At 69.3% G+C, this 56,201-nt stretch carries 56 protein-coding genes (2 of these 56 only partly in view); 30 read left to right on the top strand and 26 right to left on the bottom strand.

The window, feature by feature from the left end; translation table 11 throughout:
- A protein-coding gene (locus tag ACIA8G_RS31290; RefSeq protein WP_396422273.1) for an HD domain-containing protein crosses the window boundary here: on the top strand, positions 1-394 show its 3' portion. The gene continues 194 nt to the left of window position 1, outside the view; the window shows 394 of its 588 coding nt (coding positions 195-588); the start codon falls outside the window, past its left edge; the stop codon is at positions 392-394.
- 391 nt (positions 395-785) lie between these two features.
- Here the strand turns inward: ACIA8G_RS31290 and ACIA8G_RS31295 are convergent, their stop codons facing one another.
- Entirely contained in the window at positions 786-980 is a 195-nt protein-coding gene (locus ACIA8G_RS31295) for a hypothetical protein (protein ID WP_396422274.1), read from the bottom strand.
- A gap of 194 nt (positions 981-1,174) precedes the next feature.
- On the opposite strand from ACIA8G_RS31295, the gene rapZ reads away from it, so the two are divergent.
- From rapZ to whiA, 3 genes are read left to right on the top strand one after another with little or no spacing between them, the layout of a single operon-like run.
- Positions 1,175-2,032 carry an RNase adapter RapZ gene (rapZ, locus tag ACIA8G_RS31300; RefSeq protein WP_396422363.1) on the top strand — a complete coding sequence of 286 codons (858 nt, stop codon included), beginning with the start codon at positions 1,175-1,177 and terminating at the stop codon, positions 2,030-2,032.
- Positions 2,033-2,037: 5 nt separating this feature from the next.
- Positions 2,038-3,006 carry a uridine diphosphate-N-acetylglucosamine-binding protein YvcK gene (gene yvcK, locus ACIA8G_RS31305; RefSeq protein WP_396422364.1) on the top strand — a complete coding sequence of 323 codons (969 nt, stop codon included), beginning with the start codon at positions 2,038-2,040 and terminating at the stop codon, positions 3,004-3,006.
- Entirely contained in the window at positions 2,997-3,983 is a 987-nt protein-coding gene (gene whiA / locus ACIA8G_RS31310; RefSeq protein WP_363779901.1) for a DNA-binding protein WhiA, read from the top strand. The genes yvcK and whiA overlap by 10 nt, the downstream gene beginning before the upstream one ends.
- Positions 3,984-3,989: 6 nt before the next feature.
- Here whiA and ACIA8G_RS31315 read toward each other — a convergent pair whose 3' ends face one another.
- A complete protein-coding gene (locus ACIA8G_RS31315; protein ID WP_396422275.1) occupies positions 3,990-6,344 on the bottom strand; it encodes an ATP-binding protein in 2,355 nt (784 codons plus the stop codon).
- Between the two features lie 125 nt (positions 6,345-6,469).
- On the opposite strand from ACIA8G_RS31315, the gene ACIA8G_RS31320 reads away from it, so the two are divergent.
- The 6 genes from ACIA8G_RS31320 to ACIA8G_RS31345 all read left to right on the top strand — a co-directional run bounded on the left by ACIA8G_RS31320 (position 6,470) and on the right by ACIA8G_RS31345 (position 10,555).
- Positions 6,470-6,682, top strand: a complete 213-nt coding sequence (locus tag ACIA8G_RS31320; RefSeq protein ID WP_396422276.1) for a hypothetical protein — start codon at positions 6,470-6,472, stop codon at positions 6,680-6,682.
- 115 nt (positions 6,683-6,797) lie between these two features.
- Entirely contained in the window at positions 6,798-7,802 is a 1,005-nt protein-coding gene (gap, locus tag ACIA8G_RS31325) for a type I glyceraldehyde-3-phosphate dehydrogenase (RefSeq protein ID WP_396422277.1), read from the top strand.
- Between the two features lie 17 nt (positions 7,803-7,819).
- Positions 7,820-9,013, top strand: a complete 1,194-nt coding sequence (locus tag ACIA8G_RS31330; RefSeq protein WP_396422278.1) for a phosphoglycerate kinase — start codon at positions 7,820-7,822, stop codon at positions 9,011-9,013.
- The gene (tpiA, locus tag ACIA8G_RS31335) at positions 9,013-9,801 is read left to right on the top strand and encodes a triose-phosphate isomerase (protein ID WP_396422279.1); all 789 of its coding nucleotides are present in this window, start codon (positions 9,013-9,015) and stop codon (positions 9,799-9,801) included. Before ACIA8G_RS31330 ends, tpiA begins: the two co-directional genes overlap by 1 nt.
- Positions 9,802-9,905: 104 nt before the next feature.
- The gene (gene secG / locus ACIA8G_RS31340) at positions 9,906-10,145 is read left to right on the top strand and encodes a preprotein translocase subunit SecG (protein ID WP_089958273.1); all 240 of its coding nucleotides are present in this window, start codon (positions 9,906-9,908) and stop codon (positions 10,143-10,145) included.
- Between the two features lie 65 nt (positions 10,146-10,210).
- Positions 10,211-10,555, top strand: a complete 345-nt coding sequence (locus ACIA8G_RS31345) for an RNA polymerase-binding protein RbpA (RefSeq protein WP_030470277.1) — start codon at positions 10,211-10,213, stop codon at positions 10,553-10,555.
- Between the two features lie 137 nt (positions 10,556-10,692).
- Here the strand turns inward: ACIA8G_RS31345 and ACIA8G_RS31350 are convergent, their stop codons facing one another.
- Positions 10,693-11,562, bottom strand: coding sequence for a hypothetical protein (locus tag ACIA8G_RS31350; RefSeq protein ID WP_396422280.1), 870 nt, complete (start codon positions 11,560-11,562; stop codon positions 10,693-10,695).
- 217 nt (positions 11,563-11,779) lie between these two features.
- Between ACIA8G_RS31350 and ACIA8G_RS31355 the strand changes: the two genes are divergently transcribed.
- Positions 11,780-12,403 (top strand): hypothetical protein, encoded by a 624-nt coding sequence (locus ACIA8G_RS31355; RefSeq protein ID WP_396422281.1) that lies wholly within the window; start codon positions 11,780-11,782, stop codon positions 12,401-12,403.
- Positions 12,400-14,004 (top strand): serine/threonine-protein kinase, encoded by a 1,605-nt coding sequence (locus ACIA8G_RS31360; RefSeq protein WP_396422282.1) that lies wholly within the window; start codon positions 12,400-12,402, stop codon positions 14,002-14,004. Before ACIA8G_RS31355 ends, ACIA8G_RS31360 begins: the two co-directional genes overlap by 4 nt.
- Here ACIA8G_RS31360 and ACIA8G_RS31365 read toward each other — a convergent pair.
- Positions 13,991-14,611, bottom strand: coding sequence for a TetR/AcrR family transcriptional regulator (locus ACIA8G_RS31365; RefSeq protein ID WP_396422283.1), 621 nt, complete (start codon positions 14,609-14,611; stop codon positions 13,991-13,993). The two genes, ACIA8G_RS31360 and ACIA8G_RS31365, sit on opposite strands and share 14 nt — an antisense overlap.
- A 40-nt stretch (positions 14,612-14,651) precedes the next feature.
- Here ACIA8G_RS31365 and ACIA8G_RS31370 point away from each other — a divergent pair, with 40 nt between their 5' ends.
- Positions 14,652-15,752 carry a hypothetical protein gene (locus ACIA8G_RS31370; RefSeq protein ID WP_396422284.1) on the top strand — a complete coding sequence of 367 codons (1,101 nt, stop codon included), beginning with the start codon at positions 14,652-14,654 and terminating at the stop codon, positions 15,750-15,752.
- On the opposite strand, the gene ACIA8G_RS31375 is transcribed toward ACIA8G_RS31370, so the two are convergent.
- From ACIA8G_RS31375 to ACIA8G_RS31385, 3 genes are all read right to left on the bottom strand, one after another.
- A complete protein-coding gene (locus tag ACIA8G_RS31375; RefSeq protein ID WP_396422285.1) occupies positions 15,749-17,011 on the bottom strand; it encodes a sensor histidine kinase in 1,263 nt (420 codons plus the stop codon). The two genes, ACIA8G_RS31370 and ACIA8G_RS31375, sit on opposite strands and share 4 nt — an antisense overlap.
- A gap of 145 nt (positions 17,012-17,156) precedes the next feature.
- A complete protein-coding gene (locus ACIA8G_RS31380) occupies positions 17,157-17,792 on the bottom strand; it encodes a DUF4360 domain-containing protein (protein WP_396422286.1) in 636 nt (211 codons plus the stop codon).
- A 73-nt stretch (positions 17,793-17,865) separates the two neighbouring features.
- Positions 17,866-18,597 (bottom strand): DUF4360 domain-containing protein, encoded by a 732-nt coding sequence (locus tag ACIA8G_RS31385; protein ID WP_396422287.1) that lies wholly within the window; start codon positions 18,595-18,597, stop codon positions 17,866-17,868.
- Between the two features lie 92 nt (positions 18,598-18,689).
- Here ACIA8G_RS31385 and ACIA8G_RS31390 point away from each other — a divergent pair, with 92 nt between their 5' ends.
- Complete coding sequence (locus ACIA8G_RS31390) at positions 18,690-19,079, top strand: response regulator (protein WP_396422288.1); 390 nt, start codon at positions 18,690-18,692, stop codon at positions 19,077-19,079.
- Here ACIA8G_RS31390 and ACIA8G_RS31395 read toward each other — a convergent pair.
- Positions 19,067-21,973, bottom strand: a complete 2,907-nt coding sequence (locus ACIA8G_RS31395; protein ID WP_396422289.1) for a substrate-binding domain-containing protein — start codon at positions 21,971-21,973, stop codon at positions 19,067-19,069. The genes ACIA8G_RS31390 and ACIA8G_RS31395 overlap by 13 nt on opposite strands.
- Positions 21,974-22,096: 123 nt before the next feature.
- On the opposite strand from ACIA8G_RS31395, the gene ACIA8G_RS31400 reads away from it, so the two are divergent.
- Together ACIA8G_RS31400 and ACIA8G_RS31405 are read left to right on the top strand one after the other, a co-directional pair.
- Positions 22,097-23,467 carry a hypothetical protein gene (locus ACIA8G_RS31400; RefSeq protein ID WP_396422290.1) on the top strand — a complete coding sequence of 457 codons (1,371 nt, stop codon included), beginning with the start codon at positions 22,097-22,099 and terminating at the stop codon, positions 23,465-23,467.
- On the top strand, positions 23,454-23,732 hold the full coding sequence (locus ACIA8G_RS31405) for a hypothetical protein (RefSeq protein WP_396422291.1): 279 nt from the start codon (positions 23,454-23,456) through the stop codon (positions 23,730-23,732). Before ACIA8G_RS31400 ends, ACIA8G_RS31405 begins: the two co-directional genes overlap by 14 nt.
- Here ACIA8G_RS31405 and ACIA8G_RS31410 read toward each other — a convergent pair.
- From ACIA8G_RS31410 to tkt, 7 genes are all read right to left on the bottom strand, one after another.
- Positions 23,716-24,138 carry a GNAT family N-acetyltransferase gene (locus tag ACIA8G_RS31410; RefSeq protein WP_396422292.1) on the bottom strand — a complete coding sequence of 141 codons (423 nt, stop codon included), beginning with the start codon at positions 24,136-24,138 and terminating at the stop codon, positions 23,716-23,718. The two genes, ACIA8G_RS31405 and ACIA8G_RS31410, sit on opposite strands and share 17 nt — an antisense overlap.
- A gap of 61 nt (positions 24,139-24,199) precedes the next feature.
- Positions 24,200-24,979: a 6-phosphogluconolactonase gene (gene pgl / locus ACIA8G_RS31415; protein ID WP_396422293.1), complete on the bottom strand. Its 780-nt coding sequence runs from the start codon at positions 24,977-24,979 to the stop codon at positions 24,200-24,202.
- Entirely contained in the window at positions 24,976-25,989 is a 1,014-nt protein-coding gene (gene opcA / locus ACIA8G_RS31420) for a glucose-6-phosphate dehydrogenase assembly protein OpcA (protein ID WP_396422294.1), read from the bottom strand. Before opcA ends, pgl begins: the two co-directional genes overlap by 4 nt.
- Positions 25,986-27,473 (bottom strand): glucose-6-phosphate dehydrogenase, encoded by a 1,488-nt coding sequence (zwf, locus tag ACIA8G_RS31425; RefSeq protein WP_396422365.1) that lies wholly within the window; start codon positions 27,471-27,473, stop codon positions 25,986-25,988. The genes opcA and zwf overlap by 4 nt, the downstream gene beginning before the upstream one ends.
- Before the next feature lie 50 nt (positions 27,474-27,523).
- Entirely contained in the window at positions 27,524-29,110 is a 1,587-nt protein-coding gene (locus ACIA8G_RS31430) for a glucose-6-phosphate isomerase (protein ID WP_396422295.1), read from the bottom strand.
- Positions 29,111-29,135: 25 nt separating this feature from the next.
- Positions 29,136-30,248: a transaldolase gene (gene tal, locus ACIA8G_RS31435; protein WP_396422296.1), complete on the bottom strand. Its 1,113-nt coding sequence runs from the start codon at positions 30,246-30,248 to the stop codon at positions 29,136-29,138.
- Positions 30,245-32,335, bottom strand: a complete 2,091-nt coding sequence (gene tkt / locus ACIA8G_RS31440; protein WP_396422297.1) for a transketolase — start codon at positions 32,333-32,335, stop codon at positions 30,245-30,247. The genes tal and tkt overlap by 4 nt, the downstream gene beginning before the upstream one ends.
- 244 nt (positions 32,336-32,579) lie before the next feature.
- Here tkt and ACIA8G_RS31445 point away from each other — a divergent pair, with 244 nt between their 5' ends.
- Positions 32,580-33,503, top strand: a complete 924-nt coding sequence (locus ACIA8G_RS31445) for a heme o synthase (protein ID WP_396422298.1) — start codon at positions 32,580-32,582, stop codon at positions 33,501-33,503.
- A gap of 22 nt (positions 33,504-33,525) precedes the next feature.
- Entirely contained in the window at positions 33,526-35,442 is a 1,917-nt protein-coding gene (locus tag ACIA8G_RS31450; protein WP_396422299.1) for a hypothetical protein, read from the top strand.
- Here the strand turns inward: ACIA8G_RS31450 and ACIA8G_RS31455 are convergent.
- The 4 genes from ACIA8G_RS31455 to ACIA8G_RS31470 are packed head-to-tail and all read right to left on the bottom strand — an operon-like array spanning position 35,435 to position 38,123.
- Positions 35,435-35,800, bottom strand: coding sequence for a hypothetical protein (locus ACIA8G_RS31455; RefSeq protein WP_396422300.1), 366 nt, complete (start codon positions 35,798-35,800; stop codon positions 35,435-35,437). The two genes, ACIA8G_RS31450 and ACIA8G_RS31455, sit on opposite strands and share 8 nt — an antisense overlap.
- A complete protein-coding gene (locus tag ACIA8G_RS31460; protein WP_396422366.1) occupies positions 35,764-36,414 on the bottom strand; it encodes an HD family phosphohydrolase in 651 nt (216 codons plus the stop codon). Before ACIA8G_RS31460 ends, ACIA8G_RS31455 begins: the two co-directional genes overlap by 37 nt.
- Positions 36,415-36,464: 50 nt before the next feature.
- Positions 36,465-37,112, bottom strand: a complete 648-nt coding sequence (locus tag ACIA8G_RS31465; protein ID WP_396422301.1) for a hypothetical protein — start codon at positions 37,110-37,112, stop codon at positions 36,465-36,467.
- 6 nt (positions 37,113-37,118) lie between these two features.
- Entirely contained in the window at positions 37,119-38,123 is a 1,005-nt protein-coding gene (locus ACIA8G_RS31470) for a hypothetical protein (protein ID WP_396422302.1), read from the bottom strand.
- 395 nt (positions 38,124-38,518) lie between these two features.
- Here ACIA8G_RS31470 and ACIA8G_RS31475 point away from each other — a divergent pair, with 395 nt between their 5' ends.
- Entirely contained in the window at positions 38,519-39,040 is a 522-nt protein-coding gene (locus tag ACIA8G_RS31475; RefSeq protein ID WP_396422303.1) for an FKBP-type peptidyl-prolyl cis-trans isomerase, read from the top strand.
- Between the two features lie 47 nt (positions 39,041-39,087).
- On the opposite strand, the gene ACIA8G_RS31480 is transcribed toward ACIA8G_RS31475, so the two are convergent.
- On the bottom strand, positions 39,088-40,029 hold the full coding sequence (locus ACIA8G_RS31480; protein ID WP_396422304.1) for a quinone oxidoreductase family protein: 942 nt from the start codon (positions 40,027-40,029) through the stop codon (positions 39,088-39,090).
- Positions 40,030-40,120: 91 nt separating this feature from the next.
- On the opposite strand from ACIA8G_RS31480, the gene ACIA8G_RS31485 reads away from it, so the two are divergent.
- The gene (locus tag ACIA8G_RS31485; protein WP_396422305.1) at positions 40,121-41,305 is read left to right on the top strand and encodes an MFS transporter; all 1,185 of its coding nucleotides are present in this window, start codon (positions 40,121-40,123) and stop codon (positions 41,303-41,305) included.
- Here the strand turns inward: ACIA8G_RS31485 and ACIA8G_RS31490 are convergent.
- The gene (locus ACIA8G_RS31490) at positions 41,252-42,838 is read right to left on the bottom strand and encodes a DUF885 domain-containing protein (RefSeq protein ID WP_396422306.1); all 1,587 of its coding nucleotides are present in this window, start codon (positions 42,836-42,838) and stop codon (positions 41,252-41,254) included. The genes ACIA8G_RS31485 and ACIA8G_RS31490 overlap by 54 nt on opposite strands.
- A gap of 36 nt (positions 42,839-42,874) precedes the next feature.
- Here ACIA8G_RS31490 and ACIA8G_RS31495 point away from each other — a divergent pair, with 36 nt between their 5' ends.
- Genes ACIA8G_RS31495 through ACIA8G_RS31505 form a run of 3 tightly spaced genes read left to right on the top strand, consistent with a single transcriptional unit; the run spans position 42,875 to position 44,789 of the window.
- A complete protein-coding gene (locus tag ACIA8G_RS31495; protein ID WP_396422307.1) occupies positions 42,875-43,165 on the top strand; it encodes a hypothetical protein in 291 nt (96 codons plus the stop codon).
- A complete protein-coding gene (locus tag ACIA8G_RS31500) occupies positions 43,162-44,007 on the top strand; it encodes a RimK family alpha-L-glutamate ligase (RefSeq protein WP_396422308.1) in 846 nt (281 codons plus the stop codon). The genes ACIA8G_RS31495 and ACIA8G_RS31500 overlap by 4 nt, the downstream gene beginning before the upstream one ends.
- Positions 44,004-44,789, top strand: a complete 786-nt coding sequence (locus ACIA8G_RS31505) for an alpha/beta fold hydrolase (protein ID WP_396422309.1) — start codon at positions 44,004-44,006, stop codon at positions 44,787-44,789. Before ACIA8G_RS31500 ends, ACIA8G_RS31505 begins: the two co-directional genes overlap by 4 nt.
- On the opposite strand, the gene ACIA8G_RS31510 is transcribed toward ACIA8G_RS31505, so the two are convergent.
- Positions 44,775-46,352, bottom strand: a complete 1,578-nt coding sequence (locus ACIA8G_RS31510) for a cation acetate symporter (protein ID WP_396422310.1) — start codon at positions 46,350-46,352, stop codon at positions 44,775-44,777. The genes ACIA8G_RS31505 and ACIA8G_RS31510 overlap by 15 nt on opposite strands.
- Positions 46,349-46,759 (bottom strand): DUF485 domain-containing protein, encoded by a 411-nt coding sequence (locus tag ACIA8G_RS31515; RefSeq protein WP_396422311.1) that lies wholly within the window; start codon positions 46,757-46,759, stop codon positions 46,349-46,351. Before ACIA8G_RS31515 ends, ACIA8G_RS31510 begins: the two co-directional genes overlap by 4 nt.
- 332 nt (positions 46,760-47,091) lie before the next feature.
- On the opposite strand from ACIA8G_RS31515, the gene ACIA8G_RS31520 reads away from it, so the two are divergent.
- The 7 genes from ACIA8G_RS31520 (at position 47,092) to ACIA8G_RS31550 (ending at position 53,743) form a co-directional block, all read left to right on the top strand.
- Positions 47,092-49,737, top strand: a complete 2,646-nt coding sequence (locus ACIA8G_RS31520) for a nitrate- and nitrite sensing domain-containing protein (RefSeq protein WP_396422312.1) — start codon at positions 47,092-47,094, stop codon at positions 49,735-49,737.
- Positions 49,734-50,153 carry a roadblock/LC7 domain-containing protein gene (locus ACIA8G_RS31525; protein ID WP_396422313.1) on the top strand — a complete coding sequence of 140 codons (420 nt, stop codon included), beginning with the start codon at positions 49,734-49,736 and terminating at the stop codon, positions 50,151-50,153. The genes ACIA8G_RS31520 and ACIA8G_RS31525 overlap by 4 nt, the downstream gene beginning before the upstream one ends.
- A 77-nt stretch (positions 50,154-50,230) precedes the next feature.
- On the top strand, positions 50,231-50,701 hold the full coding sequence (locus ACIA8G_RS31530) for a DUF742 domain-containing protein (RefSeq protein WP_396422367.1): 471 nt from the start codon (positions 50,231-50,233) through the stop codon (positions 50,699-50,701).
- Complete coding sequence (locus ACIA8G_RS31535) at positions 50,682-51,299, top strand: ATP-binding protein (protein ID WP_396422314.1); 618 nt, start codon at positions 50,682-50,684, stop codon at positions 51,297-51,299. The genes ACIA8G_RS31530 and ACIA8G_RS31535 overlap by 20 nt, the downstream gene beginning before the upstream one ends.
- Positions 51,300-51,479: 180 nt before the next feature.
- Complete coding sequence (locus ACIA8G_RS31540; protein ID WP_396422315.1) at positions 51,480-52,046, top strand: Uma2 family endonuclease; 567 nt, start codon at positions 51,480-51,482, stop codon at positions 52,044-52,046.
- A gap of 118 nt (positions 52,047-52,164) precedes the next feature.
- Positions 52,165-52,629 carry a GbsR/MarR family transcriptional regulator gene (locus tag ACIA8G_RS31545; protein ID WP_396422316.1) on the top strand — a complete coding sequence of 155 codons (465 nt, stop codon included), beginning with the start codon at positions 52,165-52,167 and terminating at the stop codon, positions 52,627-52,629.
- Positions 52,630-52,639: 10 nt separating this feature from the next.
- Positions 52,640-53,743, top strand: coding sequence for an ankyrin repeat domain-containing protein (locus tag ACIA8G_RS31550; protein WP_396422317.1), 1,104 nt, complete (start codon positions 52,640-52,642; stop codon positions 53,741-53,743).
- On the opposite strand, the gene ACIA8G_RS31555 is transcribed toward ACIA8G_RS31550, so the two are convergent.
- The 3 genes in view from ACIA8G_RS31555 to ACIA8G_RS31565 are tightly spaced (at most 56 nt apart) and all read right to left on the bottom strand, a layout consistent with a single transcriptional unit that may run on beyond the window.
- Entirely contained in the window at positions 53,722-54,639 is a 918-nt protein-coding gene (locus ACIA8G_RS31555; RefSeq protein ID WP_396422318.1) for a heme A synthase, read from the bottom strand. The genes ACIA8G_RS31550 and ACIA8G_RS31555 overlap by 22 nt on opposite strands.
- Before the next feature lie 20 nt (positions 54,640-54,659).
- Positions 54,660-55,358 carry an ABC transporter permease gene (locus ACIA8G_RS31560; RefSeq protein ID WP_396422368.1) on the bottom strand — a complete coding sequence of 233 codons (699 nt, stop codon included), beginning with the start codon at positions 55,356-55,358 and terminating at the stop codon, positions 54,660-54,662.
- Between the two features lie 56 nt (positions 55,359-55,414).
- Positions 55,415-56,201 carry the 3' portion of an ABC transporter ATP-binding protein gene (locus tag ACIA8G_RS31565; RefSeq protein ID WP_396422319.1) on the bottom strand. The gene runs 143 nt beyond the window's last position, so only the last 787 of its 930 coding nucleotides appear in the window; its start codon lies beyond the right edge, outside the window; it ends in the stop codon at positions 55,415-55,417.

Raw genomic sequence — 56,201 nt, forward strand, 5'->3', positions numbered from 1 at the left:
CGAGGCGGTGCTGTACGGCGCGGCCACGCACGACGTCGGGAAGGTGTTGCACCCCAACGAGTTGTCCGGCCCGGGCTCGGCCCACGAACCGGCCGGCCACGAACTGCTGCGCGCCCGCGGCGTGGACGAGCGCCTGGCACGCTTCGCGCGCACCCACGCATCGTGGACCGCGCCCGACATCACCCTGGACGACCTCCTGGTGAGCCTCGCGGACAAGGTGTGGAAGGCCAAGCGGGTCCCAGAGCTCGAGCAGCTGGTGACCGCGCGCCTCGCGGCCGCCGCCGGCCAGGAGGCGTGGGAGGTCTTCATGGCCCTGGACGACGAGCTCGACCGGATCGCCGAGGGGGCCGACCGTCGGCTGGCTTTCCAGGCGAGCTACCCGGTGGGGTCGTGATGCCGAACCCGGCAGCACCCGCCCCGGATTGGCCGGCAGCACCCGCCCCGGATTGGGCTGGCCACCTCGCTGCGGACCGGGCTGGCCGAGCCGACTGCGATCGAACCGTTGATCTCGCCCCCTTTCGAGCCGCCGAGCCGCCCCGCCCGCCCCTTCCTATTTGCGCGACGAAGATGACCACGCTTCGGGCACACCAGGTAAGGCGATTGATAGACGGTGCCCAGTGCGGATCAGGCCAGGGTTCACCCGTCCGAGTGCCGCCCACGCCCAAGGCACGTAGCGTCTCAACTGCCGAACCTGCCGCGCGCAAGGGCCGTTCCGGTGGAGACTGCACGTCGGGCACGTCCGAGCAGAGCGCGACCCGACCGGGCGCACCCGAGCTGGGTGCAACTCAGCTGGGCGCACTCGAGCTGGGCACGACCCGACTGGGCACGCCCGAGCCGGGCACGACCCAGCTGGGCGCACCCAAGCAGGGCACGACCGGACCGGGCGCACTCGGCTCGGGCACGCCAGGGCCGGGCACGACCCAGCCGGGCACGACCCAGCTGGGCACGCCCATGCCGGGCACGACCCAAGCTGGGCGCACCCAAGCCGGGCGCACCCAAGCCGGGCGCACCCAAGCCGGGCGCACCCATGCCGGGCACGCCCGACCAAAGCGCCACCCAACCGGGCACCCAAGAGCCCGGCCCCAAACAAAGCCAGACCCAACCGAGAAGCGGACACCAGTCCCGCTCATGAACACGTAACGGAGTAGTAGTCGTGAACGCGGAGAAGTCCGGCATCGAAGTCGCCGTGGTGACCGGGCTGTCCGGTGCGGGCCGCAGCACCGCGGCCAAGTGCCTGGAGGACCTCGGCTGGTTCGTCGTCGACAACCTGCCCCCGGAACTCATCGCCACCATGGTCGAGCTCGGCGCGCAGGCGCGTGGGGCCATCACCAGGGTCGCGGTCGTCATGGACGTGCGCAGCCGCGCGTTCACCGAGGACCTGGCCGCCATCATCAAGGATCTCGACGCGCGGGGGTACAAGCCTCGCGTGCTCTTCCTCGAGGCCACCGATGCCGTGCTCATCCGGCGGTTCGAGGCGGTGCGGCGTGGTCATCCGATGCAGGGGGACGGGCGGCTGCAGGACGGCATCGAGGCCGAGCGCCTGCTGCTGACGCCGCTCAAGCAGGAAGCCGACCTCGTGCTGGACACGTCAGCGCTGTCCATCCACCAGCTCAGGGCCAAGATCGAGGACACGTTCGGCACCGAGGCCGCTACCCGCACGCGGGTCACCGTGCTCAGCTTCGGGTACAAGTACGGGCTGCCGATGGACGCCGACCTCGTCATGGACGTGCGGTTCCTGCCCAACCCGTTCTGGATCCCGGAACTCAGGGAGCAGACAGGGCTCGACGGCGAGGTGCGCAACTACGTGCTGTCGCAGGAAGGGGCCGAGGAGTTCCTCGACCGCTACCACGAGCTGCTGCGGCTGATCGGCGCCGGTTATCGGCGGGAGGGCAAGCGCTACCTCACGCTCGCCATCGGGTGCACCGGTGGCAAGCACCGGAGTGTGGCGCTGAGCGAGGAGCTTTCCGGGCGGCTGGCCAGTGAGGACGGCATGGCGGTCAAGGTCGTGCACAGGGATCTGGGACGCGAGTGACGAAGTTGAAAGCTGTTGCTTTGGGTGGCGGGCATGGGCTGCACGCGACGTTGACGGCCCTCAAGCGGGTCACCGACGACGTGACGGCCGTGGTGACCGTCGCTGACGACGGGGGCTCGTCGGGGCGCCTCCGGCGTGAGCTGTCCGATCTGCTGCCTCCGGGTGACCTGCGCAAGGCCATGGCGGCGCTGGCGGGGGAGGACGAGGCCAGCCAGCTGTGGACGTCGCTGTTCAGGCACCGCTTCGGTGGCACGGGTGCCCTTGCCGGCCACGCGGTCGGCAACCTGGTGATCGCCGGGCTGCTCGAGCAGCTCGGCGATCCGGTGGCGGTGCTCGAGCTCGCCTGCCGGTTGCTCGGTGTCAAAGGCCGGGTGCTGCCGATGTCGAACGAGCCGCTGGACATCGAGGCGGACGTCATCGGGCTGGACGAGGACGAGAAGGACGTGCGGCGCATCCGCGGGCAGGTCGCCATCGCGACCACGCCCGGACTCGTGCAGCGCATCCGGCTGACTGCCCCGAACGGGCGACCTGTCGGCTGCCCTGAAGCCGTACAGGCTGTACTTGACGCCGATCTCGTGCTACTCGGCCCCGGATCGTGGTTCACCAGCGTGTTGCCGCATCTGCTGGTGCCCGAACTGCTCGACGCGCTCGTGCGCACGCGGGCCAAAAAGGTCCTTGTGCTCAATCTTGTCCCCCAACCGGGGGAAACCGCTGGTTTCTCTCCGGAGCGCCATTTGGACGTAGTCTGCGAACACGCACCAGAGCTGAAGGTGGACGCGGTGATCGCGGACATCGACTCGGTCCCCACCCCGGACCGGTTGACACGAGCCGCCTCGGCCCTGGGAGCGCGAACGCATCTGGCCAAGATCGCCGCACCGGACGCCGCCGAGCGGCATGATCCGGAGGCACTGGCCGGTTGCCTGAGGCAAGTGGTCGACAAGACCGGAGTGGGAGGGACAAGCCCGTGGCGATGACGTCGGCGGTCAAGGACGAGCTGAGCAGGCTCGCGGTATCCAAGACCTGTTGCCGCCGCGCGGAGGTGTCCTCCCTGCTCAGGTTCGCCGGAGGTCTGCACATCGTGTCCGGCCGGGTGGTCGTCGAGGCCGAGCTGGACCTCGGTTCGGCCGCCCGCAGGCTCCTCAAGGAGATCCAGGCCCTCTACGGCCACCACGCCGAGGTCTTCACCATCCAGTCCAACGGCCTGCGCAAGGGCACCCGCTACGTCGTCCGCGTGGTCAAGGACGGCGAGGGGCTGGCCCGCCAGACCGGTCTGCTCGACCCGCGCGGCCGTCCGGTGCGCGGCCTGCCCGCCCCGGTCGTGTCCGGTGGCGTGTGCGACGCGGAAGCAGCGTGGCGCGGCGCGTTCCTGGCGCACGGCTCGTTGACCGAACCCGGCCGCAGCTCCTCGCTGGAGATCACCTGCCCCGGCCCGGAGGCGGCCCTCGCCCTGGTCGGTGCGGCGCGCAGGATGGGCATCGCCTCCAAGTCCCGCGAGGTCCGCGGGGCCGAGCGCGTGGTGATAAGGGACGGCGACGCCATCGGGGCGATGCTGACCAAGCTCGGCGCGCACGACAGCGTGCTGGCGTGGGAAGAACGCCGGATGCGGCGCGAGGTCCGCGCCACCGCGAACCGCCTCGCCAACTTCGACGACGCGAACCTGCGCCGCTCGGCACGCGCGGCGGTCGCCGCGGCCGCACGGGTCGCGCGGGCGCTGGAGATCCTCGGGCCGGAGGCGCCGGATCACCTGGCCGCCGCCGGACACCTGCGGCTGGCGCACCGGCAGGCCTCGCTGGAGGAACTCGGCCAGCTGTCGGACCCGCAGATGACCAAGGACGCGGTCGCAGGCCGGATAAGGCGCCTGCTGGCGATGGCGGACAAGCGCGCCAAAGACCTGGGCCTGCCCGACACGGAGTCCGCAGTCACGGCGGAAATGCTCGAGGCCGAGGTCTAAAGCCCGCTAAGGCGTGTGGCGCCCCGCCCACACCGCGAGCTGAGCCCGGGACCGCAGTCCCAGCTTCGTCCGGGCATGCGTCACGTGGCGGGCAACGGTGTGCGGTGAAATGCCCAGCCGTTGCCCGATCTGCCGGTTGGTCAGTCCCTCGGCCACGAGCGTCGCGACGTGCAGCTCGCGGGCCGAGATCAGGCCGTCGTCCGCGGCGGCCGGACGAGCCGTCAAAGCGTAGGAAATGGCCTGCGCCAACGACATCCGCTCGCCGGTCGACTCGGCGGCGCGCAGCCGCCCCGCGGTGATCCGGGTGCGGCACACCGAACGCGCCTCGTCCAGCAGCGCCTGCCAGTACGGCTCGGCCCGGAACTCGAAGCGGGTGCGGACCCCGGAAGCGGCGGTCAGCAACGACAACGCGCGTTCGTCGTCGGAGCCGTCACCGACCAGTCCCAGCGCCAGGCCTTCCAGGTCGTAGAACTGGTCCATGGGGTGCTCGGAGCCGACCTGCAGGCTCTCGCGGAAGAGGTCGACGGCCTCCCGGTAGTTGTGGCGCGCCAACGCGATGGCACCCGCCGTGTGCAACACCGGGTTGAGCATGTGCGGCAGCCCCAGCAGGCGCACCAGCGTCAGCGCCTCGCGGACCAGCGGCGCGGCCGCGTCAGCCTCGTTGTGCTGCAACAGGGTCCAGCCGTAGGAGTTCAGCAGCGCGCCCGTCGCCAGCTTGTCGCCGCTCTCGCGCAGCAGTTCGACGGCCTCCTCGAATAGCTCCCAGCCCAGCGTCGGCGAACCGATGTGGGCCTCGGCGGACGCCAGCACCTCCAGGGCGCGGGCCAGCGTGCCGGGACGGCCGTCGCCCGACCGTTCGATCGCCAGCGACTCCTGCGCGAAGCGGCGCGTCAACGGCCAGTCGCCGCGCACGCGGTGATGGGCGGCGGCCAACGCGGTCAGCACGCTCCGGTACGCGGGCGGCAAGGCCTGCGAGAGCGAGAGGTGCAGCAGCGCGGTCGGGGCACCCCTGGGGCCGCGCGGGGTCGAGGTCCAGGCCTGCGCCACCACGGTCAGCGCGTGGCGGACCCAGTCGCCCGTGTCGGCGGCGCGCGCCACCGCCAGATCCAGCAGCCCCAGGTGCCGGTCCAGCCGCAGCACCACCGCCGGCGAGGGGAAGAAGCTGGAGATCTCCGGCTCCACGAGATCCGCCACCCAGGCGACGACCCGGTCGGCGACCACGATCAGGTCCCCGGCCTCGACGGCGCGTTCGCGGCAGTACAACCGGATCGACTCGAGCTGGCGGAACACCGTGTGCCCGCCGGGATCGCGTTCGGCGACCAGCAGGGACTTCTGCTCCAGGCTTGCCAGCAGGTCCAGCGCGTCGGGCACGTCGCAGACCGCGCTCGCGACGCCCAGGTCGAACGGGACGCCCAGCGCGGCGAGCCGGCGGCAGGCGGCCTGTTCCGCGGGGGACAGCAGGTCGTAGCTCCAGCCGATCGCGGCGCGCAACGTGCGGTGGCGGTCGTCGGACGTGCGGGTGCCGGCGGTCAGCAGCGCGAGGCGGTCGCCGAGGCGGGCCAGGATGTCGGCGGGGGACAGGACGGTGATGCGGCGCGCGGCCAGCTCGATCGCCAGCGGCATGCCGTCGAGGTTGCGGCACACGGCGACGACGTCGGCGACGTTGCTGGCGTCCAGCTCGAACGAACGGTCGACGGACGTGGCGCGGTCGCGGAACAGCACCACCGCGTCGTAACGCAACGCCTCGGTGACATCGGCATCTGGCGGTGGCGATTCGAGCTCACCGAGCGCGAAAACCTGCTCGCCCGGCAGCCGGAGCGGCTCGCGGGACGTGATCAGGACGCGCAGGCGCGGGCAGCACGCCAGCAGCTCGGAGACGACGTCCGCGACGTCGGCCAGCAGGTGCTCGCAGTTGTCGAGCACCAGCAGCGGGCGGCGGTGCTGGTCGATCTCGGCGATGACGGCGTCGCGCACCGACCGGTTCGGCAGCGGGTGGGCGCCGGCGGCGTGGTAGATCGCCTGGACCACGTCCGCGGCGGACGCCAGCGCCGTCCACCAGACCTGATCTGCGCGTTTGCTCACGTACTGGACGGCAAGGCGGGTCTTTCCCGCGCCCGCCGGACCGGCCAGGGTCACCAGGCGGTGGTCCGCGTACAGCCGGCCGAGCGCGGCCAGCTCCTCGCGGCGGCCCACGAAGGAGTCCAGCGGCGTCGGCAGGGCGGAGTCGTGCGGGGAGTCGTCACGTGCCGAAGTGCGTTCGCGATACGCACGCTGACGACACGCGTTGGAGCAGTACCTGCGGCCAGGGGCCGTCTCGTTGAGCGGGTTTCCACACGTCACACAGGCGGCATTGGCCGTCATGAGGCATGACCGTACCGGTGTGTAACGGGTCGTAACACCCGCTGTTTCGGGGTATTGCCGGTCTCTTTCCGTCATGGACATGATCTCGCTGGGTACCGCCGTGCCACTGATCAGGAGGTCCTGTCATGACAGCGCAGCTCGGGGCCAGCAAACACCCCTCGCCCGTACCGCCGCAGGACCGGCAGGTGGTCGACGAGTGGCTCGCGCGGATCACGGCCGTCGTCGGCAGGGACGGGCTGGAGGACAGCGCCGAGGCGTGCCAGACCGCCGCCGAGGCCGCGGAGGAGCTGAGCGCGTACCTCTGGATGCTCCGCGCGCTACGCCGCCGAACGGCCTAATCAGGGACAGTTTTTCTGGCTCGATCAAGAGATACTCACTATCCCTGTGACCAGGGACGCAGTTCGGCAGATAGGGTGGGCTTGTTCCTACCAAGCTGAACGCAAGGAGTCAGTCGTGACGGTTCGTGTAGGTGTCAACGGTTTCGGTCGCATCGGGCGCAACTTCTTCCGCGCCGTGAGGGCCGGCGGCCACGACATCGAGATCGTCGCGTTCAACGACCTCGGTGACGTCGCCACGATGGCTCACCTGCTGAAGTACGACAGCATTCTCGGTCGTCTGGACGCCGACGTGCAGGTCACCGATGAAGGCATCTCCGTGGACGGCAAGGTCATCAAGGCCCTCGCCGAGCGCGACCCGGGCAAGCTGCCCTGGAAGGACCTCGGCGTCGACGTCGTGGTCGAGTCGACCGGCTTCTTCACCGACGCCACCAAGGCCCGCTCGCACGTGGACGAGGGCGGCGCCAAGAAGGTCATCATCTCCGCGCCGGCCAAGAACGAGGACCTCACCGTCGTCATCGGCGCGAACGAGGACAAGTTCGACGGTTCGCAGACGATCATCTCGAACGCGTCCTGCACCACGAACTGCCTCGCGCCGCTGGCCAAGGTGCTGCACGACAGCTTCGGCATCGAGCAGGGCCTCATGACCACGATCCACGCGTACACGCAGGACCAGAACCTGCAGGACGCGCCGCACAGCGACCTCCGCCGTGCCCGCGCCGCCGCGCTGAACATCGTCCCGACCTCGACGGGTGCCGCGAAGGCCATCGGCCTGGTGCTGCCGGAGCTCAAGGGCAAGCTCGACGGCTACGCGCTGCGCGTGCCGATCCCCACCGGCTCGGCCACCGACCTGACCGTCACGCTCAAGCGCGAGGTCACCGTGGACGAGGTCAACGCCGCGTACAAGGCCGCCGCCGAGGGCCCGCTGGCCGGCATCCTCAAGTACTCGACGGACCCGATCGTGTCGGCCGACATCGTCACCGACCCGCACTCGTGCATCTACGACGCTCCGCTGACCAAGGTCATCGGCAACCAGGTCAAGGTCGTCGGCTGGTACGACAACGAGTGGGGCTACTCCAACCGCCTCGCGGACCTGGTCAAGCTCGTCGCCGCCAAGATCTGAGCAGGGGCGAACAGTCAGTGAAGACTCTCAGCGACCTGCTCGCCGAGGGTGTCGCAGGTCGGCGCGTACTCGTGCGCGCCGACCTGAACGTCCCCCTCGACGGAGACAAGATCACCGACGACGGCCGTGTCCGCGCGTCGGTGCCGACGATCAAGGCACTCGCCGACGCGGGTGCCCGCGTGATCGTCACCGCTCACCTCGGCCGCCCCAAGGGCGAGCCGGACCCGAAGTTCTCCCTCGCGCCGGCCGCCGCTCGCCTCGGTGAGCTGCTCGGCGCCGAGGTCGCGCTCGCGAAGGACCTCGTCGGCCCGTCCGCCACCTCCGTGGTCGGCGCGCTGACCGACGGTGGCGTCGTGATGCTGGAGAACGTCCGCTTCGACGCCCGCGAGACCTCGAAGGACGACGCGGAACGCGCGGCGCTGGCCGACGAGCTGGCGGCGTTCGCGGACGCGTTCGTGTCCGACGGCTTCGGTGTCGTGCACCGCAAGCAGGCCTCTGTCTACGACGTGGCGCAGAAGCTGCCCGCGTACGTCGGCGGTCTCGTCGAGACCGAGCTGGGCGTGCTGCGCAAGCTGACCGACGACCTGGAGCGCCCGTACGTCGTGGTGCTCGGCGGCGCGAAGGTGTCCGACAAGCTCGGCGTCATCGCGAACCTGCTGGCCAAGGTCGACCGGCTGCTCATCGGCGGCGGCATGGCGTACACGTTCCTCAAGGCCCAGGGCCACGAGGTCGGCACGTCGCTGCTGCAGGCCGACCAGCTCGACCAGGTGAAGGGCTTCCTCGCCGAGGCCGAGAAGCGCGGCGTCGAGCTCGTGCTGCCGGTCGACGTGCTGGTCACCGCCGAGTTCGGCAACGTCGAGCACGACGTCGTCGGCACCGACGCGATCCCCGCTGACAAGATGGGCCTCGACATCGGGCCTCTCAGCCGTGAGCTGTTCGCGTCGAAGCTCGCCGACGCCAAGACGGTGTTCTGGAACGGCCCGATGGGCGTCTTCGAGATCGAGACCTACGCCGGTGGCACCCGTGCCGTCGCGGAGGCTCTGGTCAAGTCCGAGGCGTTCACCGTCGTCGGTGGCGGCGACTCCGCTGCCGCGGTGCGTGCGCTCGGCCTGCCCGAGGACGGTTTCTCGCACATCTCCACCGGTGGTGGTGCCTCCCTCGAGTTCCTCGAGGGCAAGGAACTCCCCGGTATCAGCGTTTTGGAGTCCTGATGGCAGCCCGGCTCCCGCTCATCGCGGGCAACTGGAAGATGAACCTCAACCACCTCGAGGCGATCGGCCTCGTGCAGAAGATCGCCTTCTCCCTCCCGGAGAAGTACTTCGCCAAGGTCGAGGTGGCCGTTCTCCCGCCGTTCGTCGACATCCGCAGCATCCAGACGCTGGTCGACGGCGACAAGCTGCTGCTCAAGTACGGCGCGCAGGACATCTCGCAGCACGACTCCGGTGCCTACACCGGTGAGGTGTCCGGCGCGATGCTCGCGAAGCTCGGCTGCGACTACGTGGTCGTCGGGCACTCCGAGCGCCGCGAGTACCACGCCGAGACCGACGCGCTGGTCAACGCGAAGATCAAGGCCGCGCTGAAGGTCGAGGTCACGCCGATCTTCTGCTTCGGCGAGAAGCTCGACGTGCGCGAGGCCAAGGGCCACCTGGAGCTGGTGCGCCAGCAGCTGGAGGACGGCCTCGCCGGCTTCACCGCGGAACAGGTCGCCAAGATCGTGTTCGCCTACGAGCCCGTCTGGGCCATCGGCACCGGTCGCACGGCCTCCTCGGCGGACGCGCAGGAGGTGTGCTCGCTGGTCCGCTCGTTCGTGGCGGAGAAGTACGGCGAGGAGACCGCGGCCGTCGTGCGCGTGCTTTACGGCGGTTCGGTGAAGTCGTCGAACATCGGCGAGCTGATCGCTCAGAAGGACATCGACGGCGCTCTCGTCGGCGGTGCCAGCCTTCAGGCGGACGAATTCACCAAGCTGTGTGCGCTCGCCGCGGGCGGACCTCTACCCTAAGTCGATCAGGCGCCACGGCGCCTGCGCCCTAACCCCAACTGGTGCACACGTTCGGCAGTCGAACAGGTACTCTATGGCGTCGGCTGCCTGACAGCGAGGAAGAAATGATCCTGTTCCTGCAGATCCTGTTGATCGTCTCCAGCGTGCTGCTGGTGCTGCTGGTGCTGTTGCACCGCGGCCGTGGTGGCGGCCTTTCTTCGCTGTTCGGTGGCGGTATGCAGTCGAGTCTGTCCGGTTCCTCCGTGGTCGAGAAGAACCTCGACCGCCTGACGCTTTTCGTCGGCGCGGTCTGGGTCATCGCCATCGTGGGCATCGGACTGCTGATCAAGCTCCCCGGAGCCTGATCACCGTTCAGCGGCAGAAGCCCTCAGGGGCTTGGGGTAACCACTTGGTGGGGGTGTAACGGTCGATGTCCGGTGGTAACGCGATTCGCGGTACCCGCGTCGGCGCAGGCCCGATGGGCGAGTCGGAGCGCGGCGAGTCCGCGCCCCGCCGTCGGGTGTCGTACTGGTGCGCGAACGGTCACGAGTCCCGGCCTTCTTTCGCGGTCGACGCGGAGGTGCCGGAGAACTGGGACTGCCCGCGTTGCGGCCTGCCCGCTGGGCGGGACGAGCAGACGCCACCCGCGCCTCCGCGCAACGAGCCGTACAAGACGCACCTTGCGTATGTGAAGGAGCGTCGCTCGGACGCGGACGGCGAGGCGATCCTCGAAGAGGCTCTCGCCAAGCTGCGCCGTCAGCGCGAAGAGCCGTAAGCCCGGCTCGCCAGAAGTTCAACAGCTCAACGCGAAAAGGCCCCTCTACTGCGGAGAGGGGCCTTTTCGCGTTGGCTTGAGGTGCACGCGGGGAGCTTTCGTGCGCTACGAGCGCACGAAAGGGGCCCCGCGTGTGCTCAGCGGCGCAGGCCGGTGAACTGGCGGCGCAGCATCGCGGCACCGATCAGCAGGAAGAACAGCAGCACCACGAGCGTGCTGGTCGTCCCACCGGACGAACTGGACAGCGTCACGTCCACGTTGCCGACGAGCACGATGCCGCACTCGGCGCGCACGGTGTGCCGGCCGGGCTCGATGTTCGAGAACTTCACCGGGGACGTGAACTCGCCGTTGTTGTCGGCGGTGGTCTGACCGACGTCCTGGCCGAGCGACTTCAGCCTCACGCTGGCGCCCTGGGGGCAGCCGGTGCCGGTCGCGGTCAGGTCCTCGCCGGGCTGGATGTTCTCCTTGTCCAGCACCAGCACGCCGTCACCGGGGTCGGTCGAGGTGCCCGACGACGACGTGCCGGAGGACGACGGGGGAGTGCTGTCGGTCGTCGTCGTGACCGGTGGTGTCGTCGTGGTGACGCCGGGGCGCGTGACGGGCGGCTTGGTCCCCGGCGGGTTCGTCACCGGCGGATTGGTGACGGGCGGCTGGGTGGTGGTGGTCGGTGGCGGGGTCGTCGTGGTCGTCGGCGGGATGCGGACGGTGAACGTCGTGCCGGCCGGGCGGGCGCCCTGGCAGACCAGCTGGATCTCGACCCGGTGCGGGCCGGCCGTGGCGTTGTTCGGAACTGTTGCCGAACCGGAACCCGTTCCGCGACCCGTTCCCTGCCCGCTTCCCACTACCGTCTTGCCGTCCCACAGGACGGTGACCGCGTAGGTCGTGCAGTCCGGGTCGAAGAAGACCCCGGTCCAGCCGACCTTGAAGGCCGATCCGGGGGCGCCGGCGTTCGGGCTCGCCGAGAGCGTCGGCGGCTGCTGGGCGGCGGCCGGTGTGGCGCTCAGCACCGTAACACCGGCTGTTAAAGCCGCGAGTAAGCCTAAAGACCGCATTCCCTCTCCCCGGATCCGAACCTAAGGTGCGCTAGTGAGACGTCGCATGTGCCGTGCAGGTTTACTGCTGTGGTGCGGAATTATGCTGCTGCCGTCAACGGCCTCCGCACAGGGCGGGTCGGTTCTGCTCGAAGCCAATGTGGACGGTAGGCCGGTTGGCGTAGGCACCCTGGTGCTTGACCCGGCAAAGACCGCCAAGGTCTCGGTGACGGTCCGCAACGACACGAGCACTCCCAAGCGCGTGAAGACCGTGCGGATCAGCGGAAGCGCGCTCGCGTTGACCTTCTTCGCCTATGACACAACGGTTCCGTTCGAGGTGCCGGCGAAGTCCTCGGAGACCCGGTCGTTCCCGCTGGAGCCCACCGACCTCGGCGCGCAGGCGATCGGTCTCCTTCCGGTCACGGTCGAGGTCATTGATCCGCAACGGGAAACCATCGCGTCCGTGGAGACGACCGGGGACGTGCGCGGATCGTTGTGGTCCGTGTACGGCGCGTTCGGGCTGGGCGTGCTGGTGCTGACGGCGTTGTCGTGGCTGGGCGCGCTGATCGCGCTCGCCCGCCGCCGGCTGCCCCCGAACCGCTGGCAGCGGGCCATGCGGTTCCTGCCCGCCGGGATCGGGACCGGTCTCGTCGCGGTGATTTCGTTGTCAGTGCTGCGATTGGTGGCACCATCACCCTCGGCCGAGATCCCGTTCATCCTCGGCGCTGCCGCCGTCGCGTTGCTTCTTGGCTATGTGACACCGCATCCCGGTGAGCAGCAACCGTCCGAAATGGAAACCGTGAGGATCATCCGGTGACGTTGTCCAGTGTGGTCGCCGCTCTGCCGCAGTACGCCGTCGGTGAGCAGATCGGCGAAGGCGGGATGGGCGTCGTCTACGGCGGCGTGCACCGTCAGCTAGGCCGTCCCGTTGCGATCAAACGGCTGCCGCACGCGGTGGCCGAGGACCCGCGGATGAGCGAGCGCTTCGAGCACGAGGCGCGGCTGCTGGCCCGCCTCGACCACCCGCACATCGTGCCGGTCTACGACTACGTGCGGCAGCAGGGCGAGCACCTGCTGGTGATGGAACGGCTCGACGGCGGCACGGTCTGGTCCCGGTTCGCCGAGGACGGTCTGACGGCGCAGCAGTCGTGCGCGATCACCCTGGCGGCGCTGTCGGGTCTGCACGCGGCGCACGAGGCGGGCGTGCTGCACCTCGACGTGAAGCCGAAGAACCTGCTCTTCACCTCGACCGGGGTGGTGAAGGTGGCGGACTTCGGCATCTCCCAGGTGGTGTCGGAGGGCGCGACGCTCGTGACGCACGCCGGCGCGGTGCTCGGCACGCCCGCGTACATCGCGCCGGAACAGGCGATGGGCAACGCGTTGACGCCGGCGGCGGACGTCTACGCGACCGGCACGATGCTGTACGAGCTGCTGTGCGGCGATCTGCCGTTCGAACGCGGCGGCGGTCCTATCGCGATGATCCAGAAGCGCGTCTACCAGGACCCGCGGCCGCTGCAGAACGTGCCGGAACCTCTGGCCGGCGTGGTCATGCGCAGCATCGCCCGCGACCCGGCGGCGCGCTACCGCAACGCGGAGACGTTCGCGATCGATCTGGCGGGCGCGGCGGCCCACCAGTTCGGTCCGGACTGGCTGATGCGCGTCGGCACCCCGGTGCACCTGGCGCCGCAGGTGTCGGCGTCGTCCACGAACCCGTCGCTGCGGCCCGTGCGGGAGCGGGACACGGTCTCCCTCAGCCAGCAGCCGATCAGGGCCACCCTGGTGGACCCGATCCCGGCCGCGCGCCTGAGCGGCAGCACGCTGGTGCCGGCCGCGTCGGTGATCAAGCCGCCGTCGTCGCCGTGGTTGCTGTGGCTCGTGGCGGCGGTCGCCTTGCTGACGATGGTGGTCGTGCCCTTCGTGTCGTCCGGGACACAGGACAAGGGCATCACCCAGGACCTCGCGGGTCCGGTGCGGGTCGACGGCACGCGGCTGGTGGTGACGCTGGCCGGGATTCCGCTGGCCGACGTGACCGAGCGCGTGCCGGAGGGCTTTGTGCTGCCGGGTGCGACGCGGTGGATCGTCGGCGGCGTCGTGACGGCCAAAGTGGACGATCAGCCCTCGTTTCCGCTGGGGTCCGACCGGACACCGTGGCTGAGCATCATGGGCACCGGGTCGGCGCTGCTGCTGCTCTTCACGTTGGCGTACCTGGAATCGAACCTCCGTGCGTTGCGCAAGCGGCAGACCGGCGTGGCCGCGGTGATCGCGTCCGTGCCGCTCGGGTTCGGTCTCGGCCTGGCCGTGTGGCTGCTGGTGTCGGTGCTGCTGAAGCACGAGCCGACGCTGCCGATCGCGCTCACGTGCGGCGTGCTCGGCGCGGCGGCGGCCCTCAGCGCGTCGCTGGCCGCTAAGCGCGCCTGACCGCGAACTCGAACAGGTCCGCGAGCTCCTTCGCGTACTGGGTGACGTCGGTGTCCGGCCGGGCCATCAGCTCGGCCGGCACCGCCTCCATCGCGGCGATCAGCGACACCGCCATCACCCGCGGCGCGAACTCCCGCAGTTCGCCGCACTCCTGGCCCTCGCGGAACATGGCCTCCATCTCGGCGAGCGTCTCGGCGGCCTGGCCCGCGTACCACTCCCGCGCGGCCTCGGCGTCCCTGGCCGCGGAGGCGATCTGGCCGATCGCGATCAGCTCGGCGGGATGCTCCGCGCAGTAGTGGACGAAGCCCTCGACGAGGGCCCGCATGGTCGCGCAGAAGCTCTCGGCGCCCTCGGAACGCGCGGCGAGCGCCCGGTCCATCGAACCGTGCACGGTCAGCATGACCTGCTTCATCAGTTCCTCGCGCTTGGCGAAGTGGTACGTGATCAGCCCGGGGCTGATGCCCGCACGCCGCGCGATCTGCACGAACGACGCCTTCGCGTACCCGATCTCGGCGATCGTCGAGATGGCCGCGGCGACGATCTGCCCCCGCCGGGCGTCCTCGATGAAGCTGCGCTTCTGGTCGCCCGGCTGAATTTCTGGTTGCATGACCAGTAGTCTAGTTGAGTAACTAGTCGAGGGGGAAATCATGATCAGTCGAAAGGTGTTCCTGACGTCCGTGGCGGGCGCGGCCGCACTCGCGAGCGTCGGCGGAGGCAGAGCTCAGGCAGCGGAAAGACTGCGCGGCGGTGTCTGTTACGACACCGGCGTCGTGCACATGGCGGGGGAGCCGTCGAGCCGGGTGCGGTGGAGTCGCCGGCAGCTGGAACGCGAGATCGGGATGATCGCCACCGACCTGCGCTGCCCGTCCATCACCGCGTTCGGCACCGACCTCGGCCGCCTGGCCGAGACGACGGACGTGGCGCTGCGCCGCGGTGTGGAGGTGTTCGTCCAGCCGCGGCTCTACGACCACCCGCAAGAAGAGATCCTCGACCACATGGCGGAAGCCGCGCGCCAAGCCGAACGACGCCGCGTCGGCGACAACGTCAAGTTCGTCACCGGCTGCGAGCACTTCCTGTTCACGCCGGGCATCATCCCCGGCGCCACGTTCCTGGAGCGGATCGCGCACCTCCGCGAGATGCCCGGCTCGGAGTGGCCGGCGGTCATCAGGCGGTTCCGCGAGTTCATGGTGAAGGCCGTCGACGTCACCCGGCGCGAGTTCCGCGGCCGGATCACCTACGGCGCGGCCGCGGGCGCCGACGCGGTGTGGAACGACTGGTCGTTGTTCGACATCGTGGGTCTCGACCACTACAGGTATTTCGAGACCGATGCCGAGTACGCGGCGGACCTCGCCCAGTACCGGCGCTGGGGCAAGCCGATCATGGTTCTGGAGTTCGGCTCCTGCACGTTCACCGGCGCCGCGAAGGCCGGCGGCACTGGCTGGGAGATCATCGACTACGACGCCGATCCGCGGGTGGTCAAGCCGGGGTACGAGCGCGACGAACGCGAGCAGGCCGACCACGTCGCCCGCCTGCTGCGCGTGTTCGCCGCGGAGAAGCTGATGGGCGCGCACCTGTACTCGGTCATCTCACCGGACCTGCCGCACCACCCCACGTGCCGTGACCGGGACTACGACATGGCCTCGTACAGTCTGCTCCGCACGATGCGGGACCGGTTCGACGACGAGAACTCGCCGTACCGGTTGGAGCCCAAGAAATCGTTCCACGCGTTCGCGCGGCACAACCGTTAGTCGACGTCGGACGCCACGCGCTGCTTCGGGAACGACGCGCTCACGAGGAAGCCGCCCTCGTCGGTCGGCCCCGCGGAGAACTCGCCGCCGAGCAGCGCGGCGCGCTCCCGGAGGCCGACCAGGCCGTGGCCACCGCTGGGCAGCGGCTGAGCTGACGGGCCGGGCGCGGCCGTGTTGCGCACCTCGACGAGCACGTCGGTCTCGTCGACGTCGATGAGCACGGCCGCGCTCGCTCCGGTGGCGTGCTTGCGGATGTTGGTCAGTGCCTCCTGCACCGTCCGGTACACCGCACCGGACACGGGCGTGGCCAGTTCCTCCACCGGGCCCTTGACCTGCACGGACACCTCGAAACCGGCGTCGGCGGCCAGTTCCGCCAGCTCGTCGACACCGGGCTGGTTGCCCTCGGTGGTGCGCAGGACCGACACGAGCTGGCGGAGCTCGTCGAGGGTCCTGGTCGACAGCGTGCGGATGGTGCCGGCGACCTGCTTGTGCTCGGCGTCGGCGACCGCCATGCGCAGCGCGCCCGCCTGCATGGCGATGAGGCTGACCTGGTGGGACACCACGTCGTGCATCTCGCGGGCGAGCTTGGCCCGTTCGTCCGCACGGATGGCGTGCGCGTGCAGCACGCGTTCTCTCTCGCGTGACTCGGCCAGCTCGATGATGCGGTCCGACAGCTCCTGGCGGGCGTGGGCGAGCAGGCCGATCGCAATCGGCAGGCCCGCGACCAGGAAGCCGTAGATCGCCGAGTGGAAGTGGCCCGATGCCGGCCGGTCGATCAGCTCCTGCGGCGGCCAGGCCACGAACCGGCACAGCCACACCAGTGCGGCGGCCAGTCCGGTCTGCCAGCCGCCGACGTAGCGGCGGGCCACCGAGTAGAGCGCGATCATGGCGGCGAGCTGAGCCCAGCCGACGAAGAAGCCTGGGATGGTCAGGATGAGGGTGATGAACGGGAACCGGCGGCGCAGCACCAGCGCGCCGACCGCGACCCAGTTGAGCCAGACCTGGTAGGTCTCGACGGCGGGGAAACCGGGAACCGGGTCGGCCTCGAGCCACAACCCGTACAGCCAGACGTCGAGCACCGCGAAGAAGATCAGCGCCAGGTCGACCAGGACCGCGCGGTAGTCACCACTCAGCGGCCAGCGCGAGCCGGCCGTGGTCTCCTCCGGCCGTCTGGCCGGGAGCAGCGTCGTGGTCAGGATCCGACCTCCCCTGTGAGCCTTGCGATCCTCACCGTACTGCGCGTATGCAGCGGTTGGCATTGGCCGCCCCTTTACCCCGACCTGCTCCGTCAAGGGGTAAGACAGCCTCGCACGCGGTTTGGTACGCCGCTCGGCTCACAAATGTGCTACCGCACACGCTCGAGTGAGCGCGTGCGGTAGTCACGGGCACCGCTGCACTACCGCACTACTGCACCGGGCAGCGCTTCCACGAGAACTGGTACGTCGTGTCGATGGCGCCATCAGTGGAGTCCATCGAGGCGAAGCTGGTTGTCGTGGTCGTGTTGGACGTGCCGGGGTAGACGCGGAGCTCGGTGTTGATGTTGAAGTTCCGCTGCTCGCCACACGGGTGGTAGACGATCGCGGCGATCTCGGTCGTGTCGGTGGCCTGCCAGTTGTCGCTGTGCGGGCCGTTGTACCGGTGCGATGCCGAGTCGTTCTGCGACATGCCCTGGAAGTAGTAGTTGGCCTTCTGGATGACGTAGGCGCCGCGCTCCAGGGACGCGAAGCCTCTGTAGTCGGCGGTGGCGATGCCGTAGGTGAAGCCCTGCGGCACGTTCACCCGCAGGTTGAGCTGGCAGTTCTTCCGGAAGTCGGTGGGGCGGGCACCCACGCCGACCTGGGCCATGTAGTCGCTGTAGGTGACGGTGAAGGCCTTGTTGTCCTCGGACACCGCGACGGCTGCCGTGCCGGCGGGGCAACCCGATCCGTTGACCGTGACCACGTCGATGGTGATGTGACCGGGCGGCGGCGTGGTGTTCGGCGCGCCGGGCGGGATGATGATTGCTGAGGCAAGCAGGGCAGCGGCAACCGCGTTGAGCATGGTGACACCTTTCCGGCGCATGTCGCAGGGTGGAGTGGCGGCGGAGAAGAGGGGGCGGCGGCCCTGGAAAAAATCAGCAGCGCTTCCAGGAGAAGTGGAACAGCGTGCGCACTTCTCCGCGCGTGTAGTCCATCGTCATGAAGCTATTTGTATTGGCATCCGAGGTTCCCTTGTCAACGCGGAGGGAGCTGTTGACGTTGAGATTCCTCGTCTCGCCGCACGGAGCCCAGACGATGTCCGCGAACTCGGTTCGGTGCGTGACTGACCAGTTGTCGTCGAACGGCCCGGTGAACGAGTGCTTCTTCAGATTGTTGGCCGATTGACCCTGGAAGTAGTAATTCACCCACTGGTGCCCGACCGCGCCGCGTTCGAGGTGGCCGAAGCCCGCGTAGGTCGCTTCCGCGATGCCGTACGTGAAGCCCTGTGGGGTGTTGATCTGCAGGTTCAGCTGGCAGTTCTTGCGGAAGTCGGTGTCGCCGGCGCCCTTGCCCGCCTGGGCGAGGTAGTCGCTGTAGATCACCCAGAACGAGGTGTTGTCCGCCGAGACGATCACTTCCGCCGTGCCTTGCTTGCACCCGGAACCGTTCACCGTCACCACGTCGATCGTCACCCGGTCCGACGGAATCGTCTCGGCGGCTTGTGCGGGTGCGGACGACAATGTGAACAGCACGGCCATAGCGGCTGCTGCCGTCGCTTTACGCATGAAGTTGGCCTTTCCTGGTGCCTCTTTCTCAGCGTGGAGCGGCAGCGGTGCCGCGAAGGTTAGCGCAGAGCACCATCCAATGGTGTGATCCAAACGGCCCATGTCATCCTGATGGAGCAGTTCGTGAAGAATTTCCAGAAATGGACTGACACCTGGTGCTGAGGGAACGAATAGTTTCCGGCATACTGACTCGCATGTCGCAAGCTGGGCTGGTGCTCGTGGTCGAGGACGAGGACCCCGTGCGGAGGTACACCGTCAGCCTGCTCGAGGAACTCGGCTTCACAGTTCTGCAGGCCGCCGACGGTGTCGAGGCGATCGCGATCGTGCGTGAACGCGGCGCGGAGATCAGCGCGATGCTGCTCGACCACAGCATGCCGGGCCTGTCCGGCGAGGAGGTGCTGGCCGAGCTGGAGCGCGAGGGCATCGTCGTGCCGGTCGTGCTGACCAGTGGCCACGACCGCGCGCTGCTGGAGCGGCGGTTCGCCGGCCACGAGATCGCGGGCTACCTGCAGAAGCCGTTCCGCCTCGAGATGCTCGACGAGACGATCCGCGCCGTGCTGGCCAAGCGCGCTCAGGCCTCCTGAGTCAGCACCTCGCGCACGCGTTCGAGCAGCTCGGACTCCACGTACGGCTTGGTGATCAGCACCTCGCCGTCCAGGACCTCGTCCGTCGTGTAGCCGGACATGTAGATCACGGCGGGTGCCGCGCCGGCCGACCGGAGCAGGGCGACCAGTTCCGGGCCGCCCATCTTCGGCATCACCACGTCGGTGAGCACGAGGTCGATGGTGCTGCGGTGCTCGGTGGCCAGTTGCAGCGCCGCCTGCCCGTCACCCGCCTCGATCACCGCGTACCCCGCGGCCTCCAGCGAACGCCGGGTCATGACCCGCACCTGCGCGTCGTCCTCCACGAGCAGCACGGTCCCCGCGCCCTGGTGTGAGGTGACGCGGCGCGCGCACGGTGCCTCAGGCTTGCCGTCACGTTCGTGCGGCACGGGCAGGTAGACCTCGACGCTCGTGCCGAGGCCGGGCGCGCTGATCACCTCGATCTGCCCGCCGCTCTGCTGCACGATGCCGAACACCGTCGACAGGCCGAGACCGGTGCCCTTGCCGACGGGCTTCGTCGTGAAGTACGGCTCGAAGACCTGAGCCTGCACGTCCGCGTCCATGCCCGCACCCGTGTCGCGCACGCGCATCACGACGTACTCGCCGGGCCGCACACCCACGATCCGCCCGGTGTCGTCGGCGCCGAGTACAGCGTCGGCGATCGACACGGTCAGCGTGCCGCCGTCCGGCATCGCGTCGCGGGAGTTGACCGCGAGGTTGAACAGGATCTGCTCGACCTGACCCGCGTCGGCCCACACCCGCGAGACGTCCTCCGCGAGGTCCATCTCCAGCTCGATGTCCTCGCCGACGAGCGTGCGCAGCATCGAGTGGACCTTGGTGAGGGTGGCGTGCAGGTCGAGCGACTCCGGGTGCAGCACCTGCTGGCGGGTGAACGCGAGCAGCTGCCGGGTGAGGTTCGCGGCCCGCTCGCCCGCGTGCAGGATGTCCTCGATCGCGGTGCGGCGCGGGTCGTCCTGGAGGGTGCGCCGCAGCAGCATCTCGCTGTTGCCGTTCACCACCGTCAGGATGTTGTTGAAGTCGTGCGCGATGCCACCGGTCAGCCTGCCGATGGCCTCCATCTTCTGCGCGTGCCGCAGCTGCGCCTCTGTCTCGTCGACGCGCTCTTCCAGCCGTGCGCGTGCGTCTTTCAGTTCCTGCATCAGGCGGATGCCTCGGAGCGCGCTGCTGAGCTGCTGCTGCACGGCCTCGTAGATCCAGCCGGGTCCCAGGCCCAGTTCGAAGATCACGTACCCGAGGTTCTCCTCCTCGGTGTAGAGCGGGGCGAGCAGCGCACCGAACGGCTCGTCGCGCTGGAACGGGTACGGCGTCAGGTGCGTGGCGGGGAAGGGGCCGCCGGACCGGTCGGTGATCAGCTCGTCGTGCTCGTACCGAAAGACGGTGCGCGCCGTGCCGGGGGTGTCGAACGCCATCACGTGGCAGCCGGGGATGCGGAGCCGGGGGAGTTGCTCGACGAGCGCCTCGGTCAGCTCGTCCACGTCTCGTGACGCCACAAGTCGTTGGCCTGCTTCACGCACGGTCTGGTCGTGACGCTCGTGCGAGAGGTACTTGAACCGTGCGTCCGTGGCGAACGCATAGCCGACGAGGAGCTGCACGCGCAGCCACAGGTCGTTGATCAGCGTGGCGTCGCTGATCCGTGCCGTCACGAACCGATGCAGGTCGAACAGCGGTGGCCACCACCGTTCCGGCTCGCACCCGGCGCGCGCGCTCACGCGGATGTACTCGGCCAGCAGCGTGAGGAACTCCGCGCCGTCGACCTCACCGCGCCCGGCCGCCAGCAGCTCGACGATCAGCTGCTCGGCCCACCCGTCCGGCAGCCTCGCCGACAACGGGCCGAGCGAGTCGCGCAGGTGGTCGGCCACGGTGTGGGCGGTCGCCGACTCGAGGATGTTCGCGCGGCCGTGCGCGGGCGCGTGCCCGCCCAGCCCGGACGGCAGGCACCCGCACGACCGGCGCACGATCAGCTCGGTCGGCATGACCTGCCTGGGCGGCACGGGCTCGCCGCGCACGAGGGCCACTGCGAGCTCCGCCGCGCGGAACCCCATCTCGTGGAACGGCGCCCGGACCGTGGTGAACGCGGGCGTCGCCGCGTCGATGTTGAACTCGCGCCGCACCCTCGCCGGCGTGCCCTCGCCGGTGGTGGTGATGTAGCCGAGGTCGTGCGTGCGGACGTTCGTGTGGTTGTCGTACCCGACCACGGCGATGTCTTCCGGCGTGCGGAAGCCCAGCTCCTCCAGCGCGGACACGACCCCGATCGCGTAGTCGTCGTTCGCCGCGGCGATGGCGTCCGGCGGCTCCCGCAGCGACGAGATCATCTTGCGCACGGCGTCGCCCGCGCCGCTCGGTTCCCAGGTGAACGAGCCCGGCATCGTCACCAGCTCGGGATCCGGCACGATCCCGTGCTTGCGCAACGAGTCCACGTACCCCTGGTACCGCTCTTGAGCCCCCGTGTGCGACTGCGGTCCGCGCACGAACGCGATCCTGGTGCGTCCGTGCACCTCGATCAGGTGGTCAACGGCCTGTTCCATGCCGATCTGGTTGTCCATCAGGACAGTCGGCCACTGCGCGAGCGTCGTCTCCACGCTGACCATCGGCATCGGCGCGTACCGCTTGACGTACTCCTGCATGCCGTCGGACCCGACGAGTTGCCCCACGCGCGTAGTCCACACGACGAGCGCATCGATCCGATTCGGCGAGACCAGGTCGTACACCATGTTCGCGCGGCGCTTGTGCGGATCCGGGTGGTTCAGTTCGCTGCCCACGAAACAGAGCAGGTCGCACCCGAGGTGCTGGGCGCCGTCACTGACGCCACGCCACTGTTCGCCCGCGAGCTCGATGAGCGGGCCAGCGGTGATCATCCCGATGGTGGGACGTCGCCTCGCACTGCCGTTCGCCACAAAACCCCCGCTAGTCAACGCGATTGGGGATGATACGCGTTGTCGGGGGGAATGCCCGTCGTCGTCTCACCTGGGGAAAGAACTGTGGACACCGTGTTGGACGGTCTCGCGGAGAACCCTGCGCTGCCGTCGCGCCTGCTCGACCGCCTGGTCGCGATCGCGGACGGGGTCATGAGCCTGGAGCTGGCTCGCCGGGACGACCTCACCCCCGCCCACGTGCGCACTCTGCTGGCGCGCGACGACCACGCCGTTGTGCACGTCCTGCTGTCACAGGGCCTCGTCGCGCCCTCGGACGTGCCGCTGACGGATCCGTGGGTGGCGCTGGCGGTGACCGAGCACCCGTCCAGCGATCCGGCCGTGGCCCGCTCGCTGTCCGTGCATCCTGACCACGAGATCCGCGTCCGGCTCCCGGAACGGGCCCACCGGCTGCCGCCCGACGTGATCGACCGCCTGGCCCACGACCCGGACGAGTGGGTGGTCGCCGAACTCGTGCACTTTCATCCGCTGCCCGTGGCGCTGGCCGAGGAGCTGAGCGGCCATCCGAGCATCGAGGTGCGCAGGTTCCTGGCCGGCAGCCCGCACACGCCTGCCCACGTGCTGGTGCGCCTGAGCGGGGAGGACGGCCTGTCCGCGCGGCTGGCGACGAACCCGGCGACGCCCGCGCCGATCGCCGCGGACCTGGTGCGGCACCCGTCGGTCCACCTCTGGCTGGCCTCGCGCACCGACCTGCCGCCCGAGGTGTACTCGCAGCTCGCCACGAATCCGCGCCTGCACCCCGAGCTCGCCGCCAACCCCGCGGTTCCCGGTGAGCTGCTGCGCCAGTTGGAGGAGTCACGCGCGGTGCACCGCGCGCTCGTGAAGAACCCGGCGGTCCCGCTCGACCTGTTGGTCGAGGTCTCCTCGACCGAACGTATCGGTCCGTTTCCCGTACCGCGCGTTGCTTCCGCTTCGGAAGCCGAGCTACGCATGCTCGCTTCCTCATCGGTTGTGTCGGCGCGGGTGCTGGTGGCTGAGCGCGCGGATCTCCCGGCCGATGTGTTCGCGCGGTTGCTCGACGACCCCTCGCCCGGCGTTGCCGCCGCGATCGTGACGAATCCGGCGGTGACCGTCGACCAGCTCCGGTCGCTCGTCTCGCGGCACGGCCCGCGGCTGCACCCGTGGGCCGCTCGCAACCCCCTGTGCCCGCCGGATCTGTTGCACCAGATGGCCGAGCACGCCGAGGCGGAGGAGAAGACGTACCGGGCGATCGCCCGGCACCCGCAGGCTCGCGGCGAGACGTTGCTGCTGTGCCTGCACGATCCTCAGGCGCGGCACCTCGCGGCCTGCCATCCGAACCTGCCGCCGCCGATGATCGTCGAGCTGCTGGCGAGCGAGTTCACCGCACGTCCGGCGGCCGCCAATCCGTCGTTGCCGGTCAGCGTGATGGAGGAGTTGCTCGAGAATGTTGGATCGTGAGCGCCGACGGGCCGAGGCCTGGGTCGTACTCGATTGCACGGACGAGGTTCCCCACCCGGACCTGCTGGCGGCAGGGAACCCGGCCACCTCACCGGTGGCGCTGTTCCGGCTCGCGGCGCACGAGGACAGCGAGGTCCGCAAGGCGGTGGCGGCCCGGCGCGACCTGCCACGCAGGGCTGTCGAACGCCTCGCCGAGGATCCCGTCGCAGCCGTCCGGCGGGCCTTGGCCGGACGCGATGGAGGAGAGTTCAGCTCCACCACTTGATCAGGTTCGTCTGCTCCTTGCGGACCTCGTACCCGTTGGCCGCGTAGAACTGCCGCGCGTCCACCCGGTTCAGCCCGGTCACCAGCCGCACGCCGCGGGCCCCGTCCGCCCGCGCCCACTCCTCGCCGGCTTCGAGCAAACGCTTTCCCACGCCGCGGCGCTGGTGCCGGGGCGAGGTGGCCAGCGTGATCAGGTTCTTCAACGGCCGGTGGTAGGTGTTCTCGTAGTCGCTGAGCTGGATGTAGCCGAGCACCTCGGGGTCGGCGGCGACGAACAGCACCACGTTGGGCGCCTTGATGATCCGTGCCAGCTGCGCCCGCGTGTCCTCCAGCGGGAACTCGTAGCCGAGGGCCGAGCGGTTGATCTCGCGGATCGCGGCAGCGTCGTCCAGATCGGCTTCGCGCACGTGAATCATGTTGTCCCCCAACGAAAAAGGCCCCCTGCGCGAACGCAGGGGGCCGATGTTCTCAAGCCAGTGGTGGCCGGAACAGAGCGGGCACCTTCGAAGAGGCCGCCGTGTCCAGCAACCACAACGTGCGACGCCGCCCCGTCGCACCGGCCGCGGGCAGCTGAACCTCGCCCGCCCCGGACAGGGCCATCGCCACCGCGACAGCCTTGCCCGAGCCGGTGGTCATCAGCCAGACCTCCTGCGCCTGCCGCACCGACGACAGCGTCAGCGAGACCCGCGTCGGCGGTGGCTTCGGGCAGTTGCGCACCGCGACGACGGTCCGCTCCTTTTCGTACACCGCAGGAGAATCGGGGAACACCGACGCCACGTGCCCCTCTTCGCCGACGCCCAGCAGGCACACGTCGAAGGTGGGCACGTCGCCGTGATCCTCAGGCCGCGCAACGGAAGCCAGCAGCGAGGCGTAGGCCTCGGCGGCGGCTTCGGGGTCGTCGCCGAACTTGCCGTCCGAAGGCTCCATCACGTGCACACGCGAGGGATCCACCGGCACGTGATCCAGCAACGCCGCTCGGGCCTGGGTCTCGTTGCGGTCCGGGTGCCCGGACGGCAGGAAGCGCTCGTCGCCCCAGTACAGGTCCACGCGGGACCAGTCCACGGCGTCACGGGCGCCGTTGCGGTTGAGGTGCTCCAGCACGGCGGTGCCGGTGCGGCCGCCGGTCAGCACGACCGACGCGTAGCCGCGGGCGGCCTGGGCGTCGACCATGCGGGTGACCAGGCGGGCCGCCGCGGCGGCGGCCAGGAGGTCGCCGTCGCGGTGGACCACTACTTGGGGATTGCTCACGAACTCGCTTTCGCCTTGGACTTCTTCGAAGGGGTGGCGGCGCCGTTCTCCGAAGGCTCTTCAACGGCTTCGGGCTTCGCGGACGACGTGCGGCCCTTCGCGACCTTCGACAGGGACTTCAGCGCGGCGGCGTAGACCTCGTCCGGGTCGAGCCTGCGCAGTTCCTCGGCGAGGCAGTCGCGCACGGAACGACGCTGCAGAGCGACCCGGCGGGAGGGCTGGCCGGGCTGCGCCAGCGTGCCCACCTTGCCGTCCGGGCGGTGCAGGTCGACGTCGCCGGACGCGCGGCCCAGCCGGACCTGCACGATGCCCTCACCCGAGGTCGCCTTGAAACGCTTGGCGGACACCTTCAGGCGATCGGTCAGCCAGGCCGCCAGCAGGTCGGTGGACGGCGAGTCGGCCTCACCGGTCACCTCCGCCTCCAGGACCTTCTCGTGCGGCGGCAGGTCCAGCGATGCGGCGAGCATGGCGCGCCACAACGTCAGGCGCGTCCACGCCAGGTCCGTGTCACCCGGCGCGTAGTGCGCCTTGCGCGCCTCGAGGGCCTTGATCGGGTTCTTCTCCGCGGCCGCGTCGGTGATGCGGCGTTGCGCGAGCTGGCCGATCGGGTCCTTCGAGGGCGAGACCGGCGCGTCGAACGGCCACCACGCCACGACCGGGGTGTCCGGCAGCAGCAGCGGCATCACGCAGGACGCGCCTTCCTTGGCGAGTTCACCGTACAAACGCAGCACGACGACCTCGGACGCGCCGGCGTCGCCGCCGACGCGGATCTGCGCGTCCAGGCGAGGTGCCGCCTGACGAGCGCCGCGGGCCACGACGATCACGCGACAAGGGTGCTCGCGCGACGCGTCGTTGGCCGCGTCGATCGCGGCGTCGGTGCGCTGGCCGTCCTCGGTGACGATCACGAGGGTCAGCACGCGACCCAGCGTGGTGGCGCCACCCTCGTCGCGCAGACGGACCAAACGCGAGTTGATCTGGGACGTGGTGGTCGAGGGCAGGTCGATGATCACGGACGCCTCCAGTGCCTTCCGGTCCTGGCGGTCATCGCGTCCGCCGACGGCGGTCCCCAGGTTCCCGCCTTGTACTTCTCGAGCGCGGGCTCGTCCTTGCGTGCCCAGAAGTCGAGGATCGGGTCGAGGATCTCCCAGGAGAGCTCGACCTCGTCGTTCTTCGGGAACAGCGACGGCTCGCCGAGCAGCACGTCCAGCAGCAGCCGCTCGTAGGCCTCCGGCGACGACTCGGTGAACGAGTGGCCGTAGCCGAAGTCCATCGTGACGTCGCGGACCTCCATCGTGTTGCCCGGCACCTTCGAGCCGAACCGGATGGTCACGCCCTCGTCCGGCTGAACCCGGACCACCAAAGCGTTCTGGCCCAGTTCCTCGGTCGCGGTGTCGTCGAACGGCAGGTGCGGCGCGCGCTTGAACACGACCGCGACCTCGGTGACACGACGGCCCAGGCGCTTGCCGGTGCGCAGGTAGAACGGCACACCCGCCCAGCGGCGCGTGTTCACCTCGCAGGTGATCGCGCCGAACGTCTCGGTGCGGGACTCGGGCGAGAAACCGCCCTCCTCCAGCAGACCGGGCACCTTCTGACCGCCCTGCCAGCCACCGGTGTACTGGCCGCGCGAGGTCGTCTCCTCGAACGGCTCCGCCGGCCGCGTGGCCGAGAGGATCTTCACCTTCTCCGCCCGCAGGTCCGACGGCTTGAAGGAGACCGGCTCCTCCATCGCGATCAGCGCGAGCAGCTGCAGCAGGTGGTTCTGGATGACGTCCCGCGTCGCGCCGATGCCGTCGTAGTAGCCAGCGCGGCCACCGAGACCGATGTCCTCGGCCATGGTGATCTGCACGTGGTCGACGTAGTTCGAGTTCCAGATGGGTTCGTACAGCTGGTTCGCGAACCGCAGCGCCAGGATGTTCTGCACGGTCTCCTTGCCGAGGTAGTGGTCGATGCGGAACACCGACTCCTCGGGGAAGACCTCGTTGACCGTCTTGTTCAGCTGCTTGGCCGACTTGAGGTCGTGGCCGAACGGCTTCTCGATGACGACGCGACGCCACTGGTCGTCCTGCGTCTGGGCGAGCCCCGCGCGCTTGAGCTGGTTGACCACCGTCGGGAACGCGCCCGGCGGGATCGACAGGTAGAACGCGTGGTTGCCGCCCGTGCCGCGCTCGGCGTCCAGGGCCGCCAGGCACGCCGCGAGGTTGTCGAACGACTGGTCGTCGTCGAACGTGCCCTGCACGAACCGGATGCCCTCGGCGAGCTGCTGCCACACGGCCTCGTTGAACGGCGTGCGCGCGTGCTCCTTGACCGCGTCGTGCACGACCTTCATGAAGTCCTGGTCGGCCCAGTCGCGGCGGGCGAAGCCGACGAGACCGAAGCCCGGCGGCAGCAGGCCCCGGTTCGCGAGGTCGTAGATCGCGGGCATCAGCTTCTTGCGCGACAGGTCACCGGTCACACCGAAGATGACCAGCGCGCTCGGGCCCGCGATGCGGGGCATGCGCTTGTCACGCGCGTCCCGCAGCGGGTTGCGCCACTTGTCGGATGCGGTCACGAACCGTCCTCCTGGACTGCCTCGACGAGCTGGGCCAAGCCTGAGATGCGGTCCTCGAGGTGAAGCCGCAGAACCGGCCGACCGTGTTCGACCAGCACCTGGCCGTCGCCGAGCGCCTGCGCGAGCTGCAGCTGCGCCAGCGTGTAGGGACGGCCGGGCACCTCCAGGTCGTCGCCGGACTCGCCGGTGATCTGGATGAACACGCCGTTCTGATGACCGCCCTTGTGGTACTGGCCGGTCGAGTGCAGGAAGCGCGGACCCCAGCCGAACGTGGTCTGCAGGTGCGTCCTCTTCGCGATCTCCGCGCGGAGCAGCTCGAACGACGCGTCGTCGATCCTGTCCAAGTACGCCTGAACCGAGATGTAGCCGAACTCGGGCGCCACTTCGACCAGCGCCGCAAGCGCTTCCGCGACGGTGTCGACCTTGCGCGGGGCCCAGTCGGTGCCGTGACCCTCGACCGGTCCATCCACAAAGGACGGCGTGGTCGCGGCGACGGCGGGCGCGTCGAGCAGCGCGCGGGAGGCCTTCTTCGCGGCCTCGACGTCCGGCTGGTCGAACGGGTTGATGCCGAGCACCCGGCCGACGAGCGCGGTCGCGTACTCCCACAACAGGAACTGCGCGCCGAGCTTGCCCTCGACCGCCAGGTGGGCCGAACCGGTGGCCGGTCCGATCGCGACGGTCGTGGCGTCCGAACGTGCGTCCACGAAGCCGGGAGCGCCAGGACCCTCGACCACGACAGGCAGCAGGCCCGTGCCGTGCTTGCCGGTCGACTCGGCGATCAGCTGCTCGGCCCAGTCGCCGAACCCGACGATGCCCGAACCGGAGTCGGCGAAGATGATCTTCTCGGCGCCGTGCGCGTGCGCGGCACCGAAGACCGCGGCCAGCACGACCGCCGGGTTCTCGGCGGAGTCCTGCGACACCAGCTTCGCGACCTCGGCCGCGTCGTCGAGCAGCGACTCGACGTCCGCACCGGCCAGGTAGGACGGCACCAGGCCGAACGCGGTCAGCGCCGAGTAGCGGCCGCCGACGTTGGGATCGGCCAGGAACACCTTGCGGTAGCCCGCTTCCTCGGACGCCTTCTGCAACGGCGAGCCGGGGTCGGTGACCACCACGATGCGCGACGCGGCGTCGATGCCCGCGTCGGTGAAAGCCTTCTCGAAGATGCGCCGGTGGCTGTCGGTCTCGACGGTCCCACCGGACTTGGACGACACCACGATCACCGTGCGCTCGAGGTCACCGGCGAGAGCGTCGGCGACCTGGGCGGGATCGGTGGTGTCCAGCACGACCAGCGGCACGTTCTGCGTCCGCGTGATCACCTCGGGGGCCAGCGACGAGCCACCCATCCCGGCGAGCACCACGCGGTCGACGCCCTCGGCGTGCAGTGCGGCGCGCAGGGCCACGAGCTCGGGGAGCAGTGAACGGGACGTCTCGTGCAACGTCGTCCACGAGAGACGAATGCTCGCCTCGGACTCGGCTTCCGGCCCCCACAGGGTCGGGTCCTGCGCGGTCAGCTTGCTCGGCACCGAATCCGCGACCAGGTCAGCAGCGATGGTGCTGACCTGGTCGGCGTTCGGTGACCTCACGATTTCGACGGAGGTCACTTCGTGATCAGCCCTTCAGTTGAGCCAGTTGGTTCGTCACCGTCTCGAGCAACTCTTCCCAGGACTTCTCGAACTTGTCGACGCCCTCGGTCTCGAGCACGTTGAACACGTCCTCGAGGTCGATTCCCACGGCGGCGAGCTGGTCGAACACCTCCTGGCCCTCAGCGGCGCGGCCGGTGACCGTGTCACCGACGATCTTGCCCCCGTCGGCCACGGCGTGCAGCGTCTTCTCCGGCATCGTGTTCACGACGTCGTTGACGACGAGCTGGTCGACGTAGAGGGTCGGGGAGTAGCTCGGGTCCTTCACACCGGTCGACGCCCACAGCGGACGCTGCGCGTTGGCGCCGTCGGCCTTCAAAGCCTCCCAGCGCGAACCCTGGAAGGTCTTCTGGAACGCGCCGTAGGCGATCCACGCGTTGGCCAGAGCGGCCTTGCCGCGCAACGCCTTCGCCTCGTCCGTGCCGATCTTGTCGAGACGCTTGTCGATCTCGGTGTCCACGCGGGACACGAAGAACGACGCGACCGAGTGGATCGACCGCAGGTCGTGGCCGTTCGCCTTGGCCTGCTCCAGGCCGGCGAGGTAGGCGTCCATGACGGCCTGGTAGCGCTCGGTGGAGAAGATCAGCGTGACGTTGACGGAGATGCCCTCGGCGATCGTCTTGGTGATCGCCGGCAGGCCCGCCTCGGTCGCCGGGATCTTCACCAGCAGGTTCGGCCGGTCCACGGTCTTCCACAGGTCCTGCGCCTCGGCCACGGTCTTGTCCGTGTCGAACGCCAGGCGCGGGTCGACCTCGATGGAGACGCGGCCGTCCACACCGTTGGTCGAGTTGTAGATGTCGCGGAACTTGTCGCACGCGTTGCGCACGTCCGTCGTGGTGACCTCGCGGATGGTCGCCTCGGTGTCGGCACCCCGGTTGGCGAGCTCACGCACCTGCTCGTCGTAGGACTCGCCCTTCGACAACGCGCCCGCGAAGATCGTCGGGTTCGTCGTGACACCGACGACGTTCCAGTCGCGGATCAGCTCGTCCAGGTTGCCGCTGGTGAGACGCTCACGGGACAGGTCGTCCAGCCAGATGGAGACACCCGCGCCGGACAGTGCTTCCAAAAGCGGCTTGCTCACTTGTTACCCCTCACTCGCTCCAGCGAACGGCGCGCCGCGGCAACGACGTTCTCCGTCGTGAAGCCGAACTCCTTGAACAACGTCTGGTAGTCGGCCGAGGCGCCGAAGTGCTCGATCGACACGATCTCGCCCGCGTCGCCGACGTGGCGGTACCACGGCTGTGCGATGCCGGCCTCGACCGCGACGCGTGCCTTCACCGACGACGGGATGACCGACTCGCGGTACTCGGCGTCCTGCTTCTCGAACCAGTCGAGAGAAGGCATCGAGACCACACGCACTGCAACGCCCTCGCCCTGCAGAACCTTTCCAGCCTCGTACGCCATCTGCAGCTCGGAGCCGGTGCCGATGAGCACGATCTCCGGGTTCTCGTCACCGAAGAGCACGTAACCACCGCGCTTCACGCCCTCGGCCGAGGTGCCCTCGAGCGTCGGGACGTTCTGGCGGGTCAGCGCGAGGCCGACCGGGCCGAGCTGCTCCAGCACGGCCTTCCACGCGAACGCGGTCTCGTTGCCGTCGCCGGGGCGCACGACCGCGAAGTCCGGGATCGCGCGCAGGGCCGCGAGGTGCTCGATCGGCTGGTGCGTCGGGCCGTCCTCGCCGAGACCGATGGAGTCGTGCGTCCACACGTAGGTGACCGCCGCCTGCATGATCGCCGCGAGCCGCACGGACGGGCGCATGTAGTCGGAGAACACCAGGAACGTGCCGCCGAACGGGCGGGTCGGGCCGTGCAGCGCGATGCCGTTGAGGATCGCGCCCATCGCGTGCTCGCGGACACCGAAGTGCAGCACGCGGCCGTACGGGTCGGCCTTCCACATGCCGGTGGAGATCGACTCAGGGCCGAAGGACTTGGCGCCCTTGATGGTCGTCAGGTTCGACTCGGCCAGGTCGGCGGAACCGCCCCACAGCTCGGGCAGCGCGCCGGCGAGCGCGTTGATCACCTCGCCGGAGGCCTTGCGGGTCGGGACGCCCTTGGCGTCGACCGGGTAGACCGGCAGCGCGTCCGCCCAGCCCGCGGGCAGCTGACGGGCGATGAGACGGTCCAGCAGCTTCTTGTTCTCCGGGTTGGCCGATGCCCACTCGTCGAACGAGGACTGCCACTGCGCCTTGGCGTGCTCGCCGCGCTTGACGACCTCGCGGGTGTGGTCCAGGACCTCGTCGGTGACCTCGAAGGTCTGCTCGGGGTCGAAGCCGAGGATCTCCTTGGTGGCCTTGACCTCGTCGGCGCCGAGTGCGGCACCGTGCGCGGCACCGGTGTTCTGCTTGGTCGGCGCCGGGTAGCCGATGATCGTGCGCAGCAGGATGAAGGAGGGCTTGTCGGTGACGGCCTTGGCCTTCTCGACGGCCTCGAGGATGCCCTTGACGTTCTCGCCGGACTCGACGACCTGGACGTGCCAGCCGTAGGCCTCGTAGCGCTTCGCGGTGTCCTCGGACAGCGCGATCGTCGTGTCGTCCTCGATGGAGATCTTGTTGTCGTCGTAGAAGACGACCAGGTTGCCGAGCTGCTGCGTGCCGGCCAGCGACGAGGCCTCGGAGGTGACGCCCTCCTCGATGTCACCGTCGGAGGCGATCACGTAGATGCTGTGGTCGAACGGGCTCTGGCCCGGCGCGGCGTCCGGGTCGAACAGGCCGCGCTCGCGGCGGGCGGCCATGGCCATGCCGACGGCGGAGGCGAGACCGGAGCCCAGCGGGCCGGTCGTGATCTCGACGCCCCTGGTGTGGCCGTGCTCGGGGTGGCCGGGGGTCTGGGAACCCCACGTGCGCAACGCCTTCAGGTCGTCCAGCTCCAGGCCGTAGCCGGAGAGGAACAGCTGCACGTACAGCGTCAGGCTGGAGTGGCCCGCGGACAGCACGAACCGGTCGCGGCCGATCCAGTCCGGGTCGGCGGGGTCGTGCCGCAGGACGCGCTGGAACAGCGTGTAGGCCAGCGGCGCGAGGCTCATCGCGGTGCCGGGGTGCCCGTTGCCGACCTTCTGCACCGCATCCGCCGCGAGCAGCCGCGCGGTGTCGACGGCGCGCTTGTCGAGCTCCGTCCAGTCGTCAGGCAGATCGGCCTTCGTGAGCCGGGTGATGTCGTCGGTGACGGTCACGGACTTACAGCTCCACTCTTGTCGCTAGGGCGGGCAGGCTTGATCGATCCCGAAAGGCCTGACCCGCGTCTCTCCCTCAGTCCTCCGGCCAGCCTAGTCCTGAGAGATTCAGATGTTGCTCTGAAAGGTCTCAGGCGGGTGTGTGCCGAGGCACACCAGCACCCGAACGGGCTGTGAATTCTTTGCGCGGTTACCATCAGTCGCTGGTTTTCACACCTGTCTCAACACGAGGAGCGTTCCCGCGATGAGTGCCGTCCTCGAGGCCCCCGCCAGGTCGCCTCGCCAGGTAGTTGGCGCCTACGTGGCACTCACCAAGCCGCGGGTCATCGAGCTCCTGCTGATCACCACGATCCCCGCGATGCTGCTCGCCCAGCACGGCCTGCCGCCGCTGTGGCTGATCGCCTGCACGCTCACCGGCGGCACCCTCGCCGCGGGGTCGGCAAATGCCCTCAACTGCTTCGTCGACGCCGACATCGACGCGGTCATGAAGCGGACGACGGCCCGGCCGCTCGCGCAGAACACCATCCCGCCGCGCAACGCCCTGATCTTCGGCGTCGCGCTCGGTGTGTTCTCGTTCGGGTTCCTCGGGCTCTTCGTGAACCTGATCTCCGCCGTGTTCGCGGTGGCCACGATCCTCTTCTACATCTTCGTCTACACGCTCGTCCTCAAGCGCCGCACCTCGCAGAACATCATCTGGGGCGGCATGGCGGGCTGCATGCCCGTGATCATCGGCTGGACGGCGGTGACGGGCACCGTCGAGTGGCCCGCGCTGGTCATGTTCGGCGTCATCTTCTTCTGGACTCCGCCGCACACCTGGGCCCTCGCGATGAAGTTCAAGGAGGACTACGCCCGAGCAGGCGTGCCGATGCTGCCGGTGGTGGCCACAGCTCAGCAGGTGACGCGGCAGATCGTCATCTACAGCTGGATCACCGTGGTCTGCACGCTCGCCCTGGCCCCGGTCACCTCGTGGATCTACGTGGCCGTGGCGGCTCTGTCCGGCGTGTGGTTCGCCGTTTTCGCTCACAAGCTGCACAACGTCGTGCGCCGCGGCGGTTCCACGAACACGATGAAGTTCTTCCACATGTCGAACCTCTACCTGATGCTCGTGTTCTGCGGTCTCGCCGTGGACGCGGTGGTCGGGTTGCCGGTGCTGGGCTGGCCGTTCTAGCTGCACCTCCTGGCCTACGGCTGTGACGTCCGTTGAGTTCACCGTCACCGGTGGTGAAGGCTCGCCACTGGAGTTCGTCGCCGCCCTGACACCCGCCTGTTCGCTCGTCGTGATCACCGATCCGGGCGGCTGGGCGCAGGTCAGCCAGGGCCTCGCGGTGGGACAGACGACGACCACGGCGATCCCCACGCGGGTGCGGGTGCTGAAGTGTGCCGTTCTGGACCTGAGGCATTTCCCGTCGGCGCAGGCGCTGCCCCCGATCGCGGACGTCCCCGGTGAGCTGGTGGCGCTGCACGACACGCGGTCCTGGGACACGGGTCCGGTGGTCCAGGCGCTGCGCGGGCTCGGGCGGCCGGTCGTGCTCTTCACCGCCGCGCACACGTGGGTGGCCGGGGTGGATCCCTCGTCGGTGCTGATCGGGTGGAGCGCGCCGCACGTGGTGCTGGCGGTACCCCGCGGCGCCGGTGAGGGGCGGGTCGAGGACGTCGTCTGGCAGTTCCGCGAGCTGGAGCGGCGGCGGATGGTCAGCTACACCGCGCTGCCCGAACCGCCAGAGCCCGACCACGATCGCGAGGTCAAGGTCGTGGTCGCGCTGCCCGGTGCGACCGAGGGCATGGCGGGGGCGTTGCGGCCGGGTGCGGACTACGAGGTGTGGGTGCACGTCGGTGCGCACCCGGCCCGGTTGCCCGGCGACCTCGAGCTGCGGGCGGTGCTCGGCATGTCCGGGCGCGAGGTGCAGGCCGAGCCGTTCGTGCTGCCGGCCGACGGCGCGAGCCCGTGGGTCAGCTTCGACGTCACCACGCCCTACGCGGCGGTGCCGTGGAGCGGTGAGCTGGTGATCTACCACGGCGTGGCGCCGGTGCACGTCCAGCAGGTCCTGCTGCCGGTCGGCGCGGGTGAGTCGCGGGCCCGGTTGCGCCACCGCCTGTCGCGGACGTTCGCGGACATCGGCCCGCTGGCCTCGCGTGCCGCGTCCATCACGGTGCTCGGCGACCGGGCGCTGGTGGCGATCGGTGCCGACCTCGCCTGGATCAGCGTGAAGGTCGACTGCGAACCACCGCGGGTGTCCGGGCTGGATCACTGGTACGGCAAGGAGATCCCGGCGTTCTGCGCGGACCTCGCGGCATTGGCGGTGCGGGGTGCCGCCCTTTACTCGCGGCTGTTCCCGGACGGCGCGGCGATCCCGCCGGGCGCCGTGGTGACGGTGCTCGGGCCGACGCGCGTGCCGTGGGCGCTGGTGTACGACCAGCCGTTCACCGACGGGCCGTACCGGGTGTGCCCGTCGGTGCAGCGGTTCGGGCCGTTCGGTGCCGGGGGAGTGGTGCCGCCGCGCTGCCCGGAACCGGATCACAGCGGGAACGTGTTGTGCCCCTTCGGTTTCTGGGGACTGTCGAGGGTGCTGGAGCAGCCGGCGGGTCCGCTGGTGCGGGAGGTGCCGCCGCGCTCCCGCCCGGTCGAGGTGGCGCTGGCCGTCGATCCCGGGCTGGACCGGGCGCTCACCCAGCGGCACGTGGCAGAGCTGATGTCGTTCCTGCCGCCCGAGTCCATCTCGTCCGCGTACGTCAGTCCGGCGGAACTGGGACCCGCGCTGCCGGACATGAGCGCGGACGTCGTGCACCTGGTCTACGACGAGGGTGTCCTTCAGCCCGTGGAGATCGAGGGCTGGCAGCACCGGCCGCTGGTGGTGACGACGTCACCGGCGGCGGACCTCGTGGACGGTTTCGTGAACCAGGCGGGCGCCGCGGGCGTGATCTGCCCGGAGGTGCCCGTCGACCAGGGCATGGCGGGCTGGGTGAGCGGGCTGCTGCTGGCCGCGCTGGCCGAGGGGATGAGCGCGGGGGAGGCGTTGCGCCGCACCCGCTGGGAGATGCTCGGCCGCGGCAACGTCATGGGCCTCGCCTACACCCTGCACGCCGGCGCGGACCTGCGCCTCAGGTGATCTCCAGGTAGACGCCGTGCGCGCGGCTCACCGCTGTGCGTGCGAGGCCCGACAACGCGCTGAGATGCGCGAACGCCTCGTGGAAGCCCATGTCGGCCTGGGGTGCCCACGTCAGCGCCACGTCGTGCATGCGGGCCGGATCGGCCTTGACCAGCTGCGCGACGAGCCCTTCGGGCAGCTCGAACACGTCGTGTTCCGGCAGCGGCTCCCACACACCGGTGAACAGCTCGTGCCAGACGGCGACTGCTTCGCGGGCGTCGTAGTCGCCTGCCGGGACTGAGTCGCCGTTGCGGGATTCGCCGTTGTTGATGAAGAACGTGCTCAGGACGCCACCTTGGTCAGCAGGTCCTCGACGCACGGGTCGTCGAGGGATTCGACGATGCACTGCCACAACGAGAGGTTCGCCTCGGCCCACTTGGTGTAGGTCGCGGCGGCCTCCGCATCGTAAAAGTAGTAGCCCTGGTCGGCTTTGCCCACCTGCTCGCCCACGATCTTGTGCGCGAGCTCTCTGAGCGTGATGCCGTTCTCCTGCAGGTACTTGTGCGCCAGCACGACCGGCGTCACGGGCAGCGCCTTGAACAGCGTGTCCGCGTCGGACAGGGCCTGCGCCTCGAGCGAGATGTCGCGGCCGCGGGTGCGCATCTCGGCCTCGACGACGATGCGTTCGATCCACTCGATGTCGCCGATGCTGACACCCGCGACGAACAGGGTCTTCCTGCGCAGCGCCTCGCCGTCGGTCGGCAGCGAGTTGCGCCGGACCATGTAGTTGAGGTCGTGCACGAGCGCGGCGACCTCGACGACGTCCTTCGCCGCGCCGTTGCGCTCGGCGAAGTGCACCGACTTGTCGCGGACGAAGCTCACGTGGTGCCAGCCGTGGAACTGCAGCTTCGCGGCCAGGTCCTCGCACAGCCGCTTCACGCGCTGCTCCACGTCCGCGATCACAGATCTAGGAATCGTTGTGCGCGTACGCATCATCAGCCCTTCCCACCGGGTGGGCTGATGGTAGGCGTGTTGCGGCGGCTTTAGAGGTTGTTCGTCAGATCCTCCAGTCGTTCCTCGACCGGCACGTGCCGGTGGCTGAGCCCGGTGTCCGGGTCGTAGCTGAGGCTCCACGGCGTGACGGCACGGGACTTGACCAGGAAAGTCTTGGTCCCCTCCGCCGCGCGCGGGATGCGGTGGAACTCGTGCGCGAGCAACGTCCCGGTGGTGCCCTCACCGCACTGGGTGCGGTTCGTGAGCTCGGTGGCGACGATCGTCCTGCCGCCGATGCCGAGCCGGGCGTCGAAGCGTTCGTGCAGGTACGCGCCGCTCAGGATGGTGGTGCAGAAGTGGTACCGGTGGTTGTGGACGGAGTCCGCGTAGCCGGTCCGCCAGTCCGCGAGCGGTTTGTACTCGTGCAGCCAGAAGGTGAACGGTTCGTCCGGTTCATCCCTCAAGCACCACGCGAAGTGCGTCGTCGTCTCGCGGGAATGCGCGATGACCCAGGTCGCCTGCTGCGGGGTGAGCCCGTCGATGTAGGCGCGGAGCTCCTTGCGCAGCTCCGGCCGGGCCGCCCACTCGCGAAACCACTCGCCGACGTCGGTCCAATGGTCCACGACCGGAAATTCGGCGCACTTGACCCGAGCGGCGAGCTCCTCGAGCGCGGACAACCCGGTGAACTCGGCTAGCAAGATCGATCAGCTCCTCAACTGAGCGGAAGCAGAGAATTCGCGGCGGAATGTGTGGAACTTCTCTTCGAGTTCTCCGTACCCGTCGTTCGACAGTGTTTCGCCGGTGATCTTCTCGAACAACGCCAGGAAGTCGTTGCGCGAAGTTCCCGGTGTGATGACGAAGTGGTACCCGGCCTTGGAATTGCTGATCCGCAGGAACTCGGCGCGTTCCATCGAGTACAGGAACGAGCTCTCGGTGAACCGGAGGGTCCGCGGATAGGGCCTCAGCACTCCGGCGGTGTTGCTGTAGAGCGTCAGCCAGGCCGAGTCGTCGAACAGCTCGAGCCGGTCGAGCGGCGGGTCCGACACGATGGTGACGTCGATCCGGCTGCACCGGCTGCGCGCCGCGTAAAGGCCGACGAGCCCGATGCCGATCTGCTCCTTGAGCCGGCCCTGGATCTCGTCGTAATCACCGTCCACACCCTCGTTGCGCAGCAGGTAGCGCGCCCGGCCGCTGATCGCGTTGTCGTCGCGCGGATCCGCCAGCACGGCCCTGAGCTCGCATTCCGTCTGGGAGAGCAGCACCCGCCCCGCCGCGTACCGGCCGGCGAACCCGCGGAAGCAGTACAGCCGCGTCCGCTCCAGGTCCTGCATCATGAGCTGGTTGAACATCGGATCCGGCCCGGCCGTCGGCTCGAACACGTGGCTGGGGAAGAACTCCCGATCCAGTGCCCGGTACTCCTCCGACAGTTCTTTGAGCGCCTTGCGACTCTCGTCGATGACCGGCTGGAGAAGTGCCCGTTGTGCGGATCGCGAGGTGATCAGCGTCTGCGTGAAGGTCACGACCGCCGAAATGAGCGTGCCCGTGCCCACTGCCGTCAGGAAGTTTCTCGGTGCCCCGGAATCCATTTGACTGGAAATGGCCAGCGACGCACCGGAGGTGACGACGAGTATGAGGAGGAGCAACCCGGTCCGAGTCCAGAACAACTCCTGGATCAGGTTGCTGCGGATGCCTCCGGCCTCCGCGGACACGTGTGCCACCTCCTGGATCACCTCATTGGCCGCTACCCGATCGGACGAATGCGGTCGGTGTCCGATCAACTGCGCGGAGTTACTGTACGCGTCGGTCAAAAGATAAGGAAGCTGCTATTCGTGCGACATTTAGAACCGGAATAACCGCCCGTGGGCCCAGTCGCCGGCCCGCACTCGTGCACTTTGGTGACGCCCTGTCGCGGCTCACCCCGAACGTGTCGGATGAGGGTGACCCGGCCACCCGAACGCAGCCACCGCGGGTGTCTTAGCCCGGTCGGAGTCGTCGAGTACTGCGCCGGGTGCGCCCGCGCGAGTGCCGCTGGACGGATGCGGTTCGCCCCCAGCCACCGACCTGCTACACGCCGCTAACACGCCCCCGAATACTCTCACCCACCATGCGTAATGTCCTGCTCATCGCGTCCGTCGCGCTGGCGGCTGCCACCGGCCTCGCGGGCTGCGGCAGCTCGGCCCAGCCCTCCACCGGGGCTGCGGCGCCGTCGACCCCCTGCAAGGCCGAGGACTTCAAGGTCACCGGCGATTTCGGTAAGGCGCCCAAGGTCGAGATCCCGGCCTGCAAGCCCACCGACGAGCTCATCATCAAGGACCTGACGCCCGGCACCGGCGCCGAGGTGAAGGCGGGCACGACGGCCACGGTCAACTACCAGCTCACCACGTTCTCGGACAAGAAGGTGCTGGACAGCTCGTTCGAACGCGGGCAGCCGTTCGACGTCGAGAACGTCGGTCAGGCGCCGGTCATCGACGGCTGGAACGAGGGCATCGTCGGCCTCAAGGAGAAGGGCCGCCGGCTGCTCGTCGTGCCGCCGGCCAAGGGCTACGGCCAGGGCGGTCAGGGCATCAAGCCCAACGAGACGCTCGTCTTCGTGATCGACGGCGTGAAGGTCACCCCGGCCGCGTAAGCGTGTCGCAGCGACCCCCGGCACGCGTGCCGGGGGTCGTCAGCGAATCACGGCAGCAGCAGGAGCTTTCCGGTGGTGCGGCGCGACTGCAGGTCGGTGTGCGCCTGCGCCGCCTCCTCCAGCTTGTACCGGCCACCGATGCGGATGTTCAGCGTCCCGTCGACGATCGCCGAGAACAGGTCGGCGGCCCGCCACTCGAACTCCGCCCGGTCGAGCAGGTACGCCCCGGTGGACGGCCGCGTCAGGTACACCGACCCGGCCGCGTTGAGCCGCTGCGGGTCGACCGGCGGCACCGGCCCGGACGACGCCCCGAACAGCGCCAGCAGACCGCGCGGCTTCAACGACGCCAAAGACTGGTCGAACGTGTCCGCGCCGACCCCGTCGTACACGACGTCGACCTTCTCGATCTGCGACGAGAAGTCCCCGTACCGCAGCACCTGGTCCGCACCGGCCTCCCGGGCCAGCGCCTCCTTCTCCTCCGTCGACACGGTCCCGACGACGAAGGCACCCTTCGACTTGGCCCACTGGGTCAGCAACAGCCCGACCCCGCCCGCCGCCGCGTGCACGAGCACCCGGTCGCCTTCCTTGACGACGTAGGTCGAGTGCGTCAGGTAGTGCGCGGTGATGCCCTGCAGCAACGAGGCCGCGGCGAGCTCGACGTCCAGCCCGTCCGGCACCTTCACCGCGGCCGACGCGGGCACCACGACCTCGGACGCGTAGCTGCCCAGGACGGACATCCACGCCACCCGGTCGCCCACCGCGAAGTCGGGGGAGTTCGACACCACGACCTCACCGGCACCCTCGAGGCCCAGCGCGGAGGGCAGCGGGATCGAGTAGAGGCCGCTGCGCTGGTAGGTGTCGATGTAGTTGACGCCGGCCGCGCCGACCCGCACCAGCAGCTCCCCGTCACCGGGCGCGGGCGCCGGCACCTCGGAGTACTCGCAGACCTCCGGGCCACCCGCTGCACGCACCACCACTGCCTTGGGCATCTGTCCTCCTTGATCGACTCAACCCGGTCAACCCGGGTCGCGACCGGGATGTTCCCGCTCTCACCCACTGAGAACCGTTACGGTCGCCAGCATGGGGGCGTTCGGCTGGTTCTGCTCCGCACGGGCCATCTCACTGCTGGGCAGCGCCATGGCGGTGGTCGCACTGCCGTTCGCGGTCCTCGACCACGGAAGTGCGCTGGACTCGGGCCTCGTGCTCGCCGCCCGCCTGGTGCCGTACCTGGGGCTGGTGCTGATCGGGGGCTCGACCGCGGACCGGTTCAGCAGGTCGGCCGTGCTGACGGTCTCCCACGTCGGCTCGGGGATCGCGCAGGCCGCTGCCGCCGTCTCGCTCCTGACCGGCAACTTCCACCTGGGCCTGCTTCTGGCCCTGCAGGCGGTCCAGGGCGCGTTCGGTGCCTTCACCTCACCGGCAGCGCGCGGCGTCCTGCCCGAGATCGTGGAGCCCGACCGCCTGCAGAAGGCGAACTCGCTGCTCAGCGCCGCCCGCTTCGGCAGCACGCTGGTCGGTCCGGCCGTCGCCGGTCTGCTGGCCGCCACGGTCGGCGCGGGCTGGGCCCTCGCGTTCGACGCCGCCACCTTCCTGGTCGCCGCCGTCCTCTACGCGAAACTCCGCCTGCCGGGCAAGGCGGCGAAGACCAGCCTCAGGAACAACCTCGAGGAGGGCTGGGAGACCTTCCGCGGCACGAGCTGGGTGTGGACGGTCGTCGTTTCCTTCTGTCTCACCAACGCCATCTACACCGGCGTGTGGACCGTTCTCGGCCTGGCGATCGCGAAACGGACCATCGGCGAGTTCGAGTGGGGCGTGGTGCTGAGCGCGTCCGGCGCGGGCCTCGCGCTGATGACGTTGATCCTCTACCGGACGAGGACGGTCCCGCTGTGGCTCGGCCAGCTCGTCACGCTCGTCGCAGCCCTTCCGCTGCTTGCACTGGGGCTCGAAGCGAACACACCGACCCTCGCCGTCATCGCGTTCGTCGAAGGCATGGGCATGGCTGCGTTCGCGATCTCCTGGGAGACCGCGCTGCAACGCGACATCCCGAACCGCATGCTGTCCCGCGTCGCCGCCTACGACGAGTTCGGCTCCTATCTCGCCATCCCGCTCGGAGCCGTCACCGCACCGCTGATCGCAGCCCGCATCGGCGACACGACGACCGCGAGCCTGGCCGCGATCGGTTACGTCGTCGCGGCCCTGATCCCGATGCCCTCACTCCTCGCCCAGCGCCACGCGGCGCGCCAGCCCCAGCGGCAGTGCGCCTGACCCGGCAATCCGGTCGTGGAACTCGCGCAACGACCCCAGCCCGGCCGCGAGGTAGTCGTCGCGGATCTGGTCGATCTCCAACGCCCCGGTCAGGTACGACGGCGCCTGCGTCGGCCACGCGCAGTACCGCTTGACCTCGCCCGCCGCGGTGCCCGGCGTCAGCGCCGTGCGCGCCAGCATGAACGCCTCGGCCTCGTCCGGTGTCATGTCGCCGCAGTGCAGCGCCGTGTCGACCACCATCCGCGCCGCGCGGAACAGCCGCGCCTCGACGTGGCCCATCAGCGCGCCCGTCGTCTTGTAGTAGCCGACCGAGCGCAGCAGCTTTTCGGCGTACAGCGCCCAGCCCTCGGAGAAGTACGAGGTGCGGAACACCTTCCGCAACGGGTGCGAGGACCCCTGCGCCGCCACCCACGCCAGGTGCCAGTGGTGACCTGGGTAGGCCTCGTGCACCGAGATCGTCGGCAGCTGTGAGCGCGCGTTGGTGCGCAGGCGGTGCGTGACCTGCTCGGCCGTGGCGCCGGGCGGGGTGAACGGTACGAAGAAGTAGCCGACCCGCCCGGACGTCAGCGGGGGCGGGCCCAGGTAGCTCGCCACCGACAGGATCGTCTGCTGGAACGGCGGCGACGGCACCACGCGGCATTCCTCGCCGTCGGGCAGCGTCACGAGCGAGTGCTCGACCAGCGCCGCGCGGGCCCGGGAGGTCTCCGCCTCGTACTCCGCCCGCATCGCCTCCAGGGTCGGCGGGTGGTCGTCCTGCAGCGAGCTCATCACCGCGCGCCAGTCCGGGGACCCCGCGAGCTCGATCAGTTCCGCTTCCAGTTCGGTGTAGGCGTTCTGCCCGCGCTGGTGCAGTTCGGGCGCGCCGTAGCCGAGCAGTTCCTTGTCCTGCAACAGGGTCGAGTAGAGCTTCTCGCCCATCCGCCAGTCACCCGTCGCCCGCGCGGCGAGGTCGTCCAGGAACACGGCGTGCCGATCGAACGCCTCGGCTGCGGGCACGGCGGCCTCCGCCAGCCGGGCGCGCAGGTCCGGTGAGGACACCTCCAGCGGCAACGACTCCAGCAGGAACGACCGTCCTGTCCGGACCTGCCCGAGCGCCCGTTGCACGACCAGCGGCGACGCGAGCGACGCGTCCAGGTTCGCCTCGGCGTTGGCGAACACCGCCGGCACCTCGCGCAGCTTCGCGATCGCGGCGGCGACGAGTTCTTCCTCAGGCAGCAACCGGTGCAGGAACGGCGAGAGCAGTCCGAAGAAGACCATCCCGGAGTACTCGTGCGGGTCGCGCCGCCAGGACGGCCACGCTTCCAGCGCGAGCGCGCCGCGCAGCACCGACAGCGCGAGATCGCGGTCCACCGACGTCGGCAACGGCTCCAGCCGCGCCAGCCACGCGCCCTTCTCCCTGGCCCGCTGCTCGAACGCACCGGCGGAGAAGTCCCCGAAAGTCGAGTAGTGCTCGAGTGAGCCGACTTGCGCAGCGTGCGCCGGGTGGTTGTCGAAGTACCACGAGAGGAAGGTTGTGAGCGTGTCGGTGGTCACCCGACCGAAACTACTCGCTGGTTTTACAGTGTGGGGGTGTCTGATCAAACCATTCAGAAGCGCATCGCCGAGTTCGTGAAGGCCCACGGCAAGCCGGGCACGGCGGTCAGGGCCGTCGTCGAGCCGATCGGCCGGGCCGGCGCGCGGATCGTGCTGGTCGGCGCGGACGGCGCGATGGGCGACGTCATGGCCAAGGACGTCGAGTCCGCCACCAAGGCCGTCGAGGCCGCCGCGAACGTCGAACAGGCCGAGTGGGACCGCGAGACCACGGCCGCCACGCAGATCGGCTTCGCGCACCGCCGCAAGATGGCCACGATGCAGTCGTGAAGGTCGTGCTCGCGACCTGTGACGCACTACCCGCGGGCGACGGTGACGACGACGCGCTGTTCGACGCTCTGGCCGGCGACGGAGTGGACGTCGCGTGGGCGAGCTGGGGCGCCGACATCGATGCCGATCTCGTGGTGCTGCGCGTCACCTGGGACTACACCGACCGCCTCGACGAGTTCCTGGCCTGGTGCGACCGCACGCCGGCGCTGGCGAACCCGGTGCGGGTGGTCCGCTGGAACACCGACAAGTCCTACCTGGTCGAGCTCGCCGCACACGGCGTCGCCGTCGTGCCGACCGCGCTCGTGCAACCGGGCGACGACCCGGTCTTCCCGGACGGCGAGTTCGTGGTGAAGCCGACGATCGGCGCGGGTTCGCGCGGGGTCGGCCGCTTCAGCGACCACGCCGAGGCGCTGGCCCACCTGCGTTCGCTCGGCGTGCCCGCCCTCGTGCAGCCCTACCAGTCCAATGTGGATACTCACGGCGAGACCGCGCTGGTGTTCTTCGCCGGCGAGTACTCCCACTCGTTCCACAAAGGACCGATGCTGGCGGGCGGCCTCGCCGAGTCCGACACCGGGCTGTACGTCGTGGAGAAGCTGGGCGGCATCGAACCGACGACGGCCCAGGTCGAGCTCGCGCGCCAGGTCCTCGACGTGGCGGCCGAGCTGCTCGCGTTGCAGCGCAAGGACTTCCTCTACGCACGGGTCGACGTGGTCGAAGGCGAGAACGGCGAACCGTTGCTGCTGGAACTGGAGCTGACCGAGCCCACGCTCGGCTTCAAGCACACCGGCGCCGAGGCCGCGGCCCGGCTGAGCACGGCGATCCAGGCGGCGGCGTCTCGATGAGGGCTGCCGTGAACGGCATCACCATCGGCTACGACGACGAAGGCACCGGCGACGACGTGCTGGTCCTGGTGCACGGCCACCCGTTCGACCGCACGATGTGGCGCCCGCAGACCGAGCACTTCAGTGCCGCCGGCTGGCGCGTGATCGTGGCGGACCTGCGCGGGTACGGCGAGACCACGGTCGTTCCGGGCATCACGCCGTTGTCGGTGTTCGCGCGGGACATCGCCGGGCTGCTGGACCACCTCGGCGTCGGCCGGTTCGTGCTCGGCGGCCTGTCGATGGGCGGGCAGATCGTCCTCGAGTGCCAGCGCCTGTTCGGCGAGCGGATCAGGGGTCTGCTGCTCGCGGATACGTTCGCCCAAGGGGAAACGCCGCAGGGCCACCGGAACCGCAACGACATGGCGGACCGGCTGCTGCGCGAGGGCATGTCCGGCTACGCCACCGAGGTGCTGTGGAAGATGGTGGCACCGCACAGCGATCCCGCCGTCGCCGAGCACGTGTCCGCGATGATGCACAACGCCCCGGCGGAAGGCGCGGCGGCGGCACTGCGCGGTCGCGCCGAACGCCCCGACTACACCGACCTACTCGGCACCATCGCCGTACCGACCCTCGTCGTGGTGGGCAGCGACGACGAGTACACGCCGATCTCCGACGCGGAGTACATGCACGAGCGGGTTCCAGGCTCGACGCTGGTCGTGGTCGACGGCGCCGCGCACATGCCGAACCTGGAACGCCCGGACGAGTTCAACGAAGCGGTGACCGGTCTCCTAGCGCAGGCCTGAGCCGATGCCGGTGAGCCCGCGGACCTCCATCTCGGACTGCTTGTCCGCGTCCGCGGGCTCCTTGCTCAGGATCGTGCCCAGGAACCCGGCCAGGAACGACAGCGGGATCGACACGATGCCGGGGTTCGAGAGCGGGAAGATCGCGAAGTCGGCGTCGGGGAACACCGACGACTTCGAGCCCGAGATGGCCGGGGAGAACACGATGAGCAGCACGCACGACGTGAGGCCGCCGTAGATGCTCCACAACGTGCCGCGCGTGTTGAAGCGCTTCCAGAACATCGAGTACAGCAGCGTCGGCAGGTTGGCCGACGCCGCCAGCGCGAAGGCCAGCGCGACCAGGAACGCCACGTTCTGACCGTTGGCCGCGATACCGCCGACGATCGCGAGCACGCCGACGCAGACGGCCGTGATGCGGGCGACCTTCACCTCGTCGCGCGGGTTCGCCTCACCGTGCTTGATGACGTTCGCGTAGACGTCGTGCGCGAACGACGCGGAGGCCGTCAGGGTCAGGCCCGCGACCACGGCGAGGATCGTGGCGAACGCCACCGCGCACACGATGCCCAGCAGCACGGTGCCGCCGACCTGGAACGCGAGCAGCGGGGCCGCCGAGTTCTCGCCACCGGGCGCGCCGGTGATCTTGTCGGTGCCGACCAGGGCCATCGCGCCGAAGCCGATGACCAGGGTGCAGGAGTAGAAGATCGCCATCATCCACGTCGCCCACACGACCGACTTCCGCGCCTCACGCGCGTTCGGCACCGTGTAGAAGCGCATCAGCACGTGGGGCAGGGACGCGGTGCCGAGCACCAGCGCCAGCGCCAGCGACAGGAAGTCGATCTTCGACAGGTCCGTGGCGCCGTACTTCACACCTGGCGAGAGAACGGCCTCGCCCAGCGGTGACCTCTGGGTCGCGCGGTCGAGCATCGCGGACATGTCGAAGCCGAACTTGCCGATCAGGAAGATCGTCAGCAGCGAGACGGACAGGAGCAGCAGGATCGCCTTGATGATCTGCACCCACGTGGTGCCCTTCATACCGCCGACCAGCACGTACAGCACCATGACGATGCCGACGACGGCGATGATGATGGCCTGGCCCACGGCGCTGTGCACGTCCAGCAGCAGCGCCATCAGGCCGCCGGCGCCGGCCATCTGCGCGATCATGTAGAAGAGCGAGATCACGAGCGTCGCGTTCGCCGCGGCCGCGCGCACGGGGCGCTGGCGCATGCGGAACGCCATGACGTCGCCCATCGTGTAGCGGCCGGTGTTGCGCAGCCGTTCCGCGATGAGCATCAGGCCGATCAGCCAGGCGACGACCCACCCGATGGAGTAGAGGAAGCCGTCGTAGCCGTTCACGGCGATGGCACCGGAGATGCCCAGGAACGACGCGGCCGAGAGGAAGTCACCCGACAGGGCGATGCCGTTCTGCGTGCCGGTGAAGCTGCTGCCCGCCGCGTAGTAATCCGAGGCGCTGACGTTCCGCGTCGAAGCGCGATACACGATGTACAGCGTCAGCAGCACGAAGATGCCGAAGACGGACAGGTTGATCGCGGTGTTCGCCCCGGTCACGCGAGCTCCTCATCGGTTTCTGCGAGCGCGCGCACTTTCTCCACCTGCGGGTCGAGCGTCCTCTTGGAGTAACGGGCGTACGCCATCGTGATGATGATGGTCGTGACGAACTGGAGGAATCCCATCGTCAGCCCGACGTTCACCGTTCCGAACACCGGAGTGCTCATGAAGTCGGCGGCGTAAGCCGAAAGCAATACAAACGTGACATACCAAGCGAGGAACAGCAGCGTCGCGGGAAGAATGAATCGCGTCACTCGCCGCTTCAGCTGAAGGAATTCGTCACTCGTTTGGATGGCACCGAAATCAGGCTCACCGTCACCATCGATCAGCAATGAGTGATGTGGGTCTTCAAAGGACGCGAATCCGGTCGGGGCCGGGCGTGACACGGCGGGCAGCGCCTTCGTCATCAACCGCTCGCATTCGTTACGGGGAGTACCCGGCGAGCGCACGCGCGGAGGCCGCGACCGGACCGGGGATGGAGGGCGTCAGCGTAACCACGCGTGGCGGCGAGTCAATCCCTCGAACCTGCAGGACCACCCCAAAAGGTCGGTCGTCACACTGGGTGATCGATCGTGCACGCCCCAGGTCGTTGTCGCTGCACGCTCTCTGGCCTACTATCCGCTAACACCCGATACGGCTGATCTAGATATCGAGCTGCGGGGTCTCAACTCGCGGAGATTCACCAGGCCAGGAGGTAGCCGATAGTGGGGCACTTCGAGCGCGCCTTGGGGATCATTTCGTGAATGTCGAGTGGAGAAAGATCAGCGACTGGCGCAACTGGCGCCTGCCGGTCAAGCTCGGAGTCGTGCTGGTGGTGCCGGTGGCGGTGGCCGTCGGCGCGGGCGCGCTGCAGATCTCCGGTTACGTCGACCGGTCGAACTCGTACGTGCAGATGCAGGGTCTGGTGCGGCTGCGAGCTGATCTCGCGCCCCTGATCTCGAGCGTCCAGCAGGAACGCACCCTCGCCGCGCAGAGCGCGACCAGCGGCTCCGGTGTCGGCGCCTACCAGAACCAGATCAGCGCCACGGACAACGCCGCCGCGACCGTGCGCCGCCGCGTCGACCGCACCGGCGGTCTGAGCGACGTCGCCCGCAACCGGTACGTCGAGCTCGGTGGCCAGCTCGAGACGCTGAAGAGCCTGCGGGAGAAGGTCGCGACCGGCGGCGACGGCGGCGACCCGTCCGGTGGCACCGCCGGCTACAGCGGTGTGGTGAAGTCGTTGCTGGACTTCGAACAGGCGCTCGTCAGCCAGTTCGGCGACCAGGCCATCTCGGGCACGGCGCTTGCGCTGCACAACATGGTCATCGCGCAGGAGCAGGTCTCCCAGCAGCACGCGATCGTGTTAGCCGGGATCGGCCGGGCCAAGCTGCTCGCCCCCGAGGTCCGCACGCTGGAGCAGTCCGACATCCGCCTGCAGGACCGCCTGAACGACTTCCAGGCCATCGCCACGCTCCAGCAGCGCCGCGACTACGAGCAGACCGTGACCGGTGCCGTCGTCGCGAACCGGACCGCCCTGGTGGAACGCGCGCTCACCCAGCCCGACGGGACGCCGGTGACGACCCGTCCCGGCCAGCCGAAGCCCCCGCCGTCGTTCGGCATCGCCGTCGAGGACTGGAACAAGGCGTCGGGCACGACCGCCCGCCTGATGGAGCAGGTCGTCCGCCAGCTGCAGGAAGAGCTCGCGACCTCGGCCGCCGTGCTGCAGGACACCACCTCCAACAAGGCCGGTGCCGCCGCGGTCATCCTGCTGGCGATGCTGATCATCGCCGTGACGCTGGGTTTCGTCATCGGCCGTTACCTGCTGCGCTCGCTGTCCGAGCTGCGGCACTCCGCGCTCGACGTGGCGCACCACCACCTGCCGGAGATCGTCGCCGCGATCCGCGCCGACCAGAAGCCGGACACCGAGATCGAACCGGTGCCCGTGCACACCACCGAGGAGTTCGGCCAGCTGGCGCGCGCGTTCGACGCGGTGCACGAGCAGGCGATCCGGTCCGCCGTCGAGCAGTCGACGCTGCGGTCGGGCATGAAGAACATCTTCGTCAACCTGTCGCGCCGCTCGCAGGGCCTCGTCGAACGGCAGCTCAAGCTCATGGAGGAGCTCGAGCGCCACGAGGAGAACCCCGAGCAGCTCGCCAACCTCTTCAAGCTCGACCACCTCGCGACGCGCATGCGCCGCAACAACGAGAACCTGATGGTGCTGTCGGGCACCGACGTCGCCCGCCGGTTCCACCAGCCCGTCCCGCTGGCCGACGTGCTGCGCGCCGCCGCGTCGGAGATCGAGCACTACCAGCGCGTCGTGGTGAAGTCGACGCCATCCGTGGAGATCGTCGGCTACGCGGCCAGCGACCTCGTCCGCCTCGTGGCGGAGCTGCTGGACAACGCCACCGCGTTCTCCGCGCCCAGCACCCAGGTCATGATCGGGTCGCGGATCGACCAGCAGGGTTCCGTGCTGGTCGAGGTCGCCGACCAGGGCATCAGCATGGGGCCCGCCGAGCTGACCGAGGCCAACCAGCGGCTCTCCTCCGGTACCGAGGACGACGTGCCGGTCTCCCGCCAGATGGGCCTGTTCGTCGTCGGCCGTCTCGCTGCCCGCCACGGGATCACCGTGCGCCTGCGCGCGGCCGGCGAGGGACGGGAGGGCCTGCGCGCGTTCGTGCTCGTGCCGTCAGAGCTCGTCCGCACGAACGACGACGAAGGCGCGCCCGCGCAGCCGCGGCACGCCGCGCTGCCCCAGCCCAAGCAGGCCCAGCCGAAGCAGGCGCTGAAGCAGCCGCACGTGGTCGTGAAGACCCCGAACCTGGCGCCCCCACCGGTGCCCGCCCCCGCCATCGAGCACCCGCGCGAGTCGGCCGAATGGACCTCGTTCCGCGGCGCGGCGATCGAGGAGTCGTTGCCCCAGCGACAGCCCCGGCACGCTCCCGCCGAGCCGGTCGACCAGGTCCCGGCGGAGCCAGTTGAGACACAGGCAACACCTGTTGAGACAACGTCTTCCTGGTTCGCCGGCGGTGCCGCCGCGGACGAATCGGTCAACGGTGATCATTCGACACCGGCGCCCCGACCTGGACCGTCACCGACGGTAGCGGCATCCTGGTTCGGCAAGAAGGGCTCTGGCACGGTCTGGGAACAGGCGGGCGACCCCGCGACGGACGCCGGTGAGACGGATGCCGGGTTGCCGAAACGCGCTCCGCGTAAGAATCTGCTCCCCGACCTCGCGGAACGTCCGGAGAACGGCTCGCGACCCGCACCAACCGGGCCGAAGCGCGATCCGGAACGAGCACGAGGCTTTCTCACCAGCTACCAGACGGGTATCCGCCAGACCCCGCTGGGCAGCAACGGGAGTGGAAACGGCCAGGGGAACGGCCAGTGGAACGGGGAGAAGGCATGAGCACGCCTCAGTCGCGTCAGGTGGACCAGTTCGGCTGGCTCATCACGAACTTCACCGACCGCGTTCCAGGAGTCGCCCACGCGATCGTCATCTCGGTGGACGGTCTTCTGCTGACCAAATCGACAGGTCTGCCGCCGGACCGCGCCGAGCAGCTCGCCGCGATCGCCGCGGGCGTCAACTCGTTGACGATGAGTGCTTCGCGTTGTTTTGAAGGCGGCGGAGTGTTGCGCACCGTGATCGAGATGGACTACGGGATCATGCTCCTCATGTCCATTCGAGACGGGTCTTGTTTGGCGGTTCTCGCCGCCCCCGACAGTGATGTCGGCCAAGTGGCCTACGAGATGACCGTGGTGGTCGACCAGGTGGGCCAGATCCTCACCCCCGAACTGCGAGCGCAGCTGCACAGCGTGAGGTGATCATGAGTTCGGCCGCTGACGCGCACCGACGACGCAGGCGGGCTGAATCGCCCGCCGAGCAGACGTTCGCCGACCTGATGAACGGGTTCACCCTGGACTCGGGCCGAAGGCGATCGCGCACCGCGTCCCCGGTGCCCGCGCGGGAAGAAACTCCCGTTGTACCGCAAGAAGAAACACCGGTCTTCGAGTATCCGCCAGCGGATGCTCCGGACGCCTCGATCGTGCGTGCGTATGCCTGGACAGGCGGGCGCACACGGTCGAACATCAACCTCGAGATCGAGACACTCGTCTCCGCCAATGATCAGAGTCGGCAGTCTGCGGGTATCTTGCAGGCTGAGCACCAACACGTCGTCGAGCTGTGCCGCTCGCCGCGATCCGTCGCGGAGGTGGCCGCACTGATGCGCCTCCCGCTGGGAGTCGTGAAGGTGTTGCTCGGCGACATGGCGGAACGAGGTCTGGTGGACGTGCACCAGACTGTTTCCGCGGGCGGTGACACGCCGGACCTCGGGTTGATGGAGAGAGTGCTGAGTGGACTACGTCGGCTCTAGATTTCCCGACTTCGGGCCCCCAGGGCCGCCCGGTCGGGAGCTGACCTCGGCCAAAGTTGTCGTCGCGGGTGGCTTCGGCGTCGGCAAGAGCACCTTCATCAGGTCCATCGTGGAGAACGATCTCCTGACGATGACAGCGCTCCCACCGGAGCGCGCTGGTGCCGTGACCGAGCTGGTGCGCATCCAGTTCGGCCGGGTGTGGCTCGACCCCGGCCTGGCACTGCACCTGTTCGTGGCCCCGCAGTGGCAGGACCCGCGCGCCGGCTGGAACGACGTCGTGCGCGGCGCGGTCGGCGCCGTGGTGTTATTCGACGTGATGCGGCCCGCGGACTCCGTGGACGCCATGCGGTACTTCGAGGACCACCGGATCCCGTACGTGCTGGCGCTGAACAACGTGCACGCCTCCGTCCGGTCGGACGTGAAGGCGATCATCCACGGGATGGGCATCGCGCCGGAGGTGCCGGTCGTGAACTGCGACCCGCGGGTGCGGCTCTCGGTGCGCGAGACGCTGATCTCGCTGACCGAGCACGCGCAGCTGGACCGGTGGCGACGCCGGCCCGGGCCGGACGAGACGACTCCGCTCGCGCCTGTGTGCTGACTTGGAGCTGCTCCAAGGGGTCGCTCTTTCCGGTTGTTCGGCCCCAAGCAACTGGCGCTAGGAGCCTCGGCCTCCTAGCGTCTGTTCTGCAGGTCATCGTCCCTGTGGCGATGACGGCCGCACGTGTAACACTGAAGTGTGGGTCGACCGGAATCAGAAGGCCAGGCAAGAGGTGATGAAGTGACCACCGCGCGGCGTCTGGACGGCTACACCCTCGACGACTGGGAGAGTCTTGACCCCCAAGAGGGCCGTCGTATCGAACTGGTCGACGGGCGGTTCGTGGTGACCCCCACCCCGGCATTCAAGCACCAGCGGGTTGGCGACAGGCTGGCGCGAATTCTTGACGACGCGGTCTTCGCGGAGGGCATGGAAGCCGTCACCGCTGTCGGCGTACGGGTCGGCAAGGCATTCGGCTACATCCCCGACGTGGTCGTGGTGACCGAGCGCGTCGAGACCGTGTCCGTCGATGTCGCGAACGTCGCGCTGGTGGTGGAGATCGTCAGCCCGTCCACGAAGAAGAGCGACCGCCTGGAGAAGCCGGCGGCTCTCGCCGCTGCCGGTGTTCCCGCGTACTGGCGGGTCGAGATCGAAGGTGAGGACGGGCCGACCGTCTACTGCTACCGGCTCGACAACGGCGTCTACGCCGAGATCGCCACCTTGACGCCGGGAAGCAGGGGATCGGTGGTCGTCACCGGAACCGTCGCCGTGACGTTCGATCCGGCGGACCTCCATCGGACCCGTCGCTAGCTGATCTGCGTTGTACCGACCGGGGCGCCGCAATTCTGCGGCGCCCCGTTTCGTTGTCGGCGGCGCCCGTTGACAAGATCGCTACGATGACTTCAGTGTCGACCGAAAGGATGCACTGATGAGCGTGGGCAGGGAAACCCGGCTGTCCGCCTGGATCGAGCGGTTCGCGGCCCACTTCGCCGAGGAGGGCATCCCGCTGATCGGCGGCCGCATCCTCGGCTACCTCCTGGTCTGCCAGCCGGTCGAGCGCACCGCCGCCGAGCTCTCCCAGGAGCTGGAGGCCAGCAGCGGTTCGATCAGCACGAACCTGAAGTACCTGGTCAACATCGGTCTGGTGACCAAGCGGACGCGGCGCGGCCGGCAGGCGGCCGAGTACCGGATCAACGAGCAGCGCTGGACCGACTTCATGCAGCGCAAGCTCGACGCGATCGCGAGCGTCAAGACGCTCACCGACGACGGCATGCGGTTGCTCAGCGGCGATCCGGAGCGGTCGATGCGGCTGCGGGCCGTCGACCACCTCTACGGTTGGCTCTCAGAGGAACTGCCCGCTTTGTGGGAGCGCAGGCCCGCCCCGCCGAAGTAGCGTGGGTGCCATGTGGCACCCCTACCGCGACGACATCGAGTACTACGAGGAGCGAGCCAGAGGTCTGCTCGCCTCCGCGTGGGACGGCGTGCCTGGCGCACTTGAGGTGTTCGACGACGTGCCGTTGACCGACGAGGGCGCGCACCTGGTGCTCGCCCAGGCGCACGGGTGCGAGGACTGGAAGGCGCTGAAGGCCAACATCCGCCAGCCGCGGCCGTTCGCCCGCGCCTACCAGGCGATCGAGATGCAGAACCCCGGTGAGCTCAAGGCGATCATCACGCGGGACCCCTGGCTGGTGAAAGCCAGTGGTACCAACGGCAACGACCTGCTCGGCCTGGCCGCGGCCAAGTGCGACGAACGTCTGGTGAAGGTGCTGCTCGACGACGGCGCGGACATCGACCACCAGAACGTCCACGGCTGGACCGCCCTGCATCAGGCCGCCTACGCGAACCTCCCGCACCTGGCCGGGCTGCTCCTGGGCTCTGGTGCCCGCACCGACCTCGAAGCCCGCGGTGAGGGCGGCACACCGCTGACCGTCGCGCTGTTCTGGGGCAACCGGGAGACCGCGGAACTGCTGGCACAGCACGGGATTCACCCGCCGAACCTGCGGACGGCGGCCGGCCTGGGCGACCTCGACCTCGCGGCCACCCCCGAGGCCAAGCGCGGCTACTACCGGCCGCACAGCGGGTTCCCGCGCTGGTGGCCGACGAACGACCCGCAGGAGGTGCTCGACGAGGCCCTGTCGTGGGCCGCCCGCAACGACCGCACCGAGGTCCTCGGCGACCTGCTCAAGCGCGGCGCGCGGATCGACGCGGACGTCTACCGGGGCACGGCGCTCGCGTGGGCGGCGTGGTGCGGGCTGGAGAACGCCACCCGCACGTTGCTCGACCTCGGCGCGAATCCCAACCAGCGCACGGGTTTCGGCGGTCCGATGCACGGCGAGGGCGTCACGGCGCTGCACCTCGCGGCCGAACGGGGCCACGTGCCGATCATCCGGATCCTGCTCGACGCGGGCGCCGACCGCACCATCGTCGACGCCAACTTCGAGTCGACCCCGGCCAGCTGGGCCGGGCACAACGACCAGGGTGACGCTCAGGCCTTGCTGAGCGCCTGATCGCCGGACGACGGCAGCTCGACCTCGACGGTCCGCTCACGCGACGACGTCCACAGCGCCGCGGTGGCCACGACCACGGAACCGGCGCCCAGCACGTGGATCGACACGAGCACCTCGGGCACGCCGGTCCAGTACTGGACCATGCCGAGCGCGCCCTGAGCGAGCACGACGCCGACGAGCGTCCAGTACGTCCTGGTGCGGGTGAAGAACCCGACCGCGATCAGCAGGCCCAGGAACAGGAACAGCAGATCCGCGTGGACCTGGGCGAGCGTCGCGACGTCGATGCCCAGGCGCGGCGTCGAGGCGTCACCCGCGTGCGGGCCGGCGGAGGTCACCCAGGTGCCGGCGAGCAGCAAGGCGCTCAGCACGACCGCCATGACGACCTGCAGCTTCATCAACGGTGCCGGCACCAGCAGCCGCGCCGGGCCGTCGCCCTCGGAGAGCGACCGCACGAGCAGCACGGCCAGCCACACCAGCGCCATCGAGATCATGAAGTGGATCGACACGGTGTACCAGGCGAGCCCCGTCAGCACCGTGATGCCGCCGACGACCGCCTGCAGCGCCACGCCACCGAGCTGGATCAGCGACAGCTTCAGCACCCGCTTGCGCCGCGGCAGGTGGAACCACGCCGCCAGCACGCACAGACCGGCGATGACGCCGACGACACCGGTCAGCGTCCGGTTGCCGAACTCGACCCACTGGTGCAGGGCCGCGACCTCGGGGTGCTGCACCGGCACGACGCTGCCCTCGACGCATTCCGGCCACGTCGGGCAGCCCAGGCCCGAGCCGGTCACGCGGACGATCGACCCGGTGACCGCGATTCCGGCCTGCGCGATGACGACGGCAATCGCGAGAGCGCGCTGCCAGGAAACGAGGAGGGCGGTCAGCTTCGACACGCGAACGATCGTAAGCCTGGTCAGGTGAGGCGGGTCGTCCGGGTGGCCAATGCTCCGGCGGCAACGCCCCAGGCCACGAGCACTGCGACCGGGCCCACACCCGGCGCCGTGCCGTGCACCACAGCGGCTTCGAGCGCCTTGGCCAGTGCGGCCGAGGGCAGCAGGTCCACGAACCCGACCGGCACGCTCAACGCGACTCCGCCGACCATCAGCAGCACGAACCAGACGATGTTCGCCAGCGCCAGCACGACGTCGGCCCGCAGCGAACCGCCGAGCAGCACGCCGAGCGCGCCGAACGACAGCGTGCCGAGCACGATCAGCAGCACCACCCACGGCAGCCCGGACAGCGGGAAGCGCCACCCGAGGACCAACGCGGTGACCGCGAGCATGGCGATCTGGAGCACCACCACGGCCAGCGCGCCGCAGACCCGGCCGGCCACCAGCAGCCAGCGCGGCAACGCCGACGCCGCCAGCCGCTTCAGCACGCCGTAGCGGCGGTCGAACCCGAGCGCGATCGCCTGCCCGGTGAACGCCGACGAGATGATCGCCAGCGCGAAGATCCGGGCGGTGGCGGAACCGACGCGCGGCTCCGGCATCGGGATCACCGACATCAGGCTCAAAGCGACGAGGAGCGCCAGCGGGATGATCACCGTCAGCAGGATCTGCTCGCCGTTGCGCAGGGTCAGCGTCGCCTCGGTGCGGGCGTGCACGAAGAGCATGCGCGGCAACGAACCGCGGCCGGGCGCGGGCGTGAACGTGCCGGGAGCGAAGGTGGTCACGAACGCAGCTCCCTGCCGGTCAGCTCCAGGAAAACGTCTTCGAGGCTGCGCCTGGCCACCGTCAGCTCCTCGGCCAGCACACCCTGCTGCGCGCACCACGACGTCACGGTAGACACGACCTGCGGGTCGATCAGACCTTCCACGACGTACGCGCCCCGCGTCGCCTCGCGCACCTTCAGCCCCTCGGGCAGTGCGGCGGACAGCAACGACGTGTCGAGGCCCTGCCGGGCGCGGAACCGCAGCTGCTGGTCGTTCGCGCGGTTCGCGGTCAGCTCGGCGGGGGAGCCCTGTGCGACGACCCGGCCCTCGTCGATGATCACGACCTGGTCGGCCAGTGCCTCGGCCTCGTCCATGAGGTGCGTCGTCAGCAGTACGGACACACCGTCGTCCTTCAACGCGCCCACGAGGTCCCACACCAGATGGCGTGCCTGCGGGTCCATTCCCGCGGTCGGCTCGTCCAGGAACACCAGCTCCGGCCGGCCGATCAGCGCGCAGGCCAAGGACAACCGCTGCTGCTGACCGCCGGACAGGCGCTTGTACGGGGTGCGCGCCGCGCCGCCGAGCCCGAGGATCTCGATCAGCCACTGTGGATCGAGGGGGTTGGCCGCGCAGGCCGCCACCAGGCGCAGCATCTCCTCGGCGCGGATGCCGGGATACCCGCCGCCGCCCTGCGGCATGACACCGATCCGCGGCCGCAACGCCTCGTCGCCCGGCACGAGGCCGAGCACGCGGACCGAGCCGGCGTCGGCCGGGCGGAACCCCTCGCAGATCTCGACGGTCGTC

It is taken from the genome of Lentzea sp. NPDC051213 (genome assembly GCF_044455585.1).
Taxonomy (GTDB): domain Bacteria; phylum Actinomycetota; class Actinomycetes; order Mycobacteriales; family Pseudonocardiaceae; genus Lentzea.

Excerpts from the sequence above, each read along its gene's own strand:
- ACIA8G_RS31445 (WP_396422298.1), top strand. The coding sequence starts at position 32,580 with ATGAGTGCCGTCCTCGAGGCCCCCGCCAGGTCGCCTCGCCAGGTAGTT.
- ACIA8G_RS31480 (WP_396422304.1), bottom strand. The coding sequence starts at position 40,029 with ATGCCCAAGGCAGTGGTGGTGCGTGCAGCGGGTGGCCCGGAGGTCTGC.
- secG (WP_089958273.1), top strand. The coding sequence starts at position 9,906 with ATGATCCTGTTCCTGCAGATCCTGTTGATCGTCTCCAGCGTGCTGCTG.
- zwf (WP_396422365.1), bottom strand. The coding sequence starts at position 27,473 with ATGCCCCGCATCGCGGGCCCGAGCGCGCTGGTCATCTTCGGTGTGACC.
- ACIA8G_RS31475 (WP_396422303.1), top strand. The coding sequence starts at position 38,519 with ATGCGTAATGTCCTGCTCATCGCGTCCGTCGCGCTGGCGGCTGCCACC.
- ACIA8G_RS31365 (WP_396422283.1), bottom strand. The coding sequence starts at position 14,611 with ATGCAACCAGAAATTCAGCCGGGCGACCAGAAGCGCAGCTTCATCGAG.
- ACIA8G_RS31560 (WP_396422368.1), bottom strand. The coding sequence starts at position 55,358 with ATGCTCTTCGTGCACGCCCGCACCGAGGCGACGCTGACCCTGCGCAAC.
- ACIA8G_RS31385 (WP_396422287.1), bottom strand. The coding sequence starts at position 18,597 with ATGGGCCGTTTGGATCACACCATTGGATGGTGCTCTGCGCTAACCTTC.
- ACIA8G_RS31545 (WP_396422316.1), top strand. The coding sequence starts at position 52,165 with ATGAGCGTGGGCAGGGAAACCCGGCTGTCCGCCTGGATCGAGCGGTTC.
- ACIA8G_RS31315 (WP_396422275.1), bottom strand. The coding sequence starts at position 6,344 with ATGACGGCCAATGCCGCCTGTGTGACGTGTGGAAACCCGCTCAACGAG.
- ACIA8G_RS31320 (WP_396422276.1), top strand. The coding sequence starts at position 6,470 with ATGACAGCGCAGCTCGGGGCCAGCAAACACCCCTCGCCCGTACCGCCG.
- ACIA8G_RS31370 (WP_396422284.1), top strand. The coding sequence starts at position 14,652 with ATGATCAGTCGAAAGGTGTTCCTGACGTCCGTGGCGGGCGCGGCCGCA.
- ACIA8G_RS31395 (WP_396422289.1), bottom strand. The coding sequence starts at position 21,973 with ATGATCACCGCTGGCCCGCTCATCGAGCTCGCGGGCGAACAGTGGCGT.
- ACIA8G_RS31405 (WP_396422291.1), top strand. The coding sequence starts at position 23,454 with ATGTTGGATCGTGAGCGCCGACGGGCCGAGGCCTGGGTCGTACTCGAT.
- ACIA8G_RS31375 (WP_396422285.1), bottom strand. The coding sequence starts at position 17,011 with ATGCCAACCGCTGCATACGCGCAGTACGGTGAGGATCGCAAGGCTCAC.
- ACIA8G_RS31460 (WP_396422366.1), bottom strand. The coding sequence starts at position 36,414 with ATGCGTACGCGCACAACGATTCCTAGATCTGTGATCGCGGACGTGGAG.
- ACIA8G_RS31345 (WP_030470277.1), top strand. The coding sequence starts at position 10,211 with ATGTCCGGTGGTAACGCGATTCGCGGTACCCGCGTCGGCGCAGGCCCG.
- ACIA8G_RS31550 (WP_396422317.1), top strand. The coding sequence starts at position 52,640 with ATGTGGCACCCCTACCGCGACGACATCGAGTACTACGAGGAGCGAGCC.
- tpiA (WP_396422279.1), top strand. The coding sequence starts at position 9,013 with ATGGCAGCCCGGCTCCCGCTCATCGCGGGCAACTGGAAGATGAACCTC.
- ACIA8G_RS31390 (WP_396422288.1), top strand. The coding sequence starts at position 18,690 with ATGTCGCAAGCTGGGCTGGTGCTCGTGGTCGAGGACGAGGACCCCGTG.
- ACIA8G_RS31380 (WP_396422286.1), bottom strand. The coding sequence starts at position 17,792 with ATGCTCAACGCGGTTGCCGCTGCCCTGCTTGCCTCAGCAATCATCATC.
- ACIA8G_RS31485 (WP_396422305.1), top strand. The coding sequence starts at position 40,121 with ATGGGGGCGTTCGGCTGGTTCTGCTCCGCACGGGCCATCTCACTGCTG.
- ACIA8G_RS31525 (WP_396422313.1), top strand. The coding sequence starts at position 49,734 with ATGAGCACGCCTCAGTCGCGTCAGGTGGACCAGTTCGGCTGGCTCATC.
- ACIA8G_RS31530 (WP_396422367.1), top strand. The coding sequence starts at position 50,231 with ATGAACGGGTTCACCCTGGACTCGGGCCGAAGGCGATCGCGCACCGCG.
- ACIA8G_RS31515 (WP_396422311.1), bottom strand. The coding sequence starts at position 46,759 with ATGACGAAGGCGCTGCCCGCCGTGTCACGCCCGGCCCCGACCGGATTC.
- ACIA8G_RS31505 (WP_396422309.1), top strand. The coding sequence starts at position 44,004 with ATGAGGGCTGCCGTGAACGGCATCACCATCGGCTACGACGACGAAGGC.